The organism is Burkholderia sp. EMB26 (assembly GCF_024730645.1).
GTDB classification, from domain to species: domain Bacteria; phylum Pseudomonadota; class Gammaproteobacteria; order Burkholderiales; family Burkholderiaceae; genus Burkholderia; species Burkholderia cenocepacia.
The window spans coordinates 2,437,956-2,495,626 of the sequence record NZ_CP078070.1; the positions used below are offsets into that span (position 1 = coordinate 2,437,956).

Annotated in this window: 48 protein-coding genes and 1 tRNA gene (2 of these 49 cut by a window edge); 16 read left to right on the forward strand and 33 right to left on the reverse strand. The window is 68.1% G+C overall.

Annotated features, from left to right (window positions below):
• On the reverse strand, positions 1-740 hold the 5' portion of the coding sequence (locus KU887_RS11505) for a beta-propeller fold lactonase family protein (protein ID WP_006482513.1). 250 nt of this gene lie to the left of the window's left edge; only the first 740 of its 990 coding nucleotides appear in the window; it begins with the start codon at positions 738-740; the stop codon falls past the left edge of the window.
• Between the two features lie 189 nt (positions 741-929).
• On the reverse strand, positions 930-5,141 hold the full coding sequence (gene hrpA / locus KU887_RS11510; RefSeq protein ID WP_258250066.1) for an ATP-dependent RNA helicase HrpA: 4,212 nt from the start codon (positions 5,139-5,141) through the stop codon (positions 930-932).
• A gap of 23 nt (positions 5,142-5,164) precedes the next feature.
• Between hrpA and argA the strand changes: the two genes are divergently transcribed.
• Both argA and KU887_RS11520 read left to right on the forward strand, forming a co-directional pair.
• The gene (gene argA / locus KU887_RS11515) at positions 5,165-6,544 is read left to right on the forward strand and encodes an amino-acid N-acetyltransferase (protein ID WP_006485509.1); all 1,380 of its coding nucleotides are present in this window, start codon (positions 5,165-5,167) and stop codon (positions 6,542-6,544) included.
• Positions 6,545-6,597: 53 nt separating this feature from the next.
• Positions 6,598-6,873: an oxidative damage protection protein gene (locus tag KU887_RS11520; protein WP_006478357.1), complete on the forward strand. Its 276-nt coding sequence runs from the start codon at positions 6,598-6,600 to the stop codon at positions 6,871-6,873.
• 261 nt (positions 6,874-7,134) lie between these two features.
• Here the strand turns inward: KU887_RS11520 and KU887_RS11525 are convergent, their stop codons facing one another.
• From KU887_RS11525 to KU887_RS11535, 3 genes are all read right to left on the reverse strand, one after another.
• Positions 7,135-8,547, reverse strand: a complete 1,413-nt coding sequence (locus KU887_RS11525) for an MFS transporter (RefSeq protein ID WP_006485508.1) — start codon at positions 8,545-8,547, stop codon at positions 7,135-7,137.
• Between the two features lie 89 nt (positions 8,548-8,636).
• A complete protein-coding gene (locus tag KU887_RS11530) occupies positions 8,637-9,848 on the reverse strand; it encodes a CaiB/BaiF CoA-transferase family protein (RefSeq protein ID WP_006493710.1) in 1,212 nt (403 codons plus the stop codon).
• On the reverse strand, positions 9,845-11,596 hold the full coding sequence (locus KU887_RS11535; protein WP_034201541.1) for an acyl-CoA dehydrogenase family protein: 1,752 nt from the start codon (positions 11,594-11,596) through the stop codon (positions 9,845-9,847). The genes KU887_RS11530 and KU887_RS11535 overlap by 4 nt, the downstream gene beginning before the upstream one ends.
• Before the next feature lie 173 nt (positions 11,597-11,769).
• Between KU887_RS11535 and KU887_RS11540 the strand changes: the two genes are divergently transcribed.
• Entirely contained in the window at positions 11,770-12,672 is a 903-nt protein-coding gene (locus KU887_RS11540) for a LysR family transcriptional regulator (RefSeq protein WP_006488085.1), read from the forward strand.
• Positions 12,673-12,770: 98 nt separating this feature from the next.
• Positions 12,771-12,845 (forward strand) — tRNA-Val (locus KU887_RS11545).
• Between the two features lie 118 nt (positions 12,846-12,963).
• Here KU887_RS11545 and KU887_RS11550 read toward each other — a convergent pair.
• The 10 genes from KU887_RS11550 to hutH form a co-directional block, all read right to left on the reverse strand.
• Positions 12,964-14,358: an aspartate aminotransferase family protein gene (locus KU887_RS11550; protein WP_077200012.1), complete on the reverse strand. Its 1,395-nt coding sequence runs from the start codon at positions 14,356-14,358 to the stop codon at positions 12,964-12,966.
• A 28-nt stretch (positions 14,359-14,386) separates the two neighbouring features.
• Positions 14,387-15,724 (reverse strand): glutamine synthetase family protein, encoded by a 1,338-nt coding sequence (locus KU887_RS11555; protein WP_006497799.1) that lies wholly within the window; start codon positions 15,722-15,724, stop codon positions 14,387-14,389.
• A 12-nt stretch (positions 15,725-15,736) separates the two neighbouring features.
• Positions 15,737-16,543, reverse strand: a complete 807-nt coding sequence (locus KU887_RS11560) for a gamma-glutamyl-gamma-aminobutyrate hydrolase family protein (RefSeq protein WP_006497798.1) — start codon at positions 16,541-16,543, stop codon at positions 15,737-15,739.
• A 727-nt stretch (positions 16,544-17,270) separates the two neighbouring features.
• Entirely contained in the window at positions 17,271-18,068 is a 798-nt protein-coding gene (gene hutG / locus KU887_RS11565; protein ID WP_062884426.1) for an N-formylglutamate deformylase, read from the reverse strand.
• 59 nt (positions 18,069-18,127) lie between these two features.
• The gene (locus KU887_RS11570) at positions 18,128-19,504 is read right to left on the reverse strand and encodes a formimidoylglutamate deiminase (protein ID WP_006488097.1); all 1,377 of its coding nucleotides are present in this window, start codon (positions 19,502-19,504) and stop codon (positions 18,128-18,130) included.
• 196 nt (positions 19,505-19,700) lie between these two features.
• Complete coding sequence (gene hutI / locus KU887_RS11575; RefSeq protein WP_006488078.1) at positions 19,701-20,924, reverse strand: imidazolonepropionase; 1,224 nt, start codon at positions 20,922-20,924, stop codon at positions 19,701-19,703.
• A 4-nt stretch (positions 20,925-20,928) separates the two neighbouring features.
• Entirely contained in the window at positions 20,929-21,540 is a 612-nt protein-coding gene (locus KU887_RS11580; protein ID WP_006488093.1) for a HutD family protein, read from the reverse strand.
• 2 nt (positions 21,541-21,542) lie between these two features.
• On the reverse strand, positions 21,543-23,231 hold the full coding sequence (gene hutU / locus KU887_RS11585; protein ID WP_006488101.1) for a urocanate hydratase: 1,689 nt from the start codon (positions 23,229-23,231) through the stop codon (positions 21,543-21,545).
• 39 nt (positions 23,232-23,270) lie between these two features.
• Entirely contained in the window at positions 23,271-23,966 is a 696-nt protein-coding gene (hutC, locus tag KU887_RS11590; protein ID WP_006488107.1) for a histidine utilization repressor, read from the reverse strand.
• A gap of 4 nt (positions 23,967-23,970) precedes the next feature.
• On the reverse strand, positions 23,971-25,494 hold the full coding sequence (hutH, locus tag KU887_RS11595) for a histidine ammonia-lyase (RefSeq protein ID WP_006488089.1): 1,524 nt from the start codon (positions 25,492-25,494) through the stop codon (positions 23,971-23,973).
• Positions 25,495-25,707: 213 nt separating this feature from the next.
• On the opposite strand from hutH, the gene KU887_RS11600 reads away from it, so the two are divergent.
• On the forward strand, positions 25,708-26,628 hold the full coding sequence (locus KU887_RS11600; protein WP_006497794.1) for a glutamate/aspartate ABC transporter substrate-binding protein: 921 nt from the start codon (positions 25,708-25,710) through the stop codon (positions 26,626-26,628).
• Positions 26,629-26,649: 21 nt separating this feature from the next.
• Here the strand turns inward: KU887_RS11600 and KU887_RS11605 are convergent, their stop codons facing one another.
• Entirely contained in the window at positions 26,650-27,405 is a 756-nt protein-coding gene (locus KU887_RS11605) for a 4'-phosphopantetheinyl transferase superfamily protein (protein ID WP_258250067.1), read from the reverse strand.
• A gap of 127 nt (positions 27,406-27,532) precedes the next feature.
• Positions 27,533-28,576 carry an alpha/beta fold hydrolase gene (locus tag KU887_RS11610; RefSeq protein ID WP_034201535.1) on the reverse strand — a complete coding sequence of 348 codons (1,044 nt, stop codon included), beginning with the start codon at positions 28,574-28,576 and terminating at the stop codon, positions 27,533-27,535.
• A 233-nt stretch (positions 28,577-28,809) separates the two neighbouring features.
• Between KU887_RS11610 and KU887_RS11615 the strand changes: the two genes are divergently transcribed.
• From KU887_RS11615 to KU887_RS11625, 3 genes are all read left to right on the forward strand, one after another.
• Positions 28,810-29,751 (forward strand): LysR substrate-binding domain-containing protein, encoded by a 942-nt coding sequence (locus tag KU887_RS11615; RefSeq protein WP_258250068.1) that lies wholly within the window; start codon positions 28,810-28,812, stop codon positions 29,749-29,751.
• Between the two features lie 159 nt (positions 29,752-29,910).
• Positions 29,911-31,143 (forward strand): MFS transporter, encoded by a 1,233-nt coding sequence (locus KU887_RS11620; protein WP_249212162.1) that lies wholly within the window; start codon positions 29,911-29,913, stop codon positions 31,141-31,143.
• A complete protein-coding gene (locus tag KU887_RS11625; RefSeq protein WP_256858033.1) occupies positions 31,134-31,256 on the forward strand; it encodes a hypothetical protein in 123 nt (40 codons plus the stop codon). The genes KU887_RS11620 and KU887_RS11625 overlap by 10 nt, the downstream gene beginning before the upstream one ends.
• Before the next feature lie 22 nt (positions 31,257-31,278).
• Here the strand turns inward: KU887_RS11625 and KU887_RS11630 are convergent, their stop codons facing one another.
• Entirely contained in the window at positions 31,279-32,757 is a 1,479-nt protein-coding gene (locus KU887_RS11630; protein WP_258250069.1) for a deoxyribodipyrimidine photo-lyase, read from the reverse strand.
• Between the two features lie 326 nt (positions 32,758-33,083).
• On the opposite strand from KU887_RS11630, the gene KU887_RS11635 reads away from it, so the two are divergent.
• Together KU887_RS11635 and KU887_RS11640 are read left to right on the forward strand one after the other, a co-directional pair.
• Positions 33,084-33,563, forward strand: a complete 480-nt coding sequence (locus tag KU887_RS11635) for an SRPBCC domain-containing protein (protein ID WP_006486060.1) — start codon at positions 33,084-33,086, stop codon at positions 33,561-33,563.
• Positions 33,564-33,576: 13 nt separating this feature from the next.
• Complete coding sequence (locus tag KU887_RS11640; RefSeq protein WP_006497786.1) at positions 33,577-34,029, forward strand: nuclear transport factor 2 family protein; 453 nt, start codon at positions 33,577-33,579, stop codon at positions 34,027-34,029.
• Positions 34,030-34,103: 74 nt separating this feature from the next.
• Here the strand turns inward: KU887_RS11640 and KU887_RS11645 are convergent, their stop codons facing one another.
• From KU887_RS11645 to KU887_RS11660, 4 genes are read right to left on the reverse strand one after another with little or no spacing between them, the layout of a single operon-like run.
• A complete protein-coding gene (locus tag KU887_RS11645) occupies positions 34,104-35,084 on the reverse strand; it encodes a hypothetical protein (protein ID WP_006486066.1) in 981 nt (326 codons plus the stop codon).
• A 17-nt stretch (positions 35,085-35,101) separates the two neighbouring features.
• Positions 35,102-35,893, reverse strand: a complete 792-nt coding sequence (locus KU887_RS11650) for an SDR family oxidoreductase (protein WP_006486063.1) — start codon at positions 35,891-35,893, stop codon at positions 35,102-35,104.
• A gap of 41 nt (positions 35,894-35,934) precedes the next feature.
• Positions 35,935-37,128, reverse strand: coding sequence for a sulfotransferase (locus KU887_RS11655; protein ID WP_006486067.1), 1,194 nt, complete (start codon positions 37,126-37,128; stop codon positions 35,935-35,937).
• On the reverse strand, positions 37,125-38,234 hold the full coding sequence (locus tag KU887_RS11660; RefSeq protein WP_006486054.1) for a DUF1214 domain-containing protein: 1,110 nt from the start codon (positions 38,232-38,234) through the stop codon (positions 37,125-37,127). Before KU887_RS11660 ends, KU887_RS11655 begins: the two co-directional genes overlap by 4 nt.
• 214 nt (positions 38,235-38,448) lie before the next feature.
• On the opposite strand from KU887_RS11660, the gene cysD reads away from it, so the two are divergent.
• The 5 genes from cysD to KU887_RS11685 all read left to right on the forward strand — a co-directional run bounded on the left by cysD (position 38,449) and on the right by KU887_RS11685 (position 45,170).
• Complete coding sequence (cysD, locus tag KU887_RS11665) at positions 38,449-39,345, forward strand: sulfate adenylyltransferase subunit CysD (RefSeq protein WP_006497783.1); 897 nt, start codon at positions 38,449-38,451, stop codon at positions 39,343-39,345.
• Positions 39,345-41,243, forward strand: a complete 1,899-nt coding sequence (gene cysN, locus KU887_RS11670) for a sulfate adenylyltransferase subunit CysN (RefSeq protein ID WP_060211732.1) — start codon at positions 39,345-39,347, stop codon at positions 41,241-41,243. The genes cysD and cysN overlap by 1 nt, the downstream gene beginning before the upstream one ends.
• Before the next feature lie 106 nt (positions 41,244-41,349).
• Positions 41,350-42,537 (forward strand): helix-turn-helix transcriptional regulator, encoded by a 1,188-nt coding sequence (locus KU887_RS11675; RefSeq protein WP_006486068.1) that lies wholly within the window; start codon positions 41,350-41,352, stop codon positions 42,535-42,537.
• Positions 42,538-42,769: 232 nt separating this feature from the next.
• Complete coding sequence (locus KU887_RS11680; protein ID WP_258250070.1) at positions 42,770-44,137, forward strand: MFS transporter; 1,368 nt, start codon at positions 42,770-42,772, stop codon at positions 44,135-44,137.
• Positions 44,124-45,170, forward strand: coding sequence for a beta-propeller fold lactonase family protein (locus tag KU887_RS11685; RefSeq protein WP_006497781.1), 1,047 nt, complete (start codon positions 44,124-44,126; stop codon positions 45,168-45,170). The genes KU887_RS11680 and KU887_RS11685 overlap by 14 nt, the downstream gene beginning before the upstream one ends.
• A 66-nt stretch (positions 45,171-45,236) precedes the next feature.
• Here KU887_RS11685 and KU887_RS11690 read toward each other — a convergent pair whose 3' ends face one another.
• Positions 45,237-46,274, reverse strand: a complete 1,038-nt coding sequence (locus KU887_RS11690) for an AraC family transcriptional regulator (protein ID WP_006486061.1) — start codon at positions 46,272-46,274, stop codon at positions 45,237-45,239.
• Between the two features lie 224 nt (positions 46,275-46,498).
• On the opposite strand from KU887_RS11690, the gene KU887_RS11695 reads away from it, so the two are divergent.
• Positions 46,499-47,608, forward strand: a complete 1,110-nt coding sequence (locus tag KU887_RS11695) for a fatty acid desaturase (RefSeq protein WP_006486053.1) — start codon at positions 46,499-46,501, stop codon at positions 47,606-47,608.
• 29 nt (positions 47,609-47,637) lie between these two features.
• Here KU887_RS11695 and KU887_RS11700 read toward each other — a convergent pair whose 3' ends face one another.
• The 10 genes from KU887_RS11700 to KU887_RS11745 form a co-directional block, all read right to left on the reverse strand.
• A complete protein-coding gene (locus KU887_RS11700) occupies positions 47,638-48,258 on the reverse strand; it encodes an HAD family hydrolase (RefSeq protein ID WP_006486065.1) in 621 nt (206 codons plus the stop codon).
• A 123-nt stretch (positions 48,259-48,381) separates the two neighbouring features.
• Complete coding sequence (locus KU887_RS11705) at positions 48,382-49,254, reverse strand: hypothetical protein (RefSeq protein WP_258250071.1); 873 nt, start codon at positions 49,252-49,254, stop codon at positions 48,382-48,384.
• A 51-nt stretch (positions 49,255-49,305) separates the two neighbouring features.
• Positions 49,306-49,962, reverse strand: coding sequence for a TerD family protein (locus KU887_RS11710; protein ID WP_006482759.1), 657 nt, complete (start codon positions 49,960-49,962; stop codon positions 49,306-49,308).
• 99 nt (positions 49,963-50,061) lie between these two features.
• Positions 50,062-51,078 (reverse strand): DUF475 domain-containing protein, encoded by a 1,017-nt coding sequence (locus tag KU887_RS11715; RefSeq protein ID WP_006482747.1) that lies wholly within the window; start codon positions 51,076-51,078, stop codon positions 50,062-50,064.
• A gap of 43 nt (positions 51,079-51,121) precedes the next feature.
• Entirely contained in the window at positions 51,122-51,862 is a 741-nt protein-coding gene (locus tag KU887_RS11720) for a VWA domain-containing protein (RefSeq protein WP_006482762.1), read from the reverse strand.
• Between the two features lie 20 nt (positions 51,863-51,882).
• A complete protein-coding gene (locus KU887_RS11725) occupies positions 51,883-52,980 on the reverse strand; it encodes a toxic anion resistance protein (RefSeq protein WP_059721190.1) in 1,098 nt (365 codons plus the stop codon).
• A 345-nt stretch (positions 52,981-53,325) separates the two neighbouring features.
• The gene (locus KU887_RS11730; RefSeq protein ID WP_258255571.1) at positions 53,326-54,663 is read right to left on the reverse strand and encodes a virulence factor; all 1,338 of its coding nucleotides are present in this window, start codon (positions 54,661-54,663) and stop codon (positions 53,326-53,328) included.
• Between the two features lie 46 nt (positions 54,664-54,709).
• Complete coding sequence (locus KU887_RS11735; protein WP_027784933.1) at positions 54,710-54,973, reverse strand: PAAR domain-containing protein; 264 nt, start codon at positions 54,971-54,973, stop codon at positions 54,710-54,712.
• A 9-nt stretch (positions 54,974-54,982) separates the two neighbouring features.
• Positions 54,983-56,464, reverse strand: a complete 1,482-nt coding sequence (locus KU887_RS11740) for a virulence factor (RefSeq protein WP_162838537.1) — start codon at positions 56,462-56,464, stop codon at positions 54,983-54,985.
• A protein-coding gene (locus KU887_RS11745) for a membrane protein (protein ID WP_034201524.1) crosses the window boundary here: on the reverse strand, positions 56,461-57,671 show its 3' portion. Its footprint extends 1,051 nt past the window's final position; the window shows 1,211 of its 2,262 coding nt (coding positions 1,052-2,262); the start codon falls outside the window, past its right edge — the gene reads right to left on this strand; its stop codon occupies positions 56,461-56,463. The genes KU887_RS11740 and KU887_RS11745 overlap by 4 nt, the downstream gene beginning before the upstream one ends.

Here is a 57,671-nt window from a genome sequence, read left to right on the forward strand (position 1 = left end):
TTCGCGACGCGGTTGGTCACCGCGACGTGCGTGCCGTCGGCGAGCGAACGGAAGTTGTGCGCGCCCTTGCCCGTGTAGATCTGCTTGACGACCTTCTGGTTGCGCCAGTCGACGACCGCGACGTAATCCGCGCCGGTCATCCCGACGAGCAGGAACTTGTCGTCCGGCGTGAGCCACAGGCCGGCCGGCACCTTGCCGACCTTCATCTTCCATTTGACCGTCTGCGTAGGCAGGTCGATCGCCGCGATCTCGCCGGACACCTGCAGCGACACGAGCAGCGTCTTGCTGTCCTTCGTGAACGCGAGGTGGCTCGGCATCACCGCGAGCGGCACGCGCTTCACGAGCTTCAGGTCGCGGCCGTCGTAGCCGTAGATGTCGACGCGGTCGAGCCGCAGGCCGGCCGCCGCGAACCACTTGCGATCGGGCGAGAAGCCGAGCTGGTAGGGATCGTCGATCCCTTCGACGGTGCGCTGCAGCTTGCCCGTCTTCGGATCGAGGAACATCAGGCTGTTCGAGACCGAATTTGCAACGATCAGCGACGCATTGTCGGGCGTCGCCATCAAATGGTGCGGTTCCTTGCCGGTCGGCATCGTGGAAACGACTTCGCGGGTCTGCTGGTCGATCAGGGAAAGCGTCGCTTCGGCCGAGTTGAGAACGATCACGTTATTCGCGTGGGCGGCGGGCGCCAGTACGGCGGCGGCCAGCGCGAGCGTGCGGCCGAGGGAAAGGAAAGTGCGCATGAAGACTCACGTCGTGGAACAGCAGTCATTGTAGAACGTTCGGCGGGCCCCTCCGGTTGACCCATGCCGGTATTGCGCCGCTTCGCCGCACGCCCCGCCTGCCGGACGCGCCGCCGCGGCAGGCGCCGTGCGGCCGGCCGGGGCAGCCAGGGCCAGCCGCCGGGGCGGACGCGGTCAACCGATGCCGCGCTAGCGCTGCATCGACTCCCAGACCTTGTGCAGACGCTTGACAGAGACCGGCATCGGCGTGCGCAGTTCCTGCGCGAACAACGAAATCCGCAATTCCTCGAGCAGCCAGCGGAATTCCGCGAGCCGCGCATCGGCGACGCCGCCGCGCTGCGACACCGCGCGCTGGTACTGCTGGGCGAGCGGCAGCAGCTCGGCCGACTGCTTCGCGTCGCGTGCCGGATCGGCCTTCAGCTTGTCGATGCGCAGCGCGATGCCCTTCAGGTAGCGCGGGAAATGCGCAAGCTGCGCGTAAGGCGTGTCGATCACGAAGCGCTTGCCGACCAGCGCAGCCAGTTGCTGCTGCAGATCCGCATGCGCCTGCGCGAACGGCTTCGCCTGCGCGAGCTTCTTCACGAGCCCCGCGTATTCGGCCAGGATCTGCCCGACGAGCCGCGCGATTTCCTGCGCGAGCAGGTTCAGGCGGCTGCGGCCCTCGTCGCGGCGCGCGTGGAAGCTCGCGTCGTCGTCGGGCAGCGGATCCTGCAGGCACGCGCGGTCGAGCGCCGTGTCGATCAGCTGGTCGCGCAGTTCGTCCTGCGTGCCGAGCGACATGTACTGCATCGCCATCTCGCGCAGGCCCGGCAGATTCTTCTCTAGGAACTTGATCGGCTCCTTCAGCTGCAGCGCGAACAGCCGCCGCAAGCCGGCCCGGTGAATGCGCGCGGCCTCCTCCGGCGAATCGAACACCTCGACGTCGCAGTGCGTGCCGCGGTCGACGAGCGCCGGATAGCCGTACAGCGTCTGGCCGCGCCGGCGGATTTCCAGCAACTCGGGCAGCTTGCCGAAATTCCACGTCGTCAGGTTTTCATACAGCGCGGTCGCGCCGGTTTCCGCCGGGACGGCCGTCTGCGGCGCGGCGCCCTTGCCGGCCTTCGCGCCGCGAGCGGCAACCGCGGGCGTGGCAGCCGACGCGGACGCGTGGCCGAGCGCGTGACCGGCGTCGGCGTCGCCGCCGGTCGCGATCGTCGACGCCGCCGCGATCTTCTGGAACTGCTGCTGCGCCTGCGCGCCCAGCTCCTGGCGCAGCTGCGCGAGATTGCGCCCCATCGCGAGCTGGCGGCCGTGCTCGTCGATCACCTTGAAGTTCATGAACAGGTGCGCGGGCAGCGTCTCGAGCTTGAAGTCGGCCGTTTTCATCGCGACCTGCGTCTCGCCGCGCACGTCGGCGATCAGCGCCTCGACGAGCCCGCCCGCACCGAAGCGCTCGCGGCCCATCCGCTCGACGAAGCCGGCCGCGTATTCGGGCAGCGGCACGCAGTGCCGGCGCAGCTTCTGCGGCAGCGACTTCAGCAGCAACTGGACCTTTTCCTTCAGCATCCCCGGCACGAGCCACTCGCAACGGCGCGCGTCGACCTGGTTCAGCGCGAAGAGCGGCACCGCGAGCGTCACGCCGTCGCGCGGCGTGCCCGGCTCGAAGTGATAGGTGAGCGCCATTTCGACACCCGCCATCGTCGCGCGCTTCGGGAACAGGTCGGTCGTGACGCCGGCCGCCTCGTGACGCATCAGGTCGTCGCGCGACAGGTACAGCAGCCGCTGCTTGTCCTCCGCCTGGCCGCCCTTCTTCACCTCGTCGCGATACCAGCGCTCGAACGCGGCGCCCGTGTGGATGCCTTCCGGAATCGCATGGTCGTAGTACGCGTAGATCAGTTCGTCGTCGACCAGCACGTCCTGACGGCGCGACTTGTGCTCGAGCTGCTCGATGTCGGCGAGCAGCTTGCGGTTGTGCGCGAAGAACGGCAGCTTCGTGTCGAATTCGCCTTCGACCAGCGCGCCGCGGATGAACAGCTCGCGGGCGCGCGCCAGGTCCTGCTTGCCGAACGCGACGCGCCGCCGGTGGTAGATCGGCAGCCCGTACAGCGTCGCGCGCTCGAATGCGCTGACCTGCGCCGGACGCTTTTCCCAGTGCGGCTCCGACAGCGATTTCTTCAGCAGGTGCGCGCCGATCTTCTCGACCCACTCGGGCTCGATCTTCGCGAGGCAGCGCGCGTACAGCCGGCTCGTCTCGACGAGTTCGGCCGCCATCACCCAGCGGCCGGCCTTCTTCGCGAGCGCGGAGCCCGGCCACAGGTAGAACTTGATGCCGCGCGCGCCGAGGTAATGCGGATCGTCGTCGGCCTTCATCCCGAGGTTGCCGAGCAGGCCCGTCAACAGGGCCAGATGAATCTGCTCGTAGGTGGCCTCGACTTCGTTGAGCCGCCAGCCGTGCTCGCGCACGACCGTCAGCAGCTGCGAATGGACGTCGCGCCACTCGCGCAGCCGCAGGTGCGACAGGAAGTTCTGCCGGCATGCATCGATCAGCTGGCGATTCGATTTCTTGTGCGCGACGGCCTCTTCGAACCACGCCCAGATCTTCAGCCACTGCAGGAATTCGGAGCGCTCGTCGGCGAACCGGCGGTGCGCCTGGTCGGCCTGCTCCTGCGCTTCGATCGGGCGGTCGCGCGGGTCCTGCACGGACAGCGCGCTCGCGATGATCAGCACCTCGCGCAGCGACTGCTGGTCGCGCGCGGCGAGAATCATCCGGCCGACGCGCGGGTCAAGCGGCAGGCGCGCGAGCTCGCGGCCGAGCGGCGTCAGCGCGTTGTCGTCGTCGACCGCGCCGAGTTCGTTCAGCAGTTGATAACCGTCCGCGATCGCGCGGCCGGGCGGCGGCTCGAGGAACGGGAACGATTCGATCGCGGTCAGGTGCAGCGACTTCATCCGCAGGATCACCGACGCGAGCGACGAGCGCAGGATTTCCGGGTCGGTGAAGCGCGCGCGCGCCTGGTAGTCGCTTTCCTCGTACAAGCGGATGCAGACGCCGTCGGCCACCCGGCCGCAGCGGCCCGCGCGCTGGTTCGCGGCGGCCTGCGAGATCGACTCGACCTGCAGCTGCTCGACCTTGTTCCGGTACGAATAGCGCTTCACGCGCGCGAGGCCGGTGTCGACCACGTAGCGGATGCCCGGCACCGTCAGCGAAGTTTCGGCCACGTTGGTCGCGAGCACGATGCGGCGCGCGTTCGACGCCTTGAACACCTTGTCCTGGTCGGCCGCCGAGAGCCGCGCGAACAGCGGCAGGATCTCGGTATGCGGCGGATGGTGCTTGCGCAGCGCCTCGGCCGCCTCGCGGATCTCGCGCTCGCCGGGCAGGAACACCAGCACGTCGCCGGGGCCTTCGCGGCACAGCTCGTCGACCGCGTCGACGATCGCGTCCATCAGGTCGCGCTCGGCTTCGCGCGCGGTCTTCACGCGGTCGCGGCCGCCCGTGCCTTCGGCGTTCTTCACGGCCGGGCGATCCTCGGCCACCGGGCGGTAGCGCATCTCGACCGGATACAGCCGCCCGCTCACCTCGATCACGGGCGCCGGGCGCGCGTCGGTGCCGAAATGGCGCGCGAAGCGGTCGGCGTCGATCGTCGCGGACGTGACGATCAGCTTCAGGTCCGGCCGCCTCGGCAGGATTTCCTTCAGATAGCCGAGCAGGAAGTCGATGTTCAGGCTGCGCTCGTGCGCCTCGTCGATGATCAGCGTGTCGTACGCCTTCAGCAACGGGTCGGTCTGCGTCTCCGCGAGCAGGATGCCGTCCGTCATCAGCTTGACGGACGCGCCCGGCGCGAGATTGTCGGTAAAGCGCACCTTGTAGCCGACCACCTCGCCGAACGGCGTGCCGAGTTCCTCGGCAATCCGGCGGCCGGTCGACGAGGCGGCCAGGCGCCGCGGCTGCGTATGGCCGATCAGGCCCGTGCCGCCGGCGCCGAGGCCGCGGCCGAGATCGAGACAGATCTTCGGCAACTGGGTGGTCTTGCCCGAGCCGGTTTCGCCGCAGACGATCACGACCTGATGATCGGCGATCGCGCGCGCAATCTCGTCGCGCTTGCCCGAGACGGGCAGGCTTTCCGGGTACGTGATCGGCGGAACGGGATTCGGTGCGACCGGGGCGCGCGGCGGACGCTCGCGGCGCGGGGCGCGCTCGCCCGTTGCCTGGGGCGCGCCCTTCGCGGCCGGCTGGCGCGCGCCGCCGCGCCGTTCGTCGCCGCGCGGTGCGGGTGCCGCCGTGCCCGCCGGCTTGTCCTGCTGCTGGCGGGGCGGCTGGCCCTGCTGCTGGCCCTGCTGCTGGCGCGCATCGGCCGCACCATCCGGGTGCTGCGCCGACGGCGTATTGGCCCGCGTCGGCGCGGGACTTTTAGAAACATTCGACATGGGGGCGCATTATAATCCCGCCCATGAATTCCCAAACCGACCTCCCTCCCGCCCAGACCGGCGCCGCGACGCCGCCGGCCGCCGACGATTCGGCCGCCAGCCACGCGCAGTTCGTCGACTGGATGCGCTCCGTCGCGCCCTATATCCACAAGTTCCGCAACAGCACGTTCGTCGTGGGGTTCGGCGGCGAGGTGGTGCAGCAGGGGCTGCTGAATGCGCTCGTGTCCGACATCGCGCTGTTGCAGGCGATGGGCATCCAGATCGTGCTGGTGCACGGCTCGCGCCCGCAGGTCGAGGAGCAGTTGAGCCTGCACGGTGTCGAATCCGAGTTTTCGCACGGGCTGCGCATCACCGATGCGCGCGCGCTCGAATCCGCGAAGGAAGCGGCCGGCGAGGTGCGTCTCGACATCGAGGCCGCGATCAGCCAGGGTCTGCCGAACTCGCCGATGGCGCACGCGCACATCAGCGTCGTGTCGGGCAACTTCGTGACCGCGCGGCCGGTGGGGATTCTCGACGGGGTCGATTTCGCGCACACGGGCATCGTGCGCAAGATCGACGCCGAATCGATCCGTCATTCGCTCGCGAGCCGCAAGCTCGTGCTGCTGTCGCCGCTCGGTTTCTCGCCGACCGGCGAAGCGTTCAACCTGTCGATGGAAGACGTCGCGTCGGCGGCCGCGATCGCGCTGCGCGCCGACAAGATCATCTTCCTGACCGAAGGGCCCGGCATCGTCGACGACGAAGGCGAGCTGGTCCGCGAAATGTCGCTCGACGCCGCGGCCGAGCTGCTCGATTCTGGCAACATCCAGGGCGACGACGCGTTCTTCCTGAAGCATTCGATCCGCGCGTGCCGCGGCGGCGTGACCCGCGCGCACCTGATCCCGCAGTCGCTCGACGGCAGCATGCTGCTCGAACTGTTCCTGCACGACGGCGTCGGCACGATGATCTCGTACGAGAATCTCGAGAGCCTGCGCGAGGCGACGCCGGACGACGTCGGCGGCATCCTGTCGCTGATCGAGCCGCTCGAGTCGGACGGCACGCTGGTGCGGCGCGGCCGCCACCAGATCGAACGCGACATCGACCACTTCTCGGTGATCGAGCACGACGGCGTGCTGTTCGGCTGCGCGGCGCTGTACCCGTACCAGCAGGAGAAGATCGGCGAGATGGCGTGCCTGACGGTCGCGCCGGAAGCGCAGGGCTCGGGCGACGGCGAGCGCCTGCTCAAGCGCATCGAGCAGCGTGCCCGCGCGCGCGGCCTCACGCACATCTTCGTGCTCACGACGCGCACCGAGCACTGGTTCCTCAAGCGCGGCTTCGTCAAGGTCAGCGTCGACGACCTGCCGGAAGACCGTCGCAAACTCTATAACTGGCAGCGCAAGTCGCTCGTGCTGATGAAGCAGCTCTGAGCACCGGCACGACTGCCCTTCCCCCCAGACACCGATTACAGGAGAAGTACACGATGGCTCGAATGATCCAATGCGCGAAGCTCGGCAAGGAAGCCGAAGGCCTCGATTTCCCGCCGCTGCCGGGCGAACTCGGCAAGCGCATTTACGAGAGCGTCTCGAAGGAAGCGTGGCAAGGCTGGCTCAAGCAGCAGACGATGCTGATCAACGAAAACCGCCTGAACATGGCCGATCCGCGCGCGCGTCAGTACCTGATGAAGCAGACCGAGAAGTACTTCTTCGGCGACGGCGCGGACCAGGCGTCCGGCTACGTGCCGCCGACGGAAGGCTGAAGCGACGCGACTCGCGACGGCAGGCCGCGCCGGCCTCGTCGCGACGTGAAGCCAACGCCCAGGCAAACGGCACCGTGTCTCGCACGGTGCCGTTTGCTTTTGGGAAGCGTGATCCGGTGCGAGCCGACGCCGCGCGACGCACGCTCGGTCCGGCACGCGATGCCGCCGGAGCGCCGAATTACCGCGCGACCGCGCCGGCGGATTGCCGCCTCACCGAATTACCGCGTCGCCAGCGTGCCGAATCGCGCCGGCCTCCCCGCGTCACCCCGCCGGTTTCAACGTGCCGCGATCGTCGGGCTGTGCCGGCGCGCCGGCCGGACAATCGGCCCCGGCGCCTTCGGTGCCCCACTCGGCCGCATCGCTGCGCTCGGCGCTCGACAACTCGTCGGCGCGATACCCGGTGCGGTTCAGCAGCGCCAGCATGCACGCCAGCGACACGAGCGCGTACAGCCCCGACGCGATCGCGACGCCGACGATGCTGCCCGTCGCATTGAGAATCGCCTGCGCGAGCACCGGCGTGCCGCCGCCGACGACCAGTGCGCTCAACTGATACGCGAGCGACAGGCCCGTATAGCGGATGTTCGCCGGGAACACGCGGGCGAGCACGCCGCCGACCGCCCCGTAGAACATCGCCGACGGAATCGTCGAGATGCACATGCCCGCGACGGCGACCCAGTAAGAACGCGTCGCGAGCGCGTGGAACATCACGGGCATCAGCACGATTTCCGGGATCAGGATCCAGCCCATCGCGCGCCGCATGTCGACCTTCGACACGAACCACGCACCGACCGGCTGCATCAGGAACTGCACGACGAGCGAGATCGACAGGATGCCGAGGAACGTGCCCTGCGCGTAGCCGAGTTCCTTCGTCGCCCACGACAGCGCGAACGTGCTGCGGAAATACGTGACGTTGATCACCGGCAGCGTGCCGGCCGCGAGCAGCACGACGACCCAGTGGTCGCGCACGACGTCGCGCAGCGGCAGCTTCACCGTGCGCTTGCGCGCGAGCACGCGCTGCATGTCGATCGACTCCTCGAGCCGCAGCCGGATCACCATCCCGATGACCACGAGCACGGCCGACAGCAGGAACGGAATGCGCCAGCCCCACATCAGGAACGACGGGGTCGGCAGCGCGCTCAGCGCGAAGAATGCCGCCGTGGCCAGCAGGTTGCCGGTGGGCGAGCCTTGCTGCGCGAACGCCGCATACAGGATGCTGCGATGCTTCGGCGCATTCTCGCTCGCGATCAGCACCGCGCCGCCCCACTCGCCGCCGACCGCGATGCCCTGCAGCACGCGCAGCACGACGAGGCCCGCCGGCGCCCACACGCCGATCGACGCGTAACCGGGCAGCAGGCCGATGCCGGTCGTCGCGAGCCCCATCATCACCAGCGTGATCACGAGCGCGGTCTTGCGGCCGACGCGATCGCCGAGATGCCCGAACACGATGCCGCCGAGCGGCCGCGCGGCGAAGCCGGCCCAGAACGTGACGAACGCGAGCAGCGTCGCGACGCCGGGATCCATCGTGCCGGAAAAGAACACCTTGCCGAACACGAGCGCCGCGGCCGTGCCGTAGATGTAGAAGTCGTACCACTCGATCGTGGTGCCGACGAACGCCGCGAGGGCGGCGCGGCCGGGCCGCGGTTGTGCGGCGGGCGGGGATTGAGGACGGCTCATCGATGTCTCCATATTGGGGTGATCGGGGGCGCGACTCGCGCGCGCCTTTCCCGGTGGCCGGCATCACGCCGCCGGCCAGCGGCGTCGTGTCAGTCGGGCGGCGATTCGCCGGCCGCCGTCTTCAGCACGCCGGCATCGAGCAGTTGCTGCTGAAGCGCGCGATCGACGCCGAGCCGGTCGAGCACCGCGCGCGTGTCGCGGCCGAGCGCGGGCGGCGCCGACCGGTAGGTGGCCGGCGTGCGCGACAGCTTCACCGGCGACGCGGTGCCGCGATACGCGCCGATCTCGACGAACAGGTTGCGGTGCAGCGCATGCGGATCGTGCGCGACGTCGGCCACCGTGCGCACCGGCCCGCACGGCACGCCGGCCGCCATCAGGTCACGCGCGAGCGGCTCGCATGCGTGCGCGGCGAGCCGCGCTTCCAGCTCGGCCTTCAGCGCGGGCCGGTGCGCGCAGCGGCTGCGGTTGTCGACGAAGCGCGGATCGCCGGCGAGCGCCGGCGCGCCGAGATGCGCGACGAGCCGCGCGAACTGCCGGTCGTTGCCGACCGCGAGGAAAATCGGCACGGTGGCCGTGCGGTAGCTGTCGTACGGCGCGATGTTCGGGTGCGCGTTGCCGCTGCGCTCCGGCACGCGACCCGAGCCGAAGAAATTCGGCAGGTGCGGATGCAGCAGCGACACGCCGCAGTCGTACAGCGCGACGTCGATCGACTGCCCGCGCCCGCTCTTCTCGCGCTCCGCGAGCGCCAGCAGGATGCCGGCGAGCGCGTTGAGCCCCGTGACCATGTCGACGATCGGCAGGCCGATGCGGGTCGCGTCGCCGTCGCGTTCGCCGTTCACGCTCATCAGCCCGGCCATCGCCTGGATCACCGCGTCGTAGCCCGGCAGCCCGCCGAGCGGGCCGTCGTCGCCGAAGCCCGTCACCGCGCAGTGGATCAGGCGCGGAAAGCGCGGCTGCAGGTCGCGTGCGTAGTCCATCCCCCAGCGCGCGAGCGTACCCGGCTTGAAATTCTCGACGAGCACGTCGGCTTCCTCGAGCAGGCGCCACAGGATCGCGCGCCCTTCGTCGCGCGACAGGTCGAGCGCGAGCCCTTCCTTGTTGCGGTTCACGCCCATGAAATACCAGGCCGTGTCGCCGAGGAACGGCGGCCCCCAGCCGCGCGTTTCGTCGCCGGCGGGCGGCTCGATCTTGACCACCGTCGCGCCGTGATCGGCGAGCGCCTGCGTGCAGTACGGGCCGCCGAGCACCCGGCTCAGGTCGACGACCTTCAGGCCGTCCAGTGCGCCACGCGTCGCGCTCATCGCTCGACCTCCGGCAGCAGGTCGAGCGCCGTGTCGAGCGCGACCGGCAGACCGCGCAGCAGCGCGTCGGACGCGGCCGATTCGTCGTCGCGCGGAGCCGGCGCGAGCGGATCGACCGGCAGCAGCTTGTGACGCACGATCAGGTGCGCCAGCGCGAGACGGCGGAAATCCGGCGCGAGCCGCGCGCCCTCGCAGGCCATCAATACGGCCGCGCTCGCGTAATACAGCGCGGACGCGGCTTGCCGCACGCGCGCGTCGTCGCCTTCGTCAGCGACCCGCGCGAGCCCGTCGCACGCCCGCGCCAGAATGCGCCGCAACGCCGTGCGGCTCGCCTCGGGCAGCGGCGCCGCGCCCAGGCGATCGCCGAGGAACGTGCGCAGCGCGTCGAGCGCATGCTCGCGCTGCGCGGCGCGCGCGACGTCGAGCGCGACGATGTTGCTGGTGCCCTCCCAGATCGAGCCGAGATGCGCGTCGCGCACGAGCCGCGCATCGCTCCATTCCTCGATATAGCCGGTGCCGCCGCGCACTTCCATCGCGTCGCCCGTCACGCGGCGCGCGTCGCGGCACGCGCGGAACTTGATCAGCGGCGTCAGGATCCGCACGCACCGCGCGGCCTGCTCGTCGCCCGCGTCGGCCTGCGGCAGCAGCAGCGCGATCTGCATGAACATCGCGCGCGCGGCCTCGGCCGGCAGCAGCATCTTCATCAGCTGGCGCTGCATCAGCGGCATCTCGATCAGCTTGCGGCCGAACGCCTCGCGATGCGCGGCCACGTGCAGCGCTTCGTTCAGCGCGCGCCGCATCAGCCCCGCCGCGCGCACGCCGTTCGACAGCCGCGACATGTTGATCATGTCGGCCATCTGGTGAAAGCCGCGGCCGATCTCGCCGATCAGGTACGCCTGCGCGCCTTCGAGCGCGATCTCGCCGCTCGCCATCGAACGGCTGCCGAGCTTGTCCTTCAGCCGCACGATCCGGTAGCGGTTGCGCGTGCCGTCCGGCAGCGTCTTCGGCAGCAGGAACAGCGCGAGGCCCTTGATGCCGTCCGGCGCGCCGTCGGGCCGCGCGAGCACCATCGCGAGATCGGCGTCCGCGTTCGAGCAGAACCACTTGTCGCCGGTCAGCCGCCAGACGGTCTCGCCGTGCACGTCGGTTTCGCAGGTCGCGCGCGTCGCGATCCGGCCGACGTCGGAGCCGGCCGCCTGCTCGGTCATGAACATCGCGCCCTGGTACAGCGTGTCGAAGTCGCGCGACGCGAGCATCGGCAGGTAGCGCGCGACCAGCGCGGGATCGCCGAAGCGGCGCAGCGTGCGCGTCAGCGAATCCGTCATGCTGACCGGGCAGCACAGCCCGAATTCCGCCTGCACGAACAGGAACGTCAGCGCGTACTTGACGAGCGGCGGCACGGTTTCGGCTCCGTGGCTCAGCGACGCGAGCCCCAGCTCCGCATACGCGACGCGTTCGAGCGCGACGTACGCCGGGTCCTTGTCGATCCGCTGCACGGCCTCGCCGCGCCGGTTGCGATGCTCGAGCACGGGCGGATGCTTGTCCGCGCGCGACGCCCATTCGTCGAGTTCGCCCGACACGCGCGCACCGAGCGCGTGCAGCTGCGGCTCGAGTTCGGCATAGCGCGCATCGCCGAGATGCAGCTTCAGCAATGCGCCGAGATCGGGGTCGACGGTGAAGAAATTGATGCCCCGGCTGTCGGGGATATTGGATGCGCCGGTGTCGGGCGTGCGAGCGGTGTCGTTCATGCATGCGTCTCCTGGGTTGCCTGCGCGGCGACCGGGCCGCGCGCCGCGGCGTCCGGCCGATCCTGCGTCAAGCCTCCCGCAGAGCGTAGGCGCGCGATCGATAAGCGTCCAATACAGGATTTGTCCGGTACGATAGATATCGCTTATCGATGCCGACGCCGGGAGGAGACACCATGGAACTGAGGCAGTTGCGCTACTTCGTGGCGGTCGCCGAGGAGCTGCATTTCGGGCGCGCGGCGAAGCGCCTGTTCATCTCGCAGCCGGCGCTGAGCTTCGACATCCGCAAGTTCGAGGACGCGCTCGGCGTGCAGTTGTTCTCGCGCACCAACAAGACGGTCGCGCTGACCAACGCGGGCGAGGTGCTGCTCGGCGAAGCGCGCCGGCTGCTGCTGCAGGCGGCCGAAGCCGAGCGCCTGACGGTGCGCTCCGCATCGGGGCTCGCGGGCCGGCTGCGGATCGGCTTCGTCCACTCGATGCTGTATCGCGGGCTGCCCGACGCCGTGCGGCGCTTCGAGGCCGACTATCCGGGCGTCGAGGTCGTGCTGAGCGAGATGAACACGCACGCGCAGGTACAGGCGATCCAGCGTGGCCAGATCGATCTCGGCTATGCGCACTGGGGCCACTTCCCGCCCGAGGTGGAATCGGTGCCCGTCTATGCGGAGCCGTTCGTGTGCTGCCTGCCGGCCGCGCATCCACTGGCGCGGCGCAGGCAGGTCGCGCTCGCCACGCTCGCGACGGAACCGTTCATCCTGTTTCCGCGCGACGCCGCACCGCACTATCACGACCTGATCATCGCGCAGTGCGTGAACGCGGGATTCAGTCCGCTGATCCGTCACGAGGCGCGGCTGTGGCAGACGGTCCTGTCGATGATCGAATTCGGGATGGGCATCGCGCTGGTGCCGCGCGTGCTGCAGCAGGCGAAAAGCGACCGGCTTGCGTTCCTGCCGCTGAAGGATGCGTCGCTCGAATCGCGCACGCTCGCGCTGAAACGCAGCGGCACCGCCGAACCGGTGGCGCTGCGCTTTGCCGGCTACGTACGCGCGTCGATCGATGCGCTGCCCGCGCTCGCGGGCTGAGCGCGCGGCTCGCGAACCGGTGCTTGCGGCTATTTGAAAAAATTTGCAGAAAGGGCTTTACGAGCCCCAAAATCTCTGACATAATTTGATTCTTCTTTGGGCGGTTAGCTCAGCGGTAGAGCACTGCCTTCACACGGCAGGGGTCACTGGTTCGATCCCAGTACCGCCCACCAAAGAATTCAAGGGCCTGCGTCTCACGACGCAGGCCCTTTTCGTTTTGGGCGTCGCGCGTGCCCCGAGCGACGCGGGCGCCACGTCATACGCCGCCCACGTCCGCACGCAGCTACCGGCTTACCGTGCGCGCCCCACCCGCTCCGCCGTCGCGTCGAACGCGCGCTTCGCCTTGTCGACGATCTCGTCGACCTCCGCCTCGCGAATCACGAGCGGCGGCGACAGCAGCATCCGGTCGCCGGTCGCGCGCATGATCAGGTTGCCGTTGAAGCAGAAGTCGCGGCAGATCGTGCCGATATCGACGTCCGCGCCGAAGCGCTCGCGCCGGCTCCGGTCGCGCGCCAGCTGAACGCCGGCGACGAGTCCCGCTCCCGCGATCTCCCCGACGATCGGGTGGTCGCCCAGCGCGTCGCGCAGCCGGCGCTGGAAATACGGCCCGATGTCGGTCTTCACGCGCTCGACGATGCCCTCGTCGCGCAGCAGCTTCAGGTTCGCGACCGCGACGGCGGCTGCCACCGGGTGACCCGAATACGTGAGGCCGTGATTGAATTCGCCGTTGTCGATGATCGGGCGCGCGACGCGCTCGTGAATGCCGACCGCGCCCATCGGCACGTACCCCGACGTGAGGCCCTTGGCCATCGTGATCAGGTCCGGCTCGAAGCCGAAGTGCTGGTGCGCGAACCATTCGCCGGTACGGCCGAAACCGCCGATCACTTCGTCGGCGACCAGCAGGATGTCGTACTTGCGGCAGATCCGCTGGATTTCCGGCCAGTACGTCGACGGCGGGAAGATCACGCCGCCCGCGCCCTGGAACGGCTCGCCGATGAAGGCCGCGACGTTCTCCGCGCCGAGTTCGAGAATCTTCGCTTCGAGCTGCTGCGCGCGCGCGAGGCCGAATGCTTCGGGCGTCTCGCCGGCTTGCGCTTCGCCGAAGAAGTACGGCTGGTCGATGTGCACGATGTGCTCGACCTTCGACGGCATCTGCTCGTGCATGTAGCCCATCCCGCCGAGCGTGCCGCCCGCGATCGTCGAGCCGTGATAGCCGTTCTTGCGCGAGATCACGTATTTCTTCTGCGGCTTGCCCTGCACGCGCCAGTACTGGTGCACGAGACGCAGCACGGTGTCGTTGCCTTCCGAGCCGCTGTTGCAATAGAAGAAGTGGTTGAAGCCGGCCGGCGTCACTTCCGCGAGCATCGCGGAAAGTTCGATCACCGGCGGGTGCGTGGTCTTGAAGAACGTGTTGTAGAACGGCAGTTCCTGGATCTGGCGATACGCGGCGTCGGCGAGTTCCTTGCGCCCGTAGCCGACGTTCACGCACCACAGGCCGGCCATCCCGTCGATCACCTTGTTGCCGTCCGAGTCCCACAGGTAGACGCCGTCGGCCTTCACGATCACGCGGCTGCCGGCACGATTGAGCGCGCCCATGTCCGAGAACGGATGGATGTGGTGCGCGGCGTCGAGCGCGCGAAAATCGGCGGTCGAGCGCGGCGAAAAAGCTTCGTTTCGATCGGTCATGTCTTCTCCGTCAAACAGCGCCGCACGCTCACACGTGCAGCAGCAGATGCCTGCGTTCCCACGAGCTGATCACGCGGAAGAACGCTTCGTATTCGGTTTCCTTCAACGCCAGGTAGGCCTTCACGAACTTGTCGCCGAGAATGCCGGCGAGCGGCTCGCATGCGGCCATCAGCGAGATGCCCTCCTCGAGATTGCGCGGCAGCTGATACGGCAGGTCGTAGCCGTCCGATGCGATCGGCTCGGTCGGCGCAAGCTGTTGCGTCATGCCGAGATAGCCGGCGGCAAGCGTTGCCGCGAATGCCAGATACGGATTGCAGTCGACGCCCGGAATCCGGTTCTCGATGCGTCGCGCGACGGGGCTCGACTGCGGAATGCGAAAGCCCACCGTGCGGTTGTCGTAGCCCCACTGCACGTTGATCGGCGCGGCCATGAAGCGCGACAGGCGGCGGTACGAATTGATGTACGGCGCGAAGATCGGCATCAGCGCCGGCGTGTACTTCTGCAGTCCCGCCAGGTAGCTGTGGAACAGCGGCGACACGGCGCCGCCTTCGTCGGCGAACAAATTGCGCCCGGTGCGCGCATCGGCCAGGCTCTGGTGAATGTGCATCGCGGAGCCCGGCTCGCCTTCCATCGGCTTGGCCATGAACGTCGCGTACATGTTGTGACGCAGCGCGGCCTCGCGCACCGTGCGCTTGAACAGGAACACCTGGTCGGCGAGCGGCAGCGCGTCGCCGTGCACGAAGTTGATCTCCATTTGCGCGGCGCCGACTTCGTGAATCAGCGTCTCGATGTCGAGGCCCTGCATTTCGCAGTATTCGTAGATGTCCTCGAACAGTGGATCGAACTCGTTGACGGCCTCGATCGAATACGACTGGCGGCCGGTTTCCGCCCGCCCGGTGCGGCCGACGGGCGGACGCAGCGGCAGGTCGGGATCGGCGTTCATGTCGACCAGGTAGAACTCGAGTTCCGGCGCGACGACCGGCTTCCAGCCCTTCGCCTCGTACAGGTCGAGCACGCGGCGCAGCACGTAGCGCGGCGAGATCTCGACCGGCGAGCCGTCGAAGTGCACGCAGTCGTGGATCACCTGCGCGGTCGGGTCGACCGCCCAAGGGATCAGGCAGATCGTCGACGGATCGGGCACGCACACCATGTCGGGATCGGTCACGCCGGTCAGCGTGCCGTCCTCCGGATAGTCGCCGGTGACGGTCTGCACCATCACGGCCTGCGGCAGGCGCATCGATTCGCCGGATTCGAACTTGTTGCGTGGAATGATCTTGCCGCGCGCGATGCCAGCCATGTCGGGAATGATGGCCTCGACTTCGGTGATGCGGTGCTGTCGCAGGAATTCGCTCAGTTCGGGTTGCATGATCGGCCTCGTTCAGTCGATGTCGGATGCGGCCGGCGACGGCATCGCGCCGCCGGTCGCATGAATGCGATGTGTCATGTGCGCGCGGCACGCCGCGCCGAATGCCGCGAAGATGTCGCGCGACAGCGGCTGTTCCGCGTAGCGCCATTCGGGATGCCACTGCACGCCCAGCGCGAACGCACGCGCGCCGCGCACGCTGACGGCCTCGATCAGCCCGTCGGGTGCGCTCGCTTCGACGGCGAGCCCCGCGCCCAGACGCGCGATGCCCTGGTCGTGCAGCGAGTTGACCGTCGCCTCGTGCGCGCCGCGCGCGACCCGCTGCAGCAGACCGCCGGGCGCGAGTTGCACCACGTGCGCGGGACCGTACTGCCGCTCGAGCGGATCGGCCGGCCGTTCGCGATGATCGTCGAAGCCGGTCGTCGCGTGCAGCCGCTGATGCAGCGTGCCGCCGTACGCGACGTTCAGCTCCTGCATGCCGCGGCAGATCGCGAGCACCGGCACGCCCGCGTCGATCGCCGCGCGAATCAGCGGCAACGCGGTCGCATCGCGCGCCGGATCGTGCAGCGTGTCGGGCGCGCTCGCGGCGCCGCCGTAATGATGCGGTTCGACGTTCGAATAGCTGCCGGTCAACAGCAGCCCGTCGATTGCCGCGACGATCGCGTCGGCCGGCTGCCGCGTGCCGAGCGCAGGCAGCACGAACGCCAGCGCACCGGCGCCGTCGACGACGGCGGCGAGGTACTTCTCGCCCGCCGTGTGGTTTGGATGGGCGCCGCGCAGGATGCGGTCGGCGGTGACGGCTACGATCGGTCGTGCGCGCATCGGCGTCTCTCCGGTAATGGCGCGCGACATGCTTGCGCGCGCAACGAGGCGGGTTCGCGGGTACGCCGCACGCGCGTGCCATCCCGCCGCGCAGGCGCAGGCGCGATCCTGCCGCGCGGATGCCGCGGCAACAGGCGGTACGGCCCGGGACGGAAGCGGAAAGGGACGCTAGGGCAACAACGATGCGCTGCCGTCGCACTGCACCGCGCTGCACAGGTGCGCGGTCACGAGATTGAAGCGGCGCGGGCCGCGATGAGAAATGGCGAAGAAGCGAGGCTCGCGTAACGGGGCGGCGCGCGTGCCGCGATCAGCATGCCGGTTCGGCCCGGCCTGAGGCGGCGCGCCCGCCGACGGACTTCGGGTCCGGCGTATCGAAGGGCTGGCGGCTTTCACGATCGTACTCGACTGACTGATGGAGACAGGACACGTGTCGCAATGCCGCGTGGCGACACGTCAGCAAGATGTCTCGCAGCGGATTCGGCGTAGCACGGCCATCGTCGAGGGCCTCGCCGCCGGTGCGCGCGTGACGACTTCCTGACATTCAGCTTATATCACCTAAAAATTGCGTCAACTTTTCGGGGGCGGACGACGATATCGATCAGACGAAAAAAATGGCATCGACCGCGCGGATCGATGCCGTTTTGTGCGTTGCATCGGCTTGCCTGCTACGTGCCGACGGGGCGGCACGCATCGTCGCGCCGCGCCGCCGCATGGACGCGGCCCATGCTCAACGATGCGCGAGTGCGGTTTCGACGAGCGTCTGCAATAGCGGCGCGATCCGCGCTGCACGCGCTTCGTCGTACGCGTACGGACGCGTCTCTTCCATGTAGGTGATCTGCGACAGTTCGAGTTGCACGGCCTCGACGCCGGTATCGGGCACGCCATAGTGTCGCGTGATGTAGCCGCCCTTGAAGCGCCCGTTCGCGACGGCCGTATAGCCGCCGTGCGCGAGCACGCGCGCGGCCAGTGCCTCCGCGAGGCCCGGCGCCGCACTCGCGCCGCTCGACGTGCCGAAGTTGAAGTCCGGCAGGCGGCCGTCGAAGAAACGCGGCACGTGCGAGCGGATCGAATGCGCTTCCCACACGAGCACGCGGCCGTGTTCGCCCTTCAGCCGCGCGATCTCGCGTTGCAGCGCGTCGTGATACGGCACCCAGTAGCGGTCGCGGCGACGCATGATCTCGTCGTTGCCGGGCAGCGCGTTCGCCGGATACAGCGGCGCCTTGTCGAACGTATCGATCGGCACGAGCCCCGTCGTGTCCTGCCCCGGATACAGGTTCTCGTTGTCGGGCGGACGGTTCAGGTCGACGACGTAACGCGCGTGCGACGGCACGAGGATCGACGCGCCGAGATCGGCCGCGAACCCGTACAGCCGCTCGAGATGCCAGTCGCAATCGTCGACGAAGCGCGCGTCGGGCGTCATCGTCGCGGCGATGTCGTCGGGGATGTGCGTACCTGCGTGCGGAATCGAGATCAGCAGCGGCAACGTGCCCTGCTTCAGCGTGAATACAGCCGGTTGTTCAGTCATGTCGCCTCACCGTAAGAGTCGGCCGGCGCACGCATGCGGCGTGCGCCGGTTGCCGCGCGTCAGCGCAGCAGTTGCGCCAGCGCGGCGCGGTAGTCGGCATACGCGGCGGCTTCGTCGCGATGGCGGCGGCCGCTCACGACGCGCTCGCCGCCCGTGTAGACGTCGAGCACCGGCGTCTCGCCGTGCTCGGCGAACACGATGCCCGACAGCCATGCCGCGCTGCCGTGTTCGGCGATCGCCGGGTGATCGGGATCGAGCACGAGCCAGTCGGCGCGACAACCTTCGCGCAGCGCGCCGATGCGTCGCCCGCTCGCCTGCGCGCCGCCCGCGAGCGACGCATCGAACAGGCGATCGGCGACGTGCGCCTGCGTGTCGCTTGCCAGCACGTTGCGCGCGCGGTGCACGAGCCGCTGCCCGTATTCGAGCAGGCGCAGCTCCGAGCGCCAGTCGACCGACGCGTGGCTGTCCGAGCCGATGCCGATCACGCCGCCTTGCGCGAGATAGTCGACGGCCGGGAACACGCCGTCGCCGAGGTTCGCTTCGGTCGTCAGGCACAGCCCGGCGACCGCGCGGCGCTTCGCGAGCGCCGCCGTCTCGGCCGCGTCGACGTGCGTCGCGTGCACGAGACACCAGCGCGCATCGACGTCGAAGCGATCGAGCAGCCATTGTACGGGGCGTGCGCCGTACGCGCGAACGCAGTCGTCGACTTCGGCCGTCTGCTCGGCGATATGGATATGCACCGGCGCATCGTCGGGCAATCCTTCGAGCAGCGCACGCAACCCGTTTTCGGATACCGCGCGCAGCGAATGCGGCGCGACGCCGTAGCGCAGCCCGCCATGCTCGGGCGCCGCGCGACGCATCGCGTCGAGCAATTCGAGCACGCCGTCGGGCGTGTTGATGAAGCGGCGCTGGTCGTCGCGCGGCGGCTTGTTGCCGAAGCCGGCGAACTGGTACGACACGGGCAGCATCGTGATGCCGACGCCGGCCGAGCGCGCGGCATCGATCACGCGCGTGCCGAGCTCCGCGATCTGCGGATAGCGCGAGCCGTCCTGCGCGTGATGCACGTAGTGGAATTCGCACACCGACGTGTAGCCGCACTTGAGCATCTCGACATACAGCCAGCGTGCAATCGCCGCGAGCGCGTCGGGCGTGATCTTCAGCGCGAAGCGGTACATCAGGTCGCGCCAGCTCCAGAAGCTGTCGGCGGGATTCGCGCGGTATTCGGTGAGCCCCGCCATCGCGCGCTGGAACGCGTGCGAATGCAGGTTCGGCATGCCGGGCAGCACCGGCCCGGCCGCGCGCGCGACGCCTGCCGGCGCGTCGGTGTCGGGCGTGACGTCGGTCAGCGTGCCGCTCGCGTCCCAGCGCAGCAGCACGTTGCGGCGCCAGCCATCGGGCAGGTAGGCATGGTCCGCGAACAACAGGGTGTCGGTCATTGCGAGTCCTTATCGACCGGTTCAGGCGCGTCAGCGTCTCGTCCGGTCCGGTGCCGCGGCCGGCAGGCGTGAGCGCGTCGCGCTTGCCCCTGCCTCGCGGCGATCGACCGGAGTGCGCCGTTGCGCCGGGTCCGGTCCCATGCAAAACGTCGGCCGGACCGGGTCCGTCACGACCCGGCCCGATCCGTCGCCAAACTTATCCGTTCATCCGGCGAAACACGGTCGTGCCGCCGCGTACGACCTGTTCGCACAGCGGCCGGCCGATCCAGTACGCCAGCTCGGCCAGCGAGCCGACCGACCAGACGGCGAAGTCGGCCTGGCGACCGACCTCGAGCGCGCCGTGGCGATCCGCGCGGCCGAGCGCAGCGGCCGCATGGCGCGTGACGCCCTGCAGCACCTCGGGCACCGTCATGCGGAACAGCGTGCAGCCCATGTTCAACGTCAGCAGCAGCGATTCGAGCGGCGACGTCCCCGGGTTGTGATCGGTCGCGAGCGCGATCGGCACGCCGTGCTTGCGCAGCAGCTCGATCGGCGGCAGTTGCGTTTCGCGGATAAAGTAGTACGCGCCGGGCAGCAGCACGGCGACCGTGCCGGCCGCCTTCATCGCCTCGATGCCGGCTTCGTCGAGAAATTCGAGGTGATCGGCGGACAGCGCGCGGTAACGCGCGGCGAGCGCCGTCCCGCCCGCATTCGACAGTTGCTCTGCATGCAGCTTCACCGGCAGCCCGCGCCGCGTCGCGGCCTCGAACACGCGCTCGGTTTGCGCGAGCGAAAAGCCGATGCGTTCGCAGAACACGTCGACCGCGTCGACGAGCCCTTCGTCGGCCAGCGTCGGCAGCATGCGGTCGCACACTTCGTCGATGTACGCATCCGCGCGCCCCGCATATTCGGGCGGCAGTGCGTGCGCGCCGAGGAAGGTCGTATGGACGGTGACCGGGAAGCGTTCGCCGAGCTGGCGCGCGACGCGCAGCATCTTGCGCTCGCTCGCGAGGTCGAGCCCGTAGCCGGACTTGATCTCGATCGCGGTCACGCCTTCGGCGAGCAGCGGCTGCAGGCGCGCGGCGGCCTGCACGAACAGCGTCGTCTCGTCGGCCGCGCGCGTCGCGCGCACCGTCGACACGATCCCGCCGCCCTGCCGCGCGATTTCCTCGTAGCTGACGCCCGCGAGGCGCTGCGCGAACTCGTCGGCACGCGTGCCGCCGTACACGAGATGCGTATGGCAGTCGACGAGGCCCGGCGTCACCCACGCGCCGTGCAGGTCCTCGCGCCGCCAGTGCGCATAACCGTGCGGCAGCGCGGACAGCGCGCCGAGCCACGCGATCGTGCCGGTTTCGTCGACGGCGATCGCCGCGTCGTCGATCGTCTCGTCGGGATGGCCGTGCGGACACAGCCTCAGGTGATGCCAGACAGTCGGTTTCATGCGTTCAGTCTCGTTCGCCGACGGCAAGCGAGACGGCGAGCAGCGCGCCGCCTCCGCTCACGACGACGTCAAACGCACGCCGCGGCCCGTCGAGCCGCAACGTGTCCATGTCTTCCAGCGCGTAGTGCGTGCCGTCGAGGTCGACGCCCACCGCACCGGCCGCGCAAAACAGCAGCACGGTATCGGCCGGCGCAAGGCGGTGAGCCCCCGCGCGCCACACGTCGAGCGTGCCACGCGCAGCCGAACGGCGCGTCATCAGGTTGAAGTCGCGCGTCGCGCCGTCGTGCAGCGTCGCGTCGATCGCCGTCTCGCCCGCGAAATCCGCACGGGCCAGCGGTGCGTCGAGCACGTGCCGCGGGCCGCCCGCCTCGGCGAGCGTCATGCCCGCGCCGGACAGCAGCACGAGCGTGCGGTCGATCCCGTCGAAACGCGAGAACGGGCCGGCCGTGCCGACGTCCGCGACGCTCACGCGCCACGCGAACGCATCGAGTGCCGCGCCGGGCGGAAACGCGCCGATCTCGCGCGTCACGCCACCGCCGTTCTTCCACGGCGACGCAACGAGATCCGCCGCGCGGATCATCGTTGCGTGCAGCGGCGCCTGGTCGAGCGCCGTCATGCTCAGCGGCCGAGCATCGGCAGCTTCAGGCCGGCTTCGCGAGCCGTCTGCTGCGCGAGTTCGTAGCCGGCATCCGCATGGCGCATCACGCCCGTGGCCGGATCGTTCAGCAGCACGCGGCCGAGACGCTCGTGCGCGTCGGCGGTGCCGTCGGCGACGATCACGACGCCCGAGTGCTGCGAGAAGCCCATTCCGACGCCGCCGCCATGGTGCAGCGACACCCACGATGCACCGCCCGCGGTATTCAGCAGCGCGTTCAGCAACGGCCAGTCGCTGACGGCGTCCGAACCGTCCTTCATCGATTCCGTCTCGCGGTTCGGGCTCGCGACCGAACCGGTGTCGAGGTGGTCGCGGCCGATCACGATCGGCGCCTTCAGTTCGCCGTTCTTCACCATCTCGTTGAACGCCTGGCCGAGGCGGTAGCGATCCTTCACGCCGACCCAGCAGATCCGCGCCGGCAGGCCCTGGAACGCGATGCGCTCACGCGCCATGTCGAGCCAGTTGTGCAGGTGCGGATCGTCGGGGATCAGCTCCTTCACCTTCTGGTCGGTCTTGTAGATGTCTTCCGGATCGCCGGACAGCGCAACCCAGCGGAACGGACCCTTGCCCTCGCAGAACAGCGGGCGGATGTACGCCGGCACGAAGCCCGGGAAGTCGAACGCGTTCTCGACGCCCATTTCCAGCGCCATCTGGCGGATGTTGTTGCCGTAGTCGAGCGTCGCCGCGCCGCGTTCCTGCAGCGCCAGCATCGCGCGCACCTGGACGGCCATCGACTGCTTCGCGACCTTCACGATGCTCTGCGGATCGACCTTCTGCGCTTCGCGCCATTGCGCGACGGTCCAGCCTTGCGGCAGGTAACCGTTGATCGGGTCGTGCGCGCTCGTCTGGTCGGTCACGCAGTCCGGCGTGATGCCGCGCTTGACGAGTTCCGGGAACACGTCGGCCGCGTTTCCGAGCAGGCCGATCGACACCGGCTTGCCGGTGCGCTTCGCTTCGTCGATCATGGCGAGCGCTTCGTCGAGCGTCGTCGCCTTCTTGTCGACGTAGCGGGTCTTCAGGCGGAAGTCGATGCGCGTCTCGTCGCATTCGACCGCGATCATCGAGAAGCCGGCCATCGTCGCGGCGAGCGGCTGCGCGCCGCCCATCCCGCCCAGGCCGCCCGTCAGGATCCAGCGGCCCGACGGATCGCCGTTGAAGTGCTGGTTCGCGACCGAGAAGAAGGTTTCATAGGTGCCCTGCACGATGCCCTGGCTGCCGATGTAGATCCAGCTGCCGGCCGTCATCTGGCCGTACATCATCAGGCCCTTGCGGTCGAGCTCGTGGAAGTGATCCCAGTTCGCCCAGTGCGGCACCAGGTTCGAGTTCGCGAGCAGCACGCGCGGCGCATCCTTGTGGGTGCGGAACACGCCGACCGGCTTGCCCGACTGGATCAGCAGCGTTTCGTTTTCCTCGAGATCCTTCAGCGACGCGAGGATCTGGTCGTAGCATTCCCAGTTGCGCGCAGCACGCCCGATGCCGCCGTACACGACGAGCGCATGCGGATGCTCGGCGACTTCCGGGTCGAGGTTGTTCTGGATCATCCGGTAGGCCGCTTCGGCCAGCCAGGTCTTGCAGGTCTTCTCGCTGCCGCGCGGCGCGCGGATCGTGCGCGTCGGATCGAGACGGGGATCGATGTGTTTCGGATGGTTCATGACGACTGCTCCCGAAGGAAAATGACTATCAAATAGGAATCAGAAATGCCCGGTGAAGCGATAACGGCTGCCGGGATGCCACAGATTCGCCACCGAGGCGACGACGCCCTGCGACCAGGTGCGCCGATGTAAAACCAGACACGGCTCGACGTCGTCCATCCGCAGCTGCTCGCGCCGCTCCGGCGCCGGGGCCGCCGCTTCGATCCGGTACTCGACGCGCTGCAGCGGCGCCGCGCGCATCAGGTACAGGTTCGGCGTCGTGTTCGTGAAATCCTGCTCGGCGTAATCCGGCGCGACCGCCGGATTCACCCATCGTTCTTCGAGCTGCACCGGCTCGTCGTTCTCGAAGTGCAGCACCTGCGAATGAAACAGCTTGGTGCGCACGGCCACCTGCATCTCGTCGGCGAGGGCATCGTCGGCGCGGATCGTGTCGAGCCCGAGCACACTGGCGCGGTACGCATGCCCGCGCGCGCCGACTTCCTCGGAGATGCTGCGGATCGCGACCAGCGTCGACTCGTACTTCGGCCGCGCGACGTAGGTGCCCGCGCCCTTCATGCGCGTGAGCACCTGCTCGGCCGTCAACTCGCGCAGCGCGCGGTTGACGGTCATGCGCGCCACCTTGAACTCGCGCGCCAGCTCGTTCTCGGACGGCACCTGGTCGCCCTCCTCCCACTCGCCGGCATGGATGCGGGCCAGGATGAAATCCTTGATCTCCTGGTAGACCGGCGCACTCATCGGCTTACTGTTCCGATGCGAACGAGAACGGCGCGACCTTCGCGAACGCACGCTCGCCGACCAGCTTCGCGATCACCGCGATGTCCGGTGCGAAGTAGTGGTCGAGTTCGTAGTGCGCGACCTGGCTGCGGATCGTCTCCATCACCGGCGCGAGCTTCGGGCTCGTGTGGTACGGCGCGCGCAGGTCGACGCCCTGCGCGGCAGCCAGCAGTTCGATCGCGAGGATGTGCTTCGTGTTGTCCGCGATGTCGGCGAGCTTGCGCGCGGCGAACGTCGCCATCGACACGTGGTCTTCCTGGTTCGCCGAGGTCGGCAGCGAGTCGACCGACGCCGGGTGCGCGAGCGTCTTGTTTTCCGATGCGAGCGCGGCTGCCGTCACGTGAGCGATCATGAAGCCGGAGTTCACGCCGCCGTCCTTCACGAGGAACGGGGGCAGGCCCGACAGCGTCGCGTCGATCAGCAGCGCGATGCGGCGTTCGGCCAGCGCACCGATTTCCGATGCGGCGAGCGCGAGGTTGTCGGCCGCGAACGCGACGGGCTCCGCGTGGAAGTTGCCGCCCGACAGCACTTCGCCGGTGTCCGGGAAGATCAGCGGGTTGTCCGACACGGCATTCGCTTCGACCAGCAGCACGTCGGCCGCATGGCGCATCTGGTCCAGGCACGCGCCCATCACCTGCGGCTGGCAGCGCAGGCTGTACGGGTCCTGCACCTTGTCGCAGTCGCGGTGCGACTGGTTGATCGGCGAGCCTTCGAGCAGTTCGCGGTACGACGCGGCCGCGTCGATCTGGCCTTGATGGCCGCGCAGTTCGTGGATGCGCGCGTCGAACGGCTTCACCGAGCCGGCTGCCGCGTCGACCGACAGCGCACCGGCGACGAGCGCGGTGCGGTACAGGTCTTCGATCGCGAACATGTTGTCGAGCGCGAGCGCGGTCGACGCCTGCGTGCCGTTCAGGAGCGCGAGGCCTTCCTTCGCCTGCAGCGTCAGCGGCGCGAGGCCCGCGACGCGCAGACCGTCGAGCGCGCTCGCCCGTTCGCCGCGGATGAACACTTCGCCGACGCCCAGCAGCACGGCCGACATGTGCGCGAGCGGCGCGAGGTCGCCCGATGCGCCGACCGAGCCCTTCACCGGGATCAGCGGCAGCACGTCGGCGTTGAACAGCGTGATCAGCGCATCCATCACTTCACGGCGGATGCCCGAGTGGCCGCGGCCGAGGCTCGACAGCTTCAGCGCCATCAACAGGCGCACCGACGAACGCGCCATCGGCTCGCCGACGCCGACCGCGTGCGACAGCACGAGGTTCTTCTGCAGCAGTTCGAGCTGGTCGTGCGGGATGTGGGTGCTGGCCAGGCGACCGAAGCCCGTGTTGATGCCGTAGGCCGGCTCGCCCTTCGCGGCGATGTCGGCGACGGCCTTCGCGCCGGCGTCGATCTTCGCGAAGCTCGCCGGATCGAGCTTCAGTTGCACGGATTCGCGTGCGATCTGGCGCAGTTGCGGGAGGGTCAGATGGCCGGGGGTCAACGTAATCATGTGAGCAATCCTGTCTAGACAAGTTCGGAATGGATTGAAGTGTAGCCACGTCAACTTGTCTAGACAACCCGTTTTTCACCGAATTCGACTCGGGAGTTTCCCTGATGTCCGGCGCGGCCCGCCCGGCCGGCCGGCGACGCACGGGAATTAACATGTGTTGCAATTATTTTGTTTTTGGCAACATACAGATCACCACTCGCCCTGGAGACCGCCATGCCCTTCCCGTCCCGATTCGCCGCCCGCCTCGGCCGCTCCCTGCTCGTCGCCGCATGCGTGCTCGCGTGCGGCGCATCCGTCGCCGCGGAACCGCTGTCCGGCACGCTCGAGAAGATCCGGCAGGCCAACCTGATTTCGATCGGTCATCGCGAAACGTCGGTGCCGTTCTCCTACGTCGATGCGGGCGGCAAGGTCATCGGCTTCTCGCAGGACCTGTGCGAGCGCGTGATCGCCGCGGTGAAGGCGCGCACCGGCAAGCCCGACCTGCAGGTGCGCTTCATTCCGGTCACGTCGCAGAACCGCATTCCGCTCGTGCAGAACGGCACCGTCGATCTCGAATGCGGCGTGACGACCAACCTCGCCGCACGCCATGCGCAGGTCGCGTTCTCGACCACCTTCTTCGTCGCGACGACGCGCCTGCTCACGCGCACCACGTCGGGCATCCGCGACTTCCCCGATCTGGCCGGCAAGACGGTCGTGACGAACCAGGGCACGACGTCCGAACGCCTGCTGCGCAAGATGAACGAGGAAAAGAAGATGAACATGCAGATCATCAGCGCGAAGGACTACGGCGAAGGGCGCCTCACGCTCGAATCGGGCCGCGCGGCCGCGTACATGATGGACGACGTGCTGCTCGCGGGCGTGCGCCAGCTCGCCGCGAAACCGGCCGACTGGCGGCTCGTCGGCACGCCGCAATCGTCGGAAGCCTACGGGTTCATGCTGCGCAAGGACGATCCGCAGTTCAAGGCGCTCGTCGACGGCGTGCTCGTTCAGTTGATGAAAAGTGGCGAGATCGACGCGCTGTACGACAAATGGTTCATGAAGCCGGTGCCGCCGAAGGGGCTGTCGTTCGACTTCCCGATGAGCGACGTGATCAAGGCGCGCTATGCGGCGCCGAACGACGCGCCGCTCGAGTAAGCGCCGCGCGTCGACCCCGGCTTACGCGCGCGTCCACGCGACGCATGCCGCGTAGCCGGGCGCCGCGTCGAGCCACGCCGCGTCGAACGCCGCGACGCCGGCAGCAGGCGCGGCCGGCTCGACGATCGTCGTCGCGGGCGTCGTGGCGTCGCGCGGCGGCACGACCGCGAACGCGCGCAGCCCGCCGACGATGCCGGTGCCGAGCGCCTTGAGCAGCGCCTCCTTCGCGGACCACACCCGCATGAATTCGCGCTCGCGCGTGCCGCCCGGCAGGCTGTCGAGATACGCGACCTCCGCGAGGGCGCACACTTCGCGCGTCAGCGCGCGCCAGTCGGCCGCGCGGTTGAAGCCCTCGATATCGACGCCGACGCGGCCTGCCGGCGCCCACGCGATCAGCGCATGATCGCCCGCGTGCGATACGTTGAAGTCGAGCGACGCGCGATGCGCGCGGTCCAGCGACGGCCGCCCCGATGCGTCGACGACGATCGCGACCGCTCGTGGTGCGATGCCGAGCACCGCGCCGAGCACGTCGCGCAGTGCGGCGCGCGTCGCAGCGCTGCGTACCGCATCCTCGTGCCGCAGGAAGCGCGCGGCGCGTGCGCGCTCGTCGCCGCTCAGCGCCGCATACGCGGGCGACGCGAGCGGTACGCGCCAGTCGAAATCGACGCGCGCGACCCGCACGCCGGCGCGCGCCGCGGCGGGCGGCACGTCGAGTGCGTGCACGCGCCATGCGCGGGGCGCTTCAACGGGAGACGCGGAATCGGACGGAATGGACATCGGCGCGCGGCAGCCTGTGCTGTGAGACGAAACGTCCGATGTTAATCGATCGCGGCCGCCCGAGGCCGCCGCGACACGATCGGGAATTGAACGGGGGCGGCGTGACGCGTTCGTGTCTGCCCCCCGATCACCCGTTCGCGGCCCTACCCGGCACGCCGCTCCCCGTCACTCGTCCACGCGAAGCCGGATGCAGCGCATGCACGGCGCCCGGCGCGTCGGCGGGCAGCACGCCGTGTTGCAGCCAGTACAGCGCGACGGGCCACAGCGTATCGGTGAAGCGGCTGTGGAAAAACGCGAAATGGCCGATCGCGTCGACGCCGATGTCGGCCGGCGCGATCCGCAGATGCGTGACGTTGCTGCCCGTGTAGTAGCCGACCAGCCGCTCGATCGCGTCGACCGTGCCGAACGCGTCGTCGTCGAGGCCGATCGCGAGCATCGGCGCCGACAGCCCCGCGAAGCGGGCCGGCAACGCAGCGCGGCTCGCGCCGCTGTCGTCGAGCTCGCGGCCGATGTAGCCGTCCTCGAAACGCGGCTGCGAACGCGCCCACGACAGCGCGATACCGCGCGGCGTGTCCTCCATCCAGCCGAGCCGCTTCGCGGGCACGTAGCCGAACACGGCCGCGAGCGCCGGCATCGCGACATGCCACTTCCACCACATGCGGCGCCGCTCGGCCGGCAGGTAATCGCGCCAGTACGCATACTGCGCGCCGACGGTCACCGCATGCCGCACATGCACGTTCGATGGCGCGAGGCCGAGCACGCAGCCGCCGATGCTGTGCGCGACCACATCGAGCGGCTGGCCCGGAAACGCGTCGCGCGCGTAGTGCAGCGCGGCCTCGCAATCGAGCCGCCCCCAGTCGAGCCAGTTCGCGCGCAGCTTCGCAAGCTGCGCCGGGCGCGACCCGCCGATGCCGCGATAGTCGTAGACGAGCACGTCGCGCCCTTGCGCGAACAGCCAGGCCGCGAAGCGGAAGTAGTAGTCGCAGCGCACCGACGTCGCGCAATTGATCACCGTGACCGGCCGCACGGCGCCGCCGCCCCGATGGCGCCAGACGTGGCCGCGCAATGCGTAACCGTCGGCTGCGCGCAGCGTCACGGGCTCGGGCGGCAACGCCCCCGCCGCGCGACTGCCCTGCGCCGCCGCCCCGCCTGCTTCGTTCGAAATCGTCATCGTGTCTCCTGTCGACCTCAATTAGCGCTTTGGCGCTTACTGAAGTCCCATGCATGGCTGTCGGTCCGAGTGAGCGCTTCAGCGCCGATTCGGACCCGATGCATCGCGGTCGGCCCGGTGGGCGCTTCGGCGCCTGCTCGGCCCCTTCATTCGCGATCAACCGGCCTCCATTGAACTTGACGCGTGCCGCGTTCTCAACCAATCTTGCTGCTCCGTTCGCATGAGTCACGCGCATGTCAACGCCACTCGTCCGTCTCCCGTCGCTCGATCTCGTCCGCGGTTTCGTCGCCGTCGGCCGCCGCATGAGCATCACGCTCGCCGCGCAGGACCTGTGCGTCACGCAGTCGGCGGTCAGCCGTCAGATCCATGCGCTCGAAGCGCATCTCGGCGTCGCACTGCTGCAGCGCGGCTACCGGAAGATCGCGTTCACGCCGGAAGGCGAGCGACTGTTCCGCGTCGCCGATGCCGCGCTGCACGGCCTGCAGGACACCGTCGCGTCGCTCGCCGCCGCGCGCGAGCGTCAGCCCGTGACGATCACCGCCAGCATCGGCGTCACCGCGCTGTGGCTGCTGCCGCGGCTCGGGCGACTGCAGGCGCGGTTGCCCGGGATCGACCTGCGCGTCGCCGCGAACGACAAGGTACTCGATTTGCGCGCCGAAGGCATCGACCTCGGCATCCGCTACTGCCCGTGCGAGCGCGCGCCGGCCGGCGCGCTGCGCCTGTTCGACGAGATCGTCGTGCCGGTCGCGCACCCCGCGCTCGCCGCGCGGCCGGTCACGAGCGCGGCCGCGATCGCCGATCACGTGCTGCTCGAATTCGACGGGCCGCCGCAACCGCAACTGCAGTGGCACGCGCATCTGCATGCGGCCGGGCTCGACGACGCGCGCCCGAAAGGCGTGCTGCGCTTCAACCAGTACGACCAGGTGATCCAGGCCGCGATCGCCGGCCAGGGCATCGCGCTCGGCCGGCTCGCGCTGGTCGCGCCGATGCTCGCCGACGGCCGGCTCGCGGTGCTCGGGCCGCACACGCAGACGCTGTCGGAAACGTACGGCTACTGGCTGTTCCAGCACGATCCGGCCCCGCGTCGCGAAGTCGCCGACGTGCGCGACTGGATGCTCGCCGAAGCGGCCGAATGCGACGCGGCGATGCGCGCGCACGATACGACGTCGGCCTGAGCCGGCCGCGCGGAGACCCGTGCGGGCAGGCAAGCGCGCCCTCGCATTCCCGCTGCGCATGCGAACCTGACCGAATGATCGCTTGAGCGACGGCAGCCGCGATCGTCTAATCGGATCGAGCGCGGCCGTTTCGCCGCGCGCCTTCATCCGGAGACACGCATGACCCCGATCGAGCAGGAAGTCCGGCGCCGCTGGCTGCCCGTGCTGGCAGGCGGCCTGATCATGGGCGCCGCGCTCGGCATCCGTCACGTGCAGGGCCTGTTCCTCGCGCCCGTCTCGCTCGACCACGGCTGGTCGCGCGAAGCGTTCGGGCTGGCGCTGGCGCTGCAGAACCTGATCTGGGGCGTCGCGCAGCCGTTCACCGGGATGGTGGCCGACCGCTTCGGCTCGGTGCGCGTGATCGTCGCCGGCATGCTGCTGTACGCGGCCGGGCTCGTCACGATGGCGCACGCGGCCACGACCGGCCTGTTCACGGTCGGCGCCGGCCTCGTGATCGGCATCGCGCTGTCGGGCTCGGCGTTCGCGTCGATCTACGGCGCGCTGAGCCGCCTGTTTCCACCCGACCGGCGCGGCTGGGCGCTCGGTGTCGCCGGCGCGATCGGCGGGCTCGGCCAGTTCTGCATGGTGCCCGTCGCGCAGGCACTGATCGGCGGCATCGGCTGGCGCCACGCGTTCATCGCGCTGGCGCTCGTCGCCGCGCTGCTCGCGCCGCTCGCGGTGCTGCTGCGCGAGCGGCCCGCGCAGGTGGCCAGCGGCGCCGCCGGCCCCGACCAGTCGATCGGCGAAGCCGTGCGCGAGGCGTTCGCGCATCGCGGCTTCTGGCTGCTGAATGCGGGCTTCTTCGCGTGCGGCTTCCAGCTCGCGTTCATCGCGACGCACCTGCCCGCGTACCTGCTCGACCACGGGCTGCCGGCGCGCCACGCGAGCGTCGCGCTCGCGCTGATCGCGCTGACCAACGTGGCCGGCACCTACGCGTGCGGCCATCTCGGCGGGCTGCTGCGGCGCAAGTACGTGCTGTCGGTGCTGTATCTCGTGCGCGCGCTCGCGATGGCCGCGTTCGTCGCCGTGCCGCTGTCGCCCGCGAGCGTCTACGTGTTCGCGGCCGTGATGGGGTTCACATGGCTCGGCACGGTGCCGCTGACGAACGGCGTGATCTCGCAGGTGTTCGGCGTGCGCTACATCGCGACGCTGTTCGGCTTCGTGTTCTTCGGGCACCAGCTCGGCAGCTTCTTCGGCGTGTGGCTCGGCGCGCTCGTGTACGACGCGACGCATTCGTACCTGCCGCTGTGGCTCGGCTCGATCGCGCTCGGCGTGCTCGCGGCGCTGCTGCATCTGCCGATCGACGACGCGCGCGTCGCCCGCCCGGCGTCGGGCCGCGCGGCATGGGCCTGATCCGCGCGGCGCTGACCACCGGCACGCTCGCGTTCGTCGCGTGGTGCGGCGCGGCCTACTTCGGTTCCGGCGTCGCCTACGCGCTGCTCGAGCACGTCGCGTTCTGCAATTGAGGCGGCGAACCGCGGCGTACGGTCAGCGGCGCTTCGGCAACGCGGCCAGCGCGTCGAGCGCACGGGCACGCGCGGCCGCGTGTTCGACGAGCGGCGCCGGATAGTCGATGCCGAGCCGGATGCCGGCCGCTTCGAGCGCCAGCGGCGACGCTTCCCACGGCGCATGGATCGACGCATCGTCGAGGCCGGCAAGCTCGGGCACCCAGCGCCGTACGTACGCGCCGTCCGGATCGAACTTCTGCCCCTGCGCGACCGGATTGAAGATGCGGAAATACGGCGCGGCATCGGCGCCGCAGCCAGCCACCCACTGCCAGCTCGCCGCGTTGTTCGCGGGATCGGCGTCGACCAGCGTATCGCGGAACCATGCTTCGCCCGCGCGCCAGTCGATCAGCAGGTGCTTGATCAGGAACGACGCGACGACCATCCGCACGCGGTTGTGCATCCAGCCGGTCGTCCACAGCTCGCGCAGGCCCGCATCGACGAGCGGGTAGCCGGTCCGGCCGCGCTGCCACGCACGTAACGCGGCGGGATCGTCGCGCCACGGCATCGCATCGAATTGTGCGCGGAAGTTGTCGGTCGCGAGCGTCGGGAAGTGATACAGCAGCGTGTAGCTGAATTCGCGCCAGCCGAGCTCGCTCAGGAACTTGTCGGCATCGGCCGCGTATGCCGCGCCGCCCGCGCTCGCCGCGCCCTGCACCGCATGCCACACCTGCCTCGGCGACACGTTGCCGAAGCGCAGGAACGGCGACAGCCGGCTCGTCGCCGGGCGGTCGGGACGGTCGCGCGCATCCGCATAGCCGGCGAGCGATGTCGTGAGAAACGTATCGAGCTGTGCATGCGCACCGGCTTCGTCGGGCGCCGGCCACGCATCGCGCAGTCCGCCGGCCCAGTCCGGCGCATGCGGACGCAACGCGAGCGCGTCGAGCGCCAGCGCGCGGTCGCGCACGGCCTTCGGCCACGAACGAAACACGATCTGCCCGGGTGCCGGCAGCGGCGCGGCGACCGCGCGATCGCGGCGCGCCGCGCGCCAGTACGCGGTGAATACCTGATACGGGCCGCCGCTGCCCGTCAGCACCTCCCACGGCTCGTTCAGCAGGCTGCCGTTGCTGCTCTCGACCGCCACGCCGCGCGCCTTGAGCGACGTCTTCAGCGCCGCGTCGGCGTCGCGCTGCGGCTGCGCATAGCGGCGGTTCCAGTACACGGCCGCCGCGCCCGTGTCGCGAACGAGTCGCTCGATCTCGCGCTGCGCGTCGCCGCGCAACAGCAGCAGGCGCCCGCCATGCCGCGCGAGCGCGGCGTCGAGCCCCGCCAGCGACCCGTGCAGCCACCAGCGCGCCGCCCCGCCGAGCGCGGGCCCGGCGCCGGCGCCCGTGTCGTCGACGAAGACGCACACGAGCGGCCGGCCGGATTCGACCGCACGCGTCAGCGCGGGCTGATCGGTCACGCGCAGATCGTCGCGGAACCAGACGATCGCGGGAGCAACGGACGACTGGGCGGGCACAGGCACCTCGATGACGAAAGCGAAAAGAGATGCGTATTGTCGCGGCTGCGCGACGCGGTGTCGACGCCGCCGACGGTCGGGCCAACCCTGCCGCCCCGCCGCGCCCGGTGAAACGCCCTAGTCCGTTCCGACGATTCTTCACCGTGCGCGCCGGCCTACGCTCGATGTCGGGTGCGCCGCGCGGCGCCGCACGTCGCCGGCCGCGACCGGCCCCGCCTGCTCCGCGCCGCACCCGTCGCGCGCGCCGGCCGATACCGGCGCGATTCCTTCCGACCGCTGCACCGCCTGAAGCCACGCGGGCGCGCAGCCTGATCCGATCCGCCGCCATGACCAAACCCTCGAATCTCGTCACCTCGATCACCGTCGACATCGATGCGCCGGCCGCCGTCGTCTGGGAAGTGCTGACCGACTTCCCGCGCTACGGCGAATGGAACACGTTCTGCATCGGCTTCGAAACGACCGGCAAACTCGGCGATTTCGTGCACATGCAGATTCGCATTCCGGGCACGGAGACCGTGATTCCCGTCGACGAAATCCTCGTCGCATACGAGCCCGAACGCCTGCTGTCGTGGGAGCAACGCCCGACCGACGACAACAAGGACGCCGCGCGCCGCGACCAGTACATCGACGCGACGGGCGCGGAGCGCTGCCGCTACTTCACGACCGACCAGTTCCTCGGCGTCAACGCGGACACGATCATGCAGCACCACGGCGCGTGGGTGAAACAGGGGTTCGATCAGTGCGCGCGCGACGTGAAGCGGCGCGCCGAAGCGCTGCATGCGGCACGCACGCGCAAAAGCAGCTGAGCGGGAGCGGCCGATGCCCGATCTGTACACGCTGTCCGATCATCACGACATCCGCGAGCGGGTCGTCCCGTATTCGAGCGCGATCGACTCGCGCGACTTCGATGCGCTCGACACGGCATTCACGCCCGACGCGGCGATCGACTATCGCACGATGGGCGGCATCGCCGGTCGCTATCCGGACGTGAAAGCGTGGCTGCGCACCGTGCTGCCGCGGTTTCCGCGGTATCAGCACCTGGTCGGCAACCTGTCGATCCGGCTCGACGGCGACACCGCGCGCGGCCGCACGATCTGCTTCAATCCGATGGAAGTCGCGCTGCCGGACGGCGGCACGCAGGTGATGTTTCTCGGGCTGTGGTACGTCGACCGGTTCGTGCGTACCGCGCACGGCTCGCGCATCGCCGAGCGCGTCGAGGCGCGCTGCTACGGCCACAACGTGCCGGCCGCGCTCGCCGGGACGATCGGCTGATCCGGTCATGCTGCGCGCGCCGTGCGATGGCTGCGCGACGCGCGCAGCGTTGATGCATTGCTTCGATCGCGGCGTCAGTCGAGCCGGAACGCGGCCTCGAAACGCTCGGCGAATGCGTCGAACTCGGCTTCCGGCAGATGGTTGATGCCGCCCGCGCGCTTGCGCCCGCCGCCCGTCGCGAAACCGCGGCAGAACTCGTCCGCGCCGATCGGCCGGCCGTCGGGCACGCGCACGCTGACGACCAACCCGCCGTCCGCGCGCGGCGACAGCACCGCGAGCGCCGCATGCGGCGCATTGCGCATCCGCTCGTTCGCGAGCATGCCGGTCGCGCGCCGCGCCCACGGGTGGTCGGGCATCCGGACCAGCGTCGCGCCCGGCACCTCGCGCAGCGGCGCGAGTGCGCACGCGCGCGCCATGTCGTCGCGGTAGCCGTCGCGCAACGCGGCGAACACGGCCGTCTCGCGCACGAACTCGAGCGGATCGGTGCACGGCAGCATCGCGTCCGCGAGCGCCGCCGGATCGAAATGCAGATCGCCGACGCACTCGCCGTACGCGTTGTAGTTCAGGTAGAGCCCGAGCTCGGCCAGCACGCAACGCTCGGCTTCGTCGACCCCATGCTCGCGCGCGAGCGCGTCGCCGAGCGCCGGCAGTTCGTCGCCGAACGCCGCGACGATCGCCCAGCGCACGTACCGGCCGCCAAGATAGCGATTCACGATCGCGCTCGTGCAGACGTCGGCTGCCGTGTCGATATGCGCGTCGAAGCGCGGATCGTCGGGCAGCGCGCCCGCGAAGTGATGGTCGAAATAACGGACCGTCGCGCCGTCACGCAGCAATCGCGCGCACGCGTCGCGGTTCTGGTCGTGCGATACGTCGAGCACGGTGACGAGGTCGCCCACGCGCGCGTCGATGCGCTCGAGCAGCCTGATGTCGCGCTTCACGCCGGTCACGAGCGTGCCGTGCACGCGTTCCGCGAGCCGCAGTTGCTGAAGCGCGCACAGGCCGTCCGCGTCGCCGTTGAACGCGAAGACGTGCCGCGCGTACTGGTTGTCCTGCATGATCCGTGGCTCCATCGTCAAGGCATGAAATCGCCGCCGTTCGCGTCGAGCGTCGCGCCCGTCACCGCGTTCGCGTAGTCGGACGCGAGGAACAGCGCCGCACGCGCGCAATCGTCGTCGGTCGGCAGCTTCGCGAGCGCGATGTTCGACGCGATCGGCGCAACGATCTGCGCCTCCGTCATCCCGTAGTCGGCGGCCGCCTGCCGGAAATAGGTCTGCGTCGGCACGCCCCACATCCAGCCCATGTGGATGCTGTTCGCGCGAATGCCGTGCACGCCGAGTTCGCGCGCCAGGTATTTTGCCGCAACCGCGAGCGCGCCCTTCGATACAGCGTAGCCGCCCTCCCCTGCAAACGGCTTGCGGGTCGCCTGCGTGTTGATCATCACGATCGCGCCGCGCTGCTGCCGTTTCATGTGCGGCACGACTTCCTGCGTGAGCGCCATCGTACCGAACACGTTGGTTTCGAACACCGCGCGCCAGCCGTCGAGGTCGGCTTGCTCCACCGGCTCCGGAAACGTCCCATGCACGAACGCGCTGTTCACGAGCGCGTCGATCCGGCCGAAGCGCTCGACGGCCCGCGTCGCGAGCTGCCGGCATTGTGCCCGATCGGTGATGTCGGTCTGCACCTTCAGCACCGCGCAATCGACATCGAGTGCACGGATTCGTGCGTCGGCGTCGTCGAGCTTTTCCATCGTGCGCGCCGCGACCACCACGCCGCGTGCGCCCTCGCGCGCGGCTTCGACCGCGAGCTTCACGCCGAGTCCCGGCCCGATTCCGGAAATCACGACGATCTTGTCCTTCAGCAACATGGGTTGTCTCCTGGTTGTCGTTCGTCTTGCGTACGCGGCCGTCAGACGGCGGCCTGCAGGTGCCGCGCGCGATACGCGGCGAAGTCGTGCGCGAGCTGCGCGTCGGTGAAGCCGAAGCGGGCGATCGAATAGTCGTGCGCGGCGCGCTTGTCGCGGCCGTTGCGCGCGATCCAGTCGGCCATCGCCGCACGCTGCCGCGCATCGACCGACATGCCGGCGAACGCATACACGGCGTGCGCCACCCCCAGCGGATTCGACACGGTGTCCTCGAACCGCACGTCGAGAAACCGGTGGGCCGGCAGCGCATCGCGCGCCGCCATCGCCGCACCGATCGCGCGCGCCATCCCTGCGTTCCACTGCGCGCCGACGGCGAGCGGATCGGGATCGTCCGCGTACAGTTGCCACAGCGTGTGCGCCATGCTCGCCATCGACGGAATCGTCTGCGCCGGATCGCGGTGCGTGAGCACGACCTGCGCACGCGGAAACACGCGGCACAGCACGTCAAGCGCATGCAGGTGCTGCGGCGTTTTCAGCAGCCAGCGCTCGGCCGGCGCGACGCCGCGCCGCGCCTTCTGCCACTGCAGGAACTGCAGCATCCGTTTCAGGTACGTGTAGACCGGCGTGAGATCCTGCCGCGCGAGCCAGGCCGTATAGCGCGGCACGTTCGCGTACGAATCCATCGCGCACACGAACGAATGCTCCATCAGCATGAATTCCTCGTCGGCGAGCATCGCGTCGAGCGGATGGATCGTCAGGATCTGCGGGATGCAGTCGATCATCGTCGCGACCTCGGCCTGCGCGCGCGCGATGCGCACGGCCGGCGCGTCGAGCGTCTCGCCGGCAAGCGGCGCCGGGTAGCGCGTTTCCCACCACGCGGCCGAATGAAAGCGCGGGTCGACGGCCAGTAGCCGCTGCAGCAGCGTCGTGCCCGTACGCGGCAGGCCGACGATCACGAGCGGATCGTCGATTGCAATGTCCGCGATCTCCGGATGGCGCCGGAAGTAATCCTCGACGACGAGCCGGTTCACGAGCTGGCCGACGAGCTTTTCGCGCATCATCGCCGCGCCGCGCGCGGACAGCGCCGCTTCGTCGATCAGCGACGCGCACATCACGTCGAGCGCGTCGCGATACGGCCCGTCGCCGAACGCGGTGAGCCCGCCCGTGCGCGACACGGCCTCGGCCATCAAGCCGTCGGGGGCGAGTAGCGTGCGAGCCTGGTCGAGCGGCGCGTTCATGCGGCCTCCTTCAGCGCGGCGAGCTTCACGACGCGCGTGCGCGGATGCACCGGTTGCGCGGCGCCCACCCAGCGCCAGCAGATCGTGCCGGTGCGATGCCCGGCGGTATCGAGCCAGTTCGCGCTGCCCGGCCGCGTGGCCGCGACGATCACCGTCACCCCGCCGTCCGCATTGGGCCGAGCGCTGTGCTTGTTCACGCAGATGTCGAAGTGCCGATAGTCGAGCGACTCCATCCAGTAGTTGTTGAGCTGCACGTTCCAGAAATCGCAGTCCGGCACGGTATCGACGTCGATCACGAGCGCCTCGTCGGCGGCGAGCGACCAGCACGAGTGGTAGTAGTAGATGTTCGGATCGCCGCCGACCGACTGGCACAGCGCCTGGTCGGCGGGCGGCAGCGCGTTCACGTGCGGGCGATAGCTCGCGGCCCAGTCCGCGAACAGCTTCGACGTCTGCTCGACGAACTGCGCGGCGCGCATCAGGCCGCCCTGCAGCGCCAGCGGATCGAGCGGCGCGGGGCGCGCCTGCGCATCGATGCGTTCGATCTTCAGTTGCGCGGGCGTCTCCGTGCGCCGGTCGAGGAAGGTCTGGCGCACCAGCAGCGCGTTGGTGTCCGGCTCCATCCGCACCCAGTTGCCCGCGCGCGGTGTCGCGCTCAACACGATCTCGACGCTGCCGTCCGGCGCGATCTCGAGCTGCTTCGCGTCGAGAAAGCCTGTCTGCAGCATCTTGCCGTCGGTCTCGTAGCCGCCCTTCTGTGTGCCGAAGCTCAGGTATGCGACCGTGCCGCGCCGTCCCGTCACGCGGTATTCGCAGCGGCCGTCGACGCGCGCGTACTGGTACAGGTTGTCGGGGTTGTCGGCGCCGATCTTCGCGGTCTCGTGGGACGGCGAGAAGAAGCCCGGCCACGCGCCGTCCGCGAACTCGACGTGCATTTCCAGCGCGATGCGCATCAGTCGGCTCAGGTAGCGGAAGCCTTCCGCACGCGTGAGCGGATCGTCCGGCGCGTCGGTGCGCAGGATCTGTTCTCCGCTGCGTTTCAGGGTGTCGCAGAAATCGGCCCAGGTCTGGCCCGAAAGCAATTGCGTGGCGCGTGTGTCATCCGTCATGTGTCGTCTCCGCCGATGGTCGAGCGCTCACCTTAAGCGGCGCCGCCGCGCGCCACTTCGTCCGGGTGGACTAAGGAAAGATCCGCTCCACGGCCGCGTGCCGGTTTAGTCCACCCGGACGAAGAGCGGCATGCCGCCCGCTCGATACCGTTGGCGCCATGCCCGCAACGCCGCACATGTCGCGCGGCGCCGGCATGAAACAAGGAGACGAACGATGTTGACCCACCTGGAGCGGCTGGAGGCCGAAAGCATCCACATCATGCGCGAGGTCGTGGCCGAGAGCGAGAACCCGGTGATGCTGTATTCGATCGGCAAGGACAGCTCGGTCATGCTGCATCTCGCGATGAAGGCGTTCTACCCGGCGAAGCCGCCCTTTCCGCTACTGCACGTCGATACGACGTGGAAATTCCGCGAGATGATCGCGTTTCGCGACGAGACGGCCGCGCGCCTCGGCCTCGACCTGCGCGTGCACGTCAACCCCGACGGCATCGCGAACGGCATCAATCCGTTCACGCACGGCTCGGCCGTGCACACCGACGTGTGGAAGACGCAAGGGCTCAAGCAGGCGCTCGATCACTACGGTTTCGACGCCGCGTTCGGCGGCGCACGCCGCGACGAGGAGAAATCGCGCGCGAAGGAGCGCATCGTGTCGCTGCGTTCGGACCAGCACCGCTGGGACCCGAAGCGCCAGCGCCCCGAGCTCTGGTCGCTGTACAACGCGCGCAAGCGCAAGGGCGAAAGCCTGCGCGTGTTCCCGATCTCGAACTGGACCGAGCTCGATATCTGGCAGTACATCCGGCTTCACGACATCCCGATCGTGCCGCTCTACTTCGCGAAGGAACGGCCCGTCGTCGAACGCGACGGCGCGCTGATCATGGTCGACGACGAACGCCTGCCGCTGCGTGACGGCGAAGTGCCGCGGATGCGCAACGTGCGCTTTCGCACGCTCGGCTGCTATCCGCTCACCGGCGCGATCGACAGCGACGCGACGACGCTCGACGACATCCTGCGGGAGATGCGCGACACGCGGACGTCCGAACGCCAGGGACGGCTGATCGACAGCGATTCGGCCGGTTCGATGGAAAAGAAGAAACAGGAGGGATATTTCTGATGGCACACGTACTCGCCGCGCCCGAGGCGCCCCCTATCCACGCCGACGAGACGCGAACGAAGGACCTGCTGCGTTTCATCACCTGCGGCAGCGTCGACGACGGCAAGAGCACGCTGATCGGCCGCCTGCTCTACGAATCGAACATGCTGTTCGACGACCAGCTCACGCAGCTCGAAGCCGATTCGAAGAAGGTCGGCACGCAGGGCGGCGAACTCGACTTCGCGCTGCTCGTCGACGGCCTGTCGGCCGAACGCGAGCAAGGCATCACGATCGACGTCGCGTACCGCTTCTTCGCGACCGCGCGGCGCAAGTTCATCGTCGCCGATACGCCCGGCCACGAACAGTACACGCGCAACATGATCACCGGCGCGTCGACCGCCGATCTCGCGGTGATCCTGATCGACGCGCGCAAGGGCGTGCTCACGCAGACGCGTCGTCACAGCCATCTCGTCGCGCTGATCGGCATCAAGCGCGTCGTGCTCGCGATCAACAAGATGGACCTCGTCGACTACGACCGGGCCGTGTTCGAGCGTATCGATGCGGACTACCGCGCGTTCGCGGCCGAGCTCGGGTTCGCCGAGATCGTCAGCATTCCGATGTCCGCGCTGCGCGGCGACAACGTGATCGCGCCGAGCGCACGGATGCCGTGGTACGCGGGCCCGCCGCTGATGCAGCATCTCGACCGCCTGCCGCTCGCCGCGCGCGTGACGCACGACGAACCGTTCCGGCTGCCGGTGCAATGGGTCAACCGTCCGCACCTGAATTTCCGCGGCTACGCGGGCAGCATCGCGTCGGGCGAGATTCGCGTCGGCGAACGCGTGCGCGTGCTGCCGTCCGGCAGGGAAAGCCGCGTCGCGTCGGTGATCACGCCGGCCGGCGAAGCCGGCATCGCCCGCGCCGGCGAAGCGGTGACGCTCACGCTCGCCGACGAAATCGACATCAGCCGCGGCGACCTGATCGCGCGTGCGGACGCGCCGCCGGAAGTCGCCGACCAGTTCGAGGCGACGCTCGTGTGGATGCACGACGAGCCGCTGCTGCCCGGCCGCCCGTATCTCGTGAAGCTCGGCACGCAGACGGTCGGCGCGACCTGCGCGACGCCGAAGTACAAGATCGACGTGAACACGCGCGAGCATCTCGCCGCGCGCACGCTCGCGCTGAACGAGATCGGCGTGTGCAACCTGAGCTTCGACCGGCCCGTCGCGTTCGATCCGTACGACCGGAACCGTCATACGGGCGGCTTCATCGTGATCGACCGCTTCAGCAACGACACGGTCGGCGCCGGGATGCTGCACTTCGCGCTGCGCCGCGCGCACAACGTGCACTGGCAGGCCGTCGACGTCGATCGCGACGCGCGCGCGCGGCAGAAGGCGCAGACGCCGCGCATCGTGTGGCTGACGGGGCTGTCGGGCGCCGGCAAGTCGACGATCGCGAACCTCGTCGAGCAACGGCTGCACGCGCTCGGCAAGCATACGTACCTGCTCGACGGCGACAACGTGCGGCACGGCCTCAACCGCGATCTCGGCTTCACCGAGGCCGACCGCGTGGAGAACATCCGGCGCGTCGCCGAAGTCGCGCGGCTGATGCTCGACGCGGGGCTCATCACGCTCGTGTCGTTCATCTCGCCGTTCCGCGCCGAGCGCGACATGGCGCGCGCGCTGGCGGGCCCGGACGAATTCGTCGAAGTGTTCGTCGACACGCCGCTCGCGGTCGCGGAGGAGCGCGATCCGAAGGGCTTGTACAAGAAGGCGCGGCGCGGCGAGCTGAAGCACTTCACCGGCATCGATTCGCCGTACGAGCCGCCCGTGCAGCCGGAGTTGCGTGTCGACACGGTGACCGAGTCGCCGGAGGTCGCGGCGGATCGCATCGTCACGTACCTGCTGCGCGAACGCGCGGCGTAAGCGGCGCCCGCCTGCCCGCGTCGCCTACTCCGTTCGGATGACGCGCGCGGCAGGCGGGCCGCTATGCTGGTTCGGAATCCTTCATCCGGACCAGGAGAACACGAGCATGCGGATCGCGCTGGCGCCCGGCGACACGGCCGCGCACGATGGTTTCGACGACGCGGCATGGAGCGCGCGCGAGCTCAGCGCATGGCTCGGGCTCGTCTATCAGGGTCCGTCTGAAACCACGCCGTGGGCCGGCTTTCTCGAAGCGGTTCGCGTGCGACTCGATGCGAGCTTCACGACGCTCGTGCTGCGCAATCCGGGCGGCGCGCGACACGGGCTGATCATCAACGCGTCCGCACACGGCCCGCTGCTGCCCGGCGAACCGTCGTACAGCGAGCAGTTCTATGCGCTGTGCCCGTTTCTCGACCACCCGCCCGGCCAGGTGTTCACGGCCGACCGCCTGTTCGGCGACGCCGCGTGGCGCGCGCACGATTTCTACCGGCAATACCTGCAGCCGCTCGACCTGCGCTACATCCTCGGCGCGAACCTGCGCGGCGAACGCGGCGTCGAGTGCGCGTTCTTCGTGAGCCGCCCGCACGGCGGCCGCGATTTCGACGCGACCGAGCGCGCGCAGGTCGCGACGCTGCTGCCGCACCTGCAACGCGCGGTCGAGCTGCACGCGGCGCTCGACGTCCTCGATGCCGAACGCGCGCTGTATGCGGGCACCGTCGACCGGCTCGACGTCGGCACCGCGATCGTCGACGAGGACGGCCGCGTGATCAAGCGCAACCGCATCGCCGAACGGCTGATCGACCAGCAGGACGGGCTGTGCGTGCGGCAGGAGCGGCTTCACGCGTCGTGCCCGCTCGACGAGCGCCGGCTGCAGAAGGCGCTGCAGGCCGCGCTCGAGCATTTCCGCGCCGGGGCGCTCACGCGCATCGAGGCCACCACGCTGTCGCGTCCCGGCGGCGCGATGCCGTTGAGCGTGCTGCTGCGCCCGCTCGCGCCCTATCGCGGCGCCGAGGACCGCCAGCATCGGCCGGCCGTCGCGGTGTTCGTCCGCGATCCGGCCGCGTCGCCGCAGACATCACGCGACATGCTGCACCGGCTGTTCCGGCTCACGCCGATGGAAACCGAAATCGCGCTGCTGCTGGTCGACGGGCTGACGCTCGACGAAGCGGCGGCCGCGACCGGCATCACGAAGAACACTGCCCGCGCGCACCTGCGCGGCATTTTCGCGAAAACGGGTGCGACGCGGCAGGCCGTGCTCGTGAAGACGCTGCTCAACAGCGTGGTGTCGATGGCGTAGCGCGCCGTGCCGGCACTCGGCACGATCTCATTTCACGTCATACGTCATCAGACGTTGTCGAATGACGCGTCGATCACCGGCATTCGCCAAATTTTAGGAAATTTCCGGGTAAACCCGCGACGTCATCGTCGATGCTCCGGCGTACCATGTCATACGACGACATACTACATCGACCGCCAACCAGACGCCGACGCGGGCTGCCGCCCCGTCCGCCGCCCGACCGGAGACACCCTTGAACCCGCCCTCGTCCGCCCTGCCCGGCCGCGACCCGCTCGCGTCGGCCGTCTCGAAAGTGAAGTGGCACGTGCTGCCGCTCGTGCTGATCATGTTCATCGCGAACTACATCGACCGCGTGAACGTCGGCTTCGTCGATCGCCATCTCGAAGCGTCGATCGGCATCGGCGCGGCCGCGTACGGGCTCGGCGCCGGGCTGTTCTTCGTCGGCTATGCGCTGTTCGAAGTGCCGTCGAACCTGCTGATGCAGCGCTACGGCGCGCGCGTCTGGCTGGCACGGATCATGGCGACGTGGGGCATCGTCGCGGCCGCGATGGCGTTCGTGTGGAACGACACGTCGTTCTACACGCTGCGCTTCCTGCTCGGCGCGGCCGAGGCCGGCTTCTTCCCCGGCGTCGTGCTGTACCTGTCGCAATGGCTGCCGCCGCAGGAACGCGGCAAGGCGATGGCGATCTTCCTCGGCGGCTCCGCGTTCGCGTCGGTGCTGTCCGGGCCCGTGACCGGCGCGCTGCTGTCGATCCGCGGCTTCGGCCTGCAGGGCTGGCAATGGATGTTCCTGATCGAAGGGCTGTTCTCGGTCGCGCTGTGCGGCGCGAGCTGGCTGCTGCTGAAATCGCATATCCGCGACGCGACGTGGCTCACGGCCGAGGAACGCACGGCGCTCCAGCACGCGCTCGACGCGGAACGTGCGACGCGCGACGTCCACTCGAACGTGCCGGTGCGCGCCACCGCGCTGCTGCGCGATCCGCAGATCATGCTGTTCTGCTTCCTGTATTTCGCGATCCAGCTGACGATCTACGCGGCCACGTTCTGGCTGCCGACCATCATCCGCAGGATGGGCGGCCTCACCGATTTCCAGGTCGGCCTGTACAACACGATTCCGTGGATGATCGCGATCGGCGCGATGTACGGCTTCGCGGTGCTGTCGTCGAAGTGGAAGCATCCGCAGCGCTGGCTCGCGTTCTCGCTCGTGCTCGCCGCGTGCGGGCTGTTCGCGTCGACGTCGCCCAGTCCGGTGTGGTCGTTCGCGTCGATCTGCTTCGCCGCGCTCGGTTTCAAAGCCGCGGCGTCGCTGTTCTGGCCGATCCCGCAGGGCTATCTCGACACGCGCGTGGCCGCCGCCGTGATTGCGCTGATCAACTCGGTCGGCAACCTCGGCGGCTTCGTCGCGCCGACGGCCTTCGGCTATCTGAAGCAACATACGGGTTCGATCACGGGCGGGCTGTATGCGCTCGCGATCGCTTCGCTCGTCGCCGCGGTCGCCGCGCTGTTCGCGCGCACGCACCGGCGCAGCGAGCCGCCGCGCGGCCAGCCGGCCGACGAATCCTTCACGCACGCTCCGATGCTCCGCCATGCCGAACACTGACCGCCTGACCGTCGTCGTCTCGAATGCCGTCGACGGCGACCTCGCCACGTTCTCCCTCGCAGGCGACGGCACGCTCGCGCCGCTCGCCCGCTATCCCGCCGCCGACGTCGCGATGCCGATCGCCGTGCAGGCCGACCGCACGCGGCTCTACGTCGCGACCCGCGGCGAACAGCCGACGATCGTCGCGTTCCGCGTCGCGGCCACGGGCGCGCTCGCGCGCATCGGCACGACCGCGATCGACGCGAGTCATGCGTACCTGTCGCTCGACCGCGGCGGCCGCTGGCTGCTCGGTGCGTCGTACGGCGGCCATTCGCTGAGCCTTTACGACGCCGCGCGCGTGCGCGACGGCGACGGTACGCCGCTGCAGGTCGCGGGCGGCATCGCGAACGCGCACGCGGTGATCGTGTCGCCGGACAACCGCTTCGCGTACGTCAGCTCGCTCGGCTCGGACCGCGTGTTCGGCTTCGCGCTCGTCGAGGGCGCCGCCGGGTTGCGCGCGGTCGAACACGGCGAAACGCGCGTGCCGGCCGGCTTCGGTCCGCGTCACCTGCGATTCGCTGACGACGGCCGCACGCTCGTCGTCGTCAGCGAATTCCAGGCCACGCTCGCCACCTTCGCCCGCGACACCGCCACCGGCCGGCTCGGCAACGCACACGTGAGCGCGCGTCATCCGGCCGTCGCCGCGCTCGCGCAAGGCCATGCGCGCCCGCCCGCTCCTGTCGAGCCGTCCGTGTGGGCCGCGGACCTGCACCTGACGCCCGACGAGCGCTTCGCGTACGTCAGCGAACGCACGTCGAGCCGGTTGCTCGGCTATCGCCGCAACGACGACGGGTCGTTCGCCCCCGCGCACGCGACGGCCACCGAAGCGCAGCCGCGCGGGTTCGCGATCGATCCGTCGGGACACTGGCTGATCGCCTGCGGCGAGCAGTCCGAACACGTCGCGGTGTATGCGATCGCGCCGGACGACGGCACGCTGTCGCTGCACGCGCGCGTGCCGGGCGGCCGCGGCGCGAACTGGGTCGCGATCGTCTGAAGTCTGGCGGTCTGAAGAAGAAACGGCGCCCGTACGGGAACCTGCACGCCGATGCGGGTGCGGCGTTCAGCGCCGCTCGCTCGGCGCGACGCCCGTCCAGCGCTTGAATGCGCGCGTGAAATTGGCGCGATCGGTATAGCCGACGCGCGCCGCGATCTCGTCGACCGGCAGCCGCGTGCCTTCGAGCAGCCGCAGCGCGTCGCGCAGCCGGATCTCGTCGAGCAGCGCCGAATAGGTCGCGCCGTATTCGGCGAGCTTGCGCTTGAGCGTGCGCGCCGACACATGCAGCTCGCGCGCGACGTCGTCGACCGACGGATAGCCGCCTTCGCCGCAGATCAGCAGGTTGCGCACGCGCTCGACGATGCTCTCCGCATAGCCGAGCCGCGCGAGTTCAGCCTCGCACTGCTGGACGATCATCTGCGCGGTCTGCGCGTTCGCGGTGCCGATCGGCTCGTCGAGCAGCGCGGCGTCGCAGCGGATGCGGTTCGCGCTCGCATCGAAATGGCAGCGCGGCAGCCGCGCGCGATAACGCTCGAACCACGGCGGCTCGGGCCATTCGAAATGGAGTTCGGCACGCGACTGGAGCGTGCGGCCCGGCGTCGGATACAGCAGCGAATTGAACAGGATCGCGGTTTCGACCAGAAAGTTTTCCACCGCGAACTGGCGCAGCCGGCCGAGCGGAAACGCTTCGAGCACGTCGATGTCGACGATGCCGTCGAGTTGCGCGAGCCGCACCGAGAAAAACGGCACGCGCGTCGGCAGGTAGCGGATGCCGAGCGCGATCGCCTCGCCGAGCGTCGCGCAGCTCATCAGCCCGAAGCCGATCAGTCCCGCTTTCGTGAGGCTGCTGCGCAGGCCGATCTCGATCGCGATCGACGGATCGTCGGTCGCGTCGAGCAGGTTGAACACGATCGCCGCCTGCTGCAGCGGCGTGATGCGCGCATCGGGCTGCGCGAGCCGGTCGCGCTCGACGCCCGAGCCGGCGAGAATGCGACCGCCGTCGATGCCGCGCTCCTCGGCCAGCATCAGCATGAACAGCGCATACGCGGACGACACCGTCGCCTTGTTCAACTGGCGCGCGGCATCCGGAACGGACAGGGCCATGCGGCTAACTCCGGAGCGGTTTCGGCGGATTGTAGCGTCGCTGGCCCGCAATGACACCGCGGAGGCACTCTAGCCACGCGACGGCATCGGCCACCGGAGCGCCGGCCAACGTGGCCCGAAATGACACCGCCATTGGCACCGACGGCCCTCGCATGCGCGCCGGCACGCGCCTATGCTTGTCACATCGGCATTGCGCCCCACTCTTTCCGCATGGATTCCGGTCGATGAGCCAACCCGCACGAACCGCCTTTCGCCACGACGCCGACAAGGTCGCGTACGTCCGCCGCGAAGTGAACGCCGCGAGCGACGCGATCCGCGCACGCTTTCCGCTGCTCGACAACCAGAACCTCGTCGGCGCGACCGTGATGGCCGTGTCGGTGAGCGCGATGCTCGCGATCGCGTGGCTGTATGCGCGCGGCGCGATCGCGTGGTACGTCGCGCTGCCGCTCGCCGCGTTCGTCACGTCGCTGATCCACGAGCTCGAGCACGACCTGATCCACCTGATGTACTTCAAGAAGACGCCGTGGGCCTATCACCTGATGATGGCGCTGTGCTGGCTCACGCGGCCCGGCACGATCAACCCGTGGACGCGCCGGCGCATGCACCTGCATCACCACAAGGTGTCGGGCGGCGAATCGGATCTCGAGGAATTCGGCATCACCAACGGCGAGCGCTGGGGCGTGAAGCGCCTGCTGATGATCGCGGACGGCATGCTCGCCGTCGTGCTGCGGCCGGCCGCGATGCGCCGCAAGGTGAAGCAGTACGTGGCCGCGCAGCCGGTGCAGGATCCGTCCGAGCGCCTGCAGTTGCGCATCGAGCAGGTGTCGTCGTACATGCCGGTCGGTCACCTGTACTACACGCTGTGGCACGCGTTCATCGTCTATCACGTCGGCCTGTTCGCGCTGCATGCGTTCGGTTACGCGGTGACGGTGCCGGCCGTCGTCGAACGCGCGATGAGCGTCGTCGATTTCCTGGCGGTGGTGTGGCTCGGGCCGAACTTCGTGCGCAGCTTCTGCATCAACTTCGTCAGCTCGAACATGCACTATTTCGGCGACATCGACTCGCGCAACGTGATCCAGCAGACGCAAGTGCTGAACCCGTGGTGGATGCTGCCGTTCCAGCTGTTCTGCTTCAATTTCGGCAGCACGCACGCGATCCATCACTTCGTGGTGCGCGATCCGTTCTACATCCGGCAACTGACCGCCCGCACCGCGCACGCGGCGCTGCGCGAAGTCGGCGTGCGCTTCAACGACGTCGGCACGTTCGCCCGTGCGAATCGCTGGGGCGGCTATCGCCCGTCTCGCGGCACGCACCACGCGCAGGCCGACGCGTAACGCCGGCGGCGCGCGGCATCAGCGCCTCGTCACTCGCCGATCGGCGGCATCGGCCCCTGCCCGCGGATCCACGACCAGTTCGCGAGTTCGGCCATTTCCTTGTCGCCGCGGCTGTCGCCGTACGCGAACAACTGCTTCGGCGGCCGGTTGCCCCACCATCCGCGCAGCCGCACGACCTTCTGCGGCCCCCAGCAGTTCTCGCCGTCGAGCCGGCCGGCGAAGACGCCGCGCTCGAACGCGAGCCGCGTCGCGAGCACGGCGTCGAAGCCGGCCGTCTTCGCCCACTTCTCCAGATACAGCGACGGCGACGCGCTGACCAGCACGACTTCATGCCCGCGCGCCCGATGCTCGCGGACACGCTCGAGCATTTCCGGACGCACGAGGTTCGGCAGATAGCTATCGACGAACCGGCGCGCCTGCGCATCGAGCACGTCCTCGCGGATCGGCCCGAACGCGAACGACGCGAACTTCGCCTTCGCGTCGCCGCGCGACAGCAGCCCGGCCTTCATCGCGACGATCCACGGCAGCGCGCGCAGCCCCGCCCACGCGAAACGCGGCGTGCCGACCGCCTGGCGGACGAAATGGCGAAAGCTGTCGGTGGTCGTGATGGTGCCGTCGAAATCGAAGGCGGCGACGATGCGGTCGGTCATGGAGAATCGGCGGGAAAGCGATGAGATGCCCGGGAAGATAGCAGACTCGCGGCCGCCCGCGCGAAACCGTCGCGCCCGACACGCGACTGCGCGCGCCGCAGCGCGTGCGGTCGCATCGTTCGCTCAGCGCGACGGCCGCGCGGCCAGCGCCGCCGGCAGCACGACGTTCATCAGGTGATCGGCACGCGACAGCAGGTCGGTCACGCGCTCGTCGAGCCCGCGCAGTTGCGCCGGCTGCATCCGGATCTGCTGGACGGCCTGTCCGACGATGTTGCGGCGGTCGAACAGCGTGCGCTCGACGCCCGCATCGTCCGGCGCGCGCACGACGTCCGACACCGCGCTCAGCGCCGCGAGCACGACCACGAGGTTTTCCTCCGCATGGCGGATCTTGGCGGCGAGTTCCTCGGTACGGCGCGGGAAAAAGCCGAGCGACTGCTTGAGCGCACCGAGCACCGCGCGATAGTCGACATGGCCGGACGCCGCCCCGAACCAGCGTTCGAACATGCCGGCCTTGCGCGTCGCTTGCGCGAGCATCCCGGCCATCATGTCGGCCGCGCCGAGTTCGTTGAATTCGCGCGTCGTCGCCGCGACCGCTTCGACGAGGTTGCCGGCCGCCTCCAGCGCGCCGTCGCCGATCGTCGCAACCGTCGCGAGCTTCAGCGGCACCAGTTGCCGGATATGCCGCTCGATGCGCGGCGCGTAGTCGGGATAGAGATTCGGAAAGCTGGCCTGCGCGGCGCGGAAGCACGCTTCGAGCTGCGGATGGTTCGATGCGCCGAACAGCGCACGGCCGATTGCGTCGGCGGGCGCCGCACGCACGGCGTGATCGGACGCGGGCGCCGGCCCGAACTCGAGCGCCTGCGGGGCGGGCCGCGCCGGCGCACGCGCGACCGGCGCACCGGGCGCGGCCGGCGCGTCGAACGCAAGACGCCCGGGCGTGCGCTCGGGCGTCGTATCGAACTCGAGCCGCTTCGGCTCGTCGGACGGATTCGTCATCGCTGCTTCCTGCCCGGCGCCGCGGTGCTCCGCGCGCCGGGCTGCCGCCAGTCAGACCGCGCCGCCGTACGCGCGGACGAAATCGCCGAGGCCACGGTTGTAGCCCGCGCCGACCGCCTTGAACATGAAGTGGCCGTCGCGGCGATAGAAGCTGCCGACCTGCACCGACGTCTCCATCGAGAAGTCTTCCTCGAGCGCGTACTTCGCGATCACCGCGCCCGACACCTCGTCGGCGATCTGGATGTAGCTGTTGCGAACCTGCCCGAAATTCTGCCGGCGCGCTTCGGCCTGGTCGATCGTCACGACCACCGAGATTTCCTCGACGTCGGCCGCAAGCTTCGTCATGTCGATGAAGATCACTTCATCGTCGCCGTCGCCGCTGCCCGTGCGGTTGTCGCCGCTATGCACGACGCCCAGGCACTTCGACGAAGGCATCCCGCGCTTCGGGAAGTCGTCGCCGGGCTGGATGAAGGTTTCCTTGCGCTCCATCGTGCGCACTTCGCTGTTGTAGAACACGAAATGCTGATCCGAGATCAGCTTCGGATTGCTCTGCGCGTCGTACTTGCACAGGAACACCGACACGTCGAGATCGAAATCCGTGCCGGTGTCCGTCGCGTTCGCGTCCCAACCGAGACCGATGCGGAATTTCTGCGTGCCGGGCGCTTCCTTCGACAGGTTGACGCGACCGCCTTTCGACAAATTGATCATCTGAACCTCTTCTGCTGGAACCGCCGTAGCGCCGGCGGCGATGCCGGGCCGCACACGGCGGCCCCTTCGTTGATGGTGTTCGCGCCGCGTGACGCGCGCTTACTTGCCCGCCACCGCCGCGCGGTCTTCCTTGCGCTGCACGACGATCGACGACCACACGGCCGCGGCGATCATCGCCGCGCCGATCAGGCCCGTGACGACCTCCGGCACCTCGAACTTCACGCCCAGGAACATGATCGTCGCGAGCGCGCCGATCGCCCAGAACGCGCCGTGCTCGAGAAAGCGGTACTGCGCGAGCGTGCCCTTCTTCAGCAGCACGAGCGTCATCTCCCGGATGTAGGCCGCGCCGACGCCGAGACCGAGCGCGATCAGGAAAATGTTGTTCGACAGCGCGAACGCGCCGATCACGCCGTCGAAGCTGAACGACGAATCGAGCACTTCCAGATACATGAACCCCGCGACGCCTTCGCGCACCACGCGCGTGCCCGTGTCCTCGCCGCCGACCAGGTCGCCCACGCCGTGCGCGATCACGAAGCCGATCACGCCGAACGCGCCCGCGAGCAGAAAGCTGACCTGCTCGGTCGCCGGCACGTAGAACGACGCGACGATCACGATCGCGAGCGTCAGCGCCACTTCCAGTGCGGTGATGCGGCCGAGATGGCGCATCGGGCCTTCGAGGAAGCCGATCCAGTGCTCGTCCTTCTCGGTGTCGAGCATGAACTTGAAGAACACCATCAGCAGGAACGCGCCGCCGAACGCCGATACCTCGTGATGCGCGGACGTCAGCACCGCCGCGTACTTGTCCGGCGATTCGATCGCGAGCGTCAGCGCGTCCCACAGACCGATATGGCCGATCACCGCGACGATCAGCAGCGGAAACACGAGCCGCATGCCGAACACCGCGACCGGCAGGCCGAACACCATGAAGCGGTTGCGCCACTTCTCCGACCAGTTCTTCAGCACCGACGCGTTGACGACCGCGTTGTCGAGCGACAGCGAAATTTCGAGCACGCACAGGACCGCGACGATCAGCATGTCCTTCACGCCGCCGAGGAGATAGGCCGCGATCAGCGCGAGCGCCGTGAGCGACAACGGGATCTTGAAGTCTTTCAACATGATGGGGTAATCGAGTTCAGAAAAATGGGCAGGCGGGCCGCGCTTACTTCGCGCGCACCCAGTCGCAGAATTCCTGCGTGATCAGCTGTTCGTAGATCTGTTCGTCGCTGAGGTCGAGCGATTCGAGATGCAGGAAGCCGACGTTCGGCATTTCGTCCGCGACTTCCGCGAGGAAGTCGAATTCGCTCGGATCGCCGACGCCGACGAGCGACCAGTACAGCGGGAAATGTTGCGATTCGGTCAGCAACTGGCGCACGCGCTTGCGGTCGTTCTTCGGGTTCTGGCCGTCGGTGACGAACAGCACCCATGCGGGCAGATGGCCGTTCACGGGCGCGGAGGCGGCCGGCGCGGACGGGTCGTCCGCACCGCCGAACAGCCGGCTCAGGAAGCCGCGCTTTTCTTCGCGCTTCGGCTCCGGCGCGCGGAAGAAGAAATCGACGATGTCGTTCATCACCGGCGCGTACTGCGTGCCGCCCCACTTGTCGATCCGCGCGTTGAGCACATGATCGGAAATGTACGAGCCGTAGTTGTCCGGTGTCGCGGTCGGCAGCCGGTCGTAGCCTTCGGTGAAGGTCCACGTGTCGACTTCGCCGTTGTCGTCGAACTTCAGTGCAATGCCGAGAATCCGGTCGTGCGTCTCCTGGATCACGCCCGACTGGTATAGCGGCTTCGCGGAGCCCGAGATGTCGAGCGCCGCGCCGACGCGCACGACCGGCGGCTTCAGGATCTGACGTTTTTCGAGGACGATCGCGACCTTCGCCGCGCGTTTCTCAAGCGTAATCATGCGGTGTTCTCTCAGTTCTCTTAGTTGTGCTTCGGAGCGAATCGGGTGATCAAGTCCTGTTCGAGCTGGCGCAGGCGCGGCGCGTCCTGCTCGCGCTGGCGGCGGCCGTCGGCAATGATCTGCGTGATGTCGTCGAACGCGCCGAACAGCTGCTGCTGCGCGTATTCGAACGTGTCGGTCGAGATCACCGGGCGCTGGCCGAGCTTCGCGACTTCCTGCGCGTTCTGGCGATTCAGGTCGGCCTGCGCGCGGATCGCCTCGTCGGCGGCGTCGTACGTCGCGTTCGCGAGCGCCGCCGCGCGCTTGGTGCTGAGCTGCTCAAGGTAGAGCGCGAACGCATTGGTCCACGCGGGAATCAGCACGGTCTTGATCGTCATGAACTTCGACGTCAGCGTGCGTTTCTGATCCTGCTCCATCCGGATCTGCGGCGCGAGCTGCTTCGACATCAGCATCGCGCGGTCGAGGTCGTCGAGCTTGCTTTCGAGCGCGTCGACCTTGCGCTTCACGTCGAGCAGGCGCTGCGCGGCGAACGCATCGTCCGCCGGCTGCTGGCCGGCCGCGAGATGCGCGCGCAGCGCCGCGAGCGCCGTTTCGCCGTGCGCCTTCGACTGCGCGAGCTCCTGGTGCAGCGCGTAGTTGTCGTTGTACATCCGCTCGAGCTCGTCGATGCCGGCCTTCTGGCGCTGCGCATGGTTTTCGAGCTCGACGACGAGCGTATCCATCCGCTTGCTCACCGACTCGTATTGCGACAGCAGCTTCTCCTTGGTCGAGCGGAACAGCCGCGTGACCTGCGTGAGCAGCCCGCCCTTGTCGGCGCCGCGCGGGTCGAGCCCCTTCGCGGTCGCGATCAGCTCGTTGAGCTTGTCGCCGAACTGGTCGGCGTCCGACGCCCGGACGCTTGCGAGAATCTGCTGGGAGAAGGCGGCGATCCGCGTGCCCTGCGTCGCGCCGAGCTGGTCGATCTCGTCGACGGTGATCAGGCGCGCGTGTTCCGTCGGCTGCGCTGCCGGCACGACGACGTTGGCGACGGCGGCTGGCACGGCGACGGGCGACAAGGACGGCATGGAAGGACGATCGCTGACCGCATCGGATTTGTTGTCGTCGAATAGCGGCTTCATGTGGCTACCACGTTCCTTTTCTGCTTTTTGCTACGTGTGTTGTCGTGCGCGCAACGCGCGCTTCCGCGATTGCCGCCGTGCTCTCTCACGGGCGGCAGACGGACAATAAATGGCGACGGTGCGGCGCGTCAAGCCAGGCAAGTCTTTCAATTTACATACGCTTTGTAATATATACGACGGCCATCTCGATACTGCTTCCGGCAATGTAAGGACATATGCGTTGATGGAGCATGAATCCGGAATTCTCCGCACACGCCGACGGAGAGAAATGGAAAGTATTTTGAAAGAATTGACCTGTCGCTATTCCGCTGATTGTTACAGATTGCTTAACGGGGGCGTCGCGCCCTAGTCCGAGTAGCCTTGCGACGCCGGGCGCGCGTCGTGGCGGCGGCCCCACCACGGCAAGTACGCGTTGTTCTCCCCGCGTGCGCGGAACCAGTCCTTGCCGGGATCGATCGGCGTCAGCTTCGACGGTGCGACCACCACCACGGCCGTCGGATGTTCGGTGCCCGTCGTGCCCGCCACAAGCACGTTGCCGCCGAGATGATTTGCGCGGCCGATCGCGAGCGCCACATCGGTCAGCGCCGCGCCGGCCCCCATGTCACCGAGCAGTGCCGACGTGTTGAAGGTTTCGCCGCGAAGATCGCTTTCCGGCACGGCTTCGGCGAGCCCTTGCGACAGGGACGCGGCCCTTGACGACGCGGCCGCGCTGCCCTTGCCCGCATCGTGGATAACGTAGTTCAGCGACGAGACCGCGACGCCCGCATTGGCTGCGGCTGCGTCGATCGTCGACTTCCATGCCGGCACCGCGCGGCCCTCGCCTTGCTTCGCGTCGAAATCCTGGACGCTGCCTTGCGCCGCCTTGCCGATCCAGGCCAGCGGTTCGCGCTCGGTCTTCAGATCCGGGCCGGCGAGGAACAACACCACCATGTTCTCGTTGATCTGTTCGTCCTGCGGCGGAAAGCTTGGCGCGTCCCAGTTCATCACCCACACGCTTTTGTCGGGATGCGCGGCCAGGTAGTCCAGCGCGGCGTTCAACGACGTGAAGCCGGCATTGCTGTGGCCCGACGTCACGTGCACGTCGGGCGGTATGTCGCGGATCCATAGATTTCTTGCGGAGGGGTTGCCGATTTCGAAGATGTTGACAACACGATCCTGCAAATATGACGCTGCCAGTTCAGGGTTCAGCCTGTCACCGGGAATAGCCAACTCGACTCGCATGCCAGCCAGTTCTCTCCATTTCCGCCGTGACCTCGCGCTGACGGTATAGAAGTAATCCTCGTTCGTGAAATATCGCACACGAAAGAGGACCAGAAGTTTGTCGACGTACTTTTCATAGAACCCGGAAAACGTCTCGCCTCCCCAGTTACCATCCGCGACGATGGAAACCGCCTGCAAGGTCGAGTATTTTTTGGGGTTTGTGCGCACCATGTCGTCGTTGGCGTTTGGCTTCACCAACCCGAGCGTCCACAACAATTGCCACTCGGTCGGATAGTCACGACGCTGCAGCGGATTGAGCCATTCAAGTCCGACAACTTGGGCAACAAACGGCGCGGCAGACGCACCTTCGACGGATTGCGTCGATGCGGCGCGCATCTCAGCCCGCAATGGCGGGCTCGACAAGAGTGTCGCCATCACGATCGAGACGCACCCGATACGTCTGGCAAGAGTGAAGCAGTGCATGAATACCCCGATCGAACCGGCCAACCCCGCGCGCCGGTCCGGCAATTCATTCCCGCCCGGACGACGCCAGACTCGAAATCAGCGTCGCACCGCACGACGTCTTGTGTCCATCGAATGCAGCCGGTTTCCCGTCGACAATGACCTGCGGATCGCCTTCGGCGATAAAGCAGGCCTGATGGCCCGCGATCGGACAGACGCACGTATCGCCGAGCCGGGCGACCGGCCGCCCCATCACTTCGCTGACCGCGCTGCCGGTCACGACCTGACCGCCGTGGCTCGTTGCGTCGCCGACTCGAATGATTCCGCGCATGCGTGTTCCTTATTCCGAATAGCCTTGCGACGCAGGGCGCGCGTCGTGACGGCGCCCCCACCACGGCAAGTACGCGTTGTTCTCACCGCGTGCGCGGAACCAGTCCTTGCCGGCGTCGATCGGCGTCAGCTTCGACGGCGCGACGACGACGACTGCCGTCGGATGCTCGGGGTCCGTCGTTCCGGCTACGAGCACATTTCCACCGAGGTGATTCGCTCGGCCGATCGCCAGCGCCACATCGGTCAGCGCCGCGCCGGCGCCCATGTCACCGAGCAGTGCCGACGTATTGAAGGTCTGCGTACGGAAATCGTATTCCGGCAGTACTTCCGTCAGCGTCTGCGACAGCGATGCAATTCTTGTCGATGCAGCATCGCTGCCCTTGCCCGCGTCGTGCACGATGTAATTCAATGACGATACCGGCACGCCTGCATTAGTCGCCGCCGTATCGATCGTCGACTTCCATGCCTGCACCGCGCGACTCGCGCCTTGCTTTGCGTCGAAATCCTTGACGTTGCTTCGAGCGGCTTTACCGATCCACGCCAGCGGCTCGCGCTCGGTCTTCAGATCCGGGCCGGCAAGGAACAGCACCACCATGTTCTCGTTGATCTGTTCGTCGTTCGGCGGGAAACTCGGCGCATCCCAGTTCATCACCCACGCGCTTTTGTCGGGGTGGGCGGCCAGATAGTCCAGCGCCGCATTCAACGACGTGAAGCCGGCATTCCCCTGCCCTGATGTCACGTGCACATCCGGCGGTGTGTCGTGGCTCCATAAATTTTTGGCGGACGGATTTCCTATTTCGAAGAAGTTAACAATCTGATCTCGCAAATGTGCCGACGCCAGCCCAGGATCGAGTCGGCCCGAGGGGATGGCGAGCTCGATATGCATGCCAGCCAATTCCCGCCACTTCTTCTGGCTATCCGCGCTAACCGTGTAAAAATAGTCCTCATTCGTAAAATATCGCGTCCTGAAAAGGATCAGCAATTCATTGACATACTTTTTATAGAATCCGGAAAATGATTCACGCCCCCGGCGACCATCGGCCACGATAGCAATCGGTTGCAAGGTTGAATATTTTTTAGGATTAACCCGAACCATATCATCGTTGACATTCGGCTTTACCAGGCCGAGCGTCCATAATGTCTGCCACTCGGTACTGTAATCCTTGCGCTGCAGCGGGTTCATCCAGCCAAGCCCGACGACCTGAGCAACGAATGGCCTGGACGCCCCAACTCCGGTGGCCGGAGCCGCCTTCTCGTTCAATGAGGCCGCAACTGCTCGCGGCCCCGCCATCACAGTTGCAAATGCAAATACCATGATTGCCACAAGCCCTGGAACCAGGACTAACCGCTTCATCAGAGTTCCCATGCTCAACAGCGCTCCTGTCGCCTCATCAGACGAAACCAATATTAAAACCGATACACCCAACGCAAGAAGCAATGCACCGCCGGCGACTCCAAATCGACGCGGCCACGTAGCAATGGCCGATCTCATAAAATGCCTCCAAGCTTCATGAAAAATCCACCATCTCGCTCGTCGTGTATCTTGGAAGGCATTTTTGCATGAGCATCCTTGACTACCCAATCCTGCAAAAATGATTTATCGCACTTTCCAGTCAAAATGTATTCCGCCATCTTACCATTCTGACCCTCATCACCCAGACTATTGGCAAATCGCCAATCAGCCTGAATCCTGAGGTCCTGCCAATCCGTCTCTGTCAGATAGCACAGCCCAATTGCCACATCGTAAGCCAGTGCCTTTTCAGCATGATCCTTGTTGGTCATGATGGTCGAATGGTTGGTGGGGTTATTCTTGTCCCCGCCGTTCAGAATCTGGAATATCTCGTTGTTCCGCCATTCGGTATAGTCAGCACTCGCTGACGCCGGATTATCCTCCCCGACCACATTTCCGTTCTTGTCGACCCAGCGGCGATTTCCGGACCTTCTCGCTTCCATCCGAAGAATGGAATGATCCTCATACCGCTGCGCAGCCTCGGACGCCGCGTCCCCCTGCGCCTTCAGCGCATCACCCTCGGTCTTGAATTTTTCCGACTTCGCGTCGAAGTTGTCGTATGGATCGTCATCACGCTTGTTCTCCTTGTTGGCGTCACGCCCAGCCGACGGCGGATCGTAACCCTCGTTGAAGCGCCCTTCCTCAATCGGTTTCCCTTGCGCATCGCAAGCGCCCGACGGCTTACCGTAGCGCAACGCCTGCGGGAGGAAGCGCGTTTCCTTGTCGAGCATCGGCGCCGTAATCGGGATTTCCCAATTTTTCGGTGGCTCGGCATTGACTGCCATGTCCGTCAAATTGAACAGGTAGAAGACCGGACTCGTTGCAAGCGTGAAAATCTTCGCGATCCACCCTTCATTGGAATGCATCCCTCGTCCAAGACCATACCGCGCCGGTGGTGATGGCGGATACCAGAAACCTTCCTTCTGGTTCTTGTCCTTGCGCCAGTCATCCTGCCAGTACCGATAGAGCTTGCTCTCTCCGCCCACCTCGAAATTCGACGCGAACACGCGTTGCGAAAAAACGCCCCACGCATTCGTCGCACTGATTTCATCGATACTCATCCCGCGCCAGCCGATTCCCTGAACGGTCAGGGCGGAAATGACCTGATCGTGCGGGCAGCAGTACAGCGTCACTCTTCCGTAGGTGTTTTTCTGGTACAGCCCATGCGCCTCCCGGTCCTTGGCTGCGC

What these genes read in the sequence shown, in the direction of transcription:
- hrpA (WP_258250066.1), bottom strand. Translation starts at nt 5,141, where the DNA reads ATGTCGAATGTTTCTAAAAGTCCCGCGCCGACGCGGGCCAATACGCCG.
- argA (WP_006485509.1), top strand. Translation starts at nt 5,165, where the DNA reads ATGAATTCCCAAACCGACCTCCCTCCCGCCCAGACCGGCGCCGCGACG.
- KU887_RS11520 (WP_006478357.1), top strand. Translation starts at nt 6,598, where the DNA reads ATGGCTCGAATGATCCAATGCGCGAAGCTCGGCAAGGAAGCCGAAGGC.
- KU887_RS11525 (WP_006485508.1), bottom strand. Translation starts at nt 8,547, where the DNA reads ATGAGCCGTCCTCAATCCCCGCCCGCCGCACAACCGCGGCCCGGCCGC.
- KU887_RS11530 (WP_006493710.1), bottom strand. Translation starts at nt 9,848, where the DNA reads ATGAGCGCGACGCGTGGCGCACTGGACGGCCTGAAGGTCGTCGACCTG.
- KU887_RS11535 (WP_034201541.1), bottom strand. Translation starts at nt 11,596, where the DNA reads ATGAACGACACCGCTCGCACGCCCGACACCGGCGCATCCAATATCCCC.
- KU887_RS11540 (WP_006488085.1), top strand. Translation starts at nt 11,770, where the DNA reads ATGGAACTGAGGCAGTTGCGCTACTTCGTGGCGGTCGCCGAGGAGCTG.
- KU887_RS11550 (WP_077200012.1), bottom strand. Translation starts at nt 14,358, where the DNA reads ATGACCGATCGAAACGAAGCTTTTTCGCCGCGCTCGACCGCCGATTTT.
- KU887_RS11555 (WP_006497799.1), bottom strand. Translation starts at nt 15,724, where the DNA reads ATGCAACCCGAACTGAGCGAATTCCTGCGACAGCACCGCATCACCGAA.
- KU887_RS11560 (WP_006497798.1), bottom strand. Translation starts at nt 16,543, where the DNA reads ATGCGCGCACGACCGATCGTAGCCGTCACCGCCGACCGCATCCTGCGC.
- hutG (WP_062884426.1), bottom strand. Translation starts at nt 18,068, where the DNA reads ATGACTGAACAACCGGCTGTATTCACGCTGAAGCAGGGCACGTTGCCG.
- KU887_RS11570 (WP_006488097.1), bottom strand. Translation starts at nt 19,504, where the DNA reads ATGACCGACACCCTGTTGTTCGCGGACCATGCCTACCTGCCCGATGGC.
- hutI (WP_006488078.1), bottom strand. Translation starts at nt 20,924, where the DNA reads ATGAAACCGACTGTCTGGCATCACCTGAGGCTGTGTCCGCACGGCCAT.
- KU887_RS11580 (WP_006488093.1), bottom strand. Translation starts at nt 21,540, where the DNA reads ATGACGGCGCTCGACCAGGCGCCGCTGCACGCAACGATGATCCGCGCG.
- hutU (WP_006488101.1), bottom strand. Translation starts at nt 23,231, where the DNA reads ATGAACCATCCGAAACACATCGATCCCCGTCTCGATCCGACGCGCACG.
- hutC (WP_006488107.1), bottom strand. Translation starts at nt 23,966, where the DNA reads ATGAGTGCGCCGGTCTACCAGGAGATCAAGGATTTCATCCTGGCCCGC.
- hutH (WP_006488089.1), bottom strand. Translation starts at nt 25,494, where the DNA reads ATGATTACGTTGACCCCCGGCCATCTGACCCTCCCGCAACTGCGCCAG.
- KU887_RS11600 (WP_006497794.1), top strand. Translation starts at nt 25,708, where the DNA reads ATGCCCTTCCCGTCCCGATTCGCCGCCCGCCTCGGCCGCTCCCTGCTC.
- KU887_RS11605 (WP_258250067.1), bottom strand. Translation starts at nt 27,405, where the DNA reads ATGTCCATTCCGTCCGATTCCGCGTCTCCCGTTGAAGCGCCCCGCGCA.
- KU887_RS11610 (WP_034201535.1), bottom strand. Translation starts at nt 28,576, where the DNA reads ATGACGATTTCGAACGAAGCAGGCGGGGCGGCGGCGCAGGGCAGTCGC.
- KU887_RS11615 (WP_258250068.1), top strand. Translation starts at nt 28,810, where the DNA reads ATGTCAACGCCACTCGTCCGTCTCCCGTCGCTCGATCTCGTCCGCGGT.
- KU887_RS11620 (WP_249212162.1), top strand. Translation starts at nt 29,911, where the DNA reads ATGACCCCGATCGAGCAGGAAGTCCGGCGCCGCTGGCTGCCCGTGCTG.
- KU887_RS11625 (WP_256858033.1), top strand. Translation starts at nt 31,134, where the DNA reads ATGGGCCTGATCCGCGCGGCGCTGACCACCGGCACGCTCGCGTTCGTC.
- KU887_RS11635 (WP_006486060.1), top strand. Translation starts at nt 33,084, where the DNA reads ATGACCAAACCCTCGAATCTCGTCACCTCGATCACCGTCGACATCGAT.
- KU887_RS11640 (WP_006497786.1), top strand. Translation starts at nt 33,577, where the DNA reads ATGCCCGATCTGTACACGCTGTCCGATCATCACGACATCCGCGAGCGG.
- KU887_RS11645 (WP_006486066.1), bottom strand. Translation starts at nt 35,084, where the DNA reads ATGCAGGACAACCAGTACGCGCGGCACGTCTTCGCGTTCAACGGCGAC.
- KU887_RS11650 (WP_006486063.1), bottom strand. Translation starts at nt 35,893, where the DNA reads ATGTTGCTGAAGGACAAGATCGTCGTGATTTCCGGAATCGGGCCGGGA.
- KU887_RS11655 (WP_006486067.1), bottom strand. Translation starts at nt 37,128, where the DNA reads ATGAACGCGCCGCTCGACCAGGCTCGCACGCTACTCGCCCCCGACGGC.
- KU887_RS11660 (WP_006486054.1), bottom strand. Translation starts at nt 38,234, where the DNA reads ATGACGGATGACACACGCGCCACGCAATTGCTTTCGGGCCAGACCTGG.
- cysD (WP_006497783.1), top strand. Translation starts at nt 38,449, where the DNA reads ATGTTGACCCACCTGGAGCGGCTGGAGGCCGAAAGCATCCACATCATG.
- cysN (WP_060211732.1), top strand. Translation starts at nt 39,345, where the DNA reads ATGGCACACGTACTCGCCGCGCCCGAGGCGCCCCCTATCCACGCCGAC.
- KU887_RS11675 (WP_006486068.1), top strand. Translation starts at nt 41,350, where the DNA reads ATGCGGATCGCGCTGGCGCCCGGCGACACGGCCGCGCACGATGGTTTC.
- KU887_RS11685 (WP_006497781.1), top strand. Translation starts at nt 44,124, where the DNA reads ATGCCGAACACTGACCGCCTGACCGTCGTCGTCTCGAATGCCGTCGAC.
- KU887_RS11690 (WP_006486061.1), bottom strand. Translation starts at nt 46,274, where the DNA reads ATGGCCCTGTCCGTTCCGGATGCCGCGCGCCAGTTGAACAAGGCGACG.
- KU887_RS11695 (WP_006486053.1), top strand. Translation starts at nt 46,499, where the DNA reads ATGAGCCAACCCGCACGAACCGCCTTTCGCCACGACGCCGACAAGGTC.
- KU887_RS11700 (WP_006486065.1), bottom strand. Translation starts at nt 48,258, where the DNA reads ATGACCGACCGCATCGTCGCCGCCTTCGATTTCGACGGCACCATCACG.
- KU887_RS11705 (WP_258250071.1), bottom strand. Translation starts at nt 49,254, where the DNA reads ATGACGAATCCGTCCGACGAGCCGAAGCGGCTCGAGTTCGATACGACG.
- KU887_RS11710 (WP_006482759.1), bottom strand. Translation starts at nt 49,962, where the DNA reads ATGATCAATTTGTCGAAAGGCGGTCGCGTCAACCTGTCGAAGGAAGCG.
- KU887_RS11715 (WP_006482747.1), bottom strand. Translation starts at nt 51,078, where the DNA reads ATGTTGAAAGACTTCAAGATCCCGTTGTCGCTCACGGCGCTCGCGCTG.
- KU887_RS11720 (WP_006482762.1), bottom strand. Translation starts at nt 51,862, where the DNA reads ATGATTACGCTTGAGAAACGCGCGGCGAAGGTCGCGATCGTCCTCGAA.
- KU887_RS11725 (WP_059721190.1), bottom strand. Translation starts at nt 52,980, where the DNA reads ATGAAGCCGCTATTCGACGACAACAAATCCGATGCGGTCAGCGATCGT.
- KU887_RS11730 (WP_258255571.1), bottom strand. Translation starts at nt 54,663, where the DNA reads ATGCACTGCTTCACTCTTGCCAGACGTATCGGGTGCGTCTCGATCGTG.
- KU887_RS11735 (WP_027784933.1), bottom strand. Translation starts at nt 54,973, where the DNA reads ATGCGCGGAATCATTCGAGTCGGCGACGCAACGAGCCACGGCGGTCAG.
- KU887_RS11740 (WP_162838537.1), bottom strand. Translation starts at nt 56,464, where the DNA reads ATGAGATCGGCCATTGCTACGTGGCCGCGTCGATTTGGAGTCGCCGGC.